The organism is Enterobacter sp. BIGb0383 (genome assembly GCF_003751845.1).
GTDB lineage: Bacteria > Pseudomonadota > Gammaproteobacteria > Enterobacterales > Enterobacteriaceae > BIGb0383.
Map to the genome: position 1 here is coordinate 352,272 of NZ_RJKQ01000004.1, position 57,671 is coordinate 409,942.

Annotated in this window: 50 protein-coding genes (2 of these 50 cut by a window edge); 29 read left to right on the forward strand and 21 right to left on the reverse strand. The window is 57.8% G+C overall.

The annotated features are described in order from the left end of the window. The 5 genes from gntR to nadS all read left to right on the forward strand — a co-directional run. Positions 1-700: the 3' portion of a gluconate operon transcriptional repressor GntR gene (gene gntR, locus EDF81_RS19645; RefSeq protein WP_123349846.1), read on the forward strand. It extends 296 nt beyond the left edge of the window; 700 of the gene's 996 nt are visible here — the last part of the coding sequence; its start codon lies off the left edge, out of view; it ends in the stop codon at positions 698-700. A gap of 138 nt (positions 701-838) precedes the next feature. Further along, positions 839-1,360: a gluconokinase gene (gene gntK / locus EDF81_RS19650; protein WP_123349847.1), complete on the forward strand. Its 522-nt coding sequence runs from the start codon at positions 839-841 to the stop codon at positions 1,358-1,360. A gap of 15 nt (positions 1,361-1,375) precedes the next feature. Next, the gene (gene gntU / locus EDF81_RS19655; RefSeq protein ID WP_123349848.1) at positions 1,376-2,716 is read left to right on the forward strand and encodes a gluconate transporter; all 1,341 of its coding nucleotides are present in this window, start codon (positions 1,376-1,378) and stop codon (positions 2,714-2,716) included. 178 nt (positions 2,717-2,894) lie between these two features. Next, positions 2,895-3,224 carry a type II toxin-antitoxin system RelE/ParE family toxin gene (locus EDF81_RS19660; protein ID WP_123349849.1) on the forward strand — a complete coding sequence of 110 codons (330 nt, stop codon included), beginning with the start codon at positions 2,895-2,897 and terminating at the stop codon, positions 3,222-3,224. Beyond that, the gene (nadS, locus tag EDF81_RS19665; RefSeq protein ID WP_123349850.1) at positions 3,224-3,514 is read left to right on the forward strand and encodes a NadS family protein; all 291 of its coding nucleotides are present in this window, start codon (positions 3,224-3,226) and stop codon (positions 3,512-3,514) included. The genes EDF81_RS19660 and nadS overlap by 1 nt, the downstream gene beginning before the upstream one ends. A 33-nt stretch (positions 3,515-3,547) precedes the next feature. Here nadS and EDF81_RS19670 read toward each other — a convergent pair whose 3' ends face one another. After that, positions 3,548-4,141 carry a YhgN family NAAT transporter gene (locus EDF81_RS19670; protein WP_123349851.1) on the reverse strand — a complete coding sequence of 198 codons (594 nt, stop codon included), beginning with the start codon at positions 4,139-4,141 and terminating at the stop codon, positions 3,548-3,550. 161 nt (positions 4,142-4,302) lie between these two features. Here EDF81_RS19670 and asd point away from each other — a divergent pair, with 161 nt between their 5' ends. From asd to glgP, 6 genes are all read left to right on the forward strand, one after another. Continuing rightward, on the forward strand, positions 4,303-5,406 hold the full coding sequence (gene asd / locus EDF81_RS19675; RefSeq protein WP_123349852.1) for an aspartate-semialdehyde dehydrogenase: 1,104 nt from the start codon (positions 4,303-4,305) through the stop codon (positions 5,404-5,406). A 237-nt stretch (positions 5,407-5,643) separates the two neighbouring features. Beyond that, positions 5,644-7,830, forward strand: coding sequence for a 1,4-alpha-glucan branching enzyme (gene glgB, locus EDF81_RS19680; protein ID WP_123349853.1), 2,187 nt, complete (start codon positions 5,644-5,646; stop codon positions 7,828-7,830). Next, complete coding sequence (glgX, locus tag EDF81_RS19685; RefSeq protein WP_123349854.1) at positions 7,827-9,803, forward strand: glycogen debranching protein GlgX; 1,977 nt, start codon at positions 7,827-7,829, stop codon at positions 9,801-9,803. The genes glgB and glgX overlap by 4 nt, the downstream gene beginning before the upstream one ends. A 14-nt stretch (positions 9,804-9,817) precedes the next feature. Then, on the forward strand, positions 9,818-11,101 hold the full coding sequence (gene glgC, locus EDF81_RS19690; protein ID WP_123349855.1) for a glucose-1-phosphate adenylyltransferase: 1,284 nt from the start codon (positions 9,818-9,820) through the stop codon (positions 11,099-11,101). A gap of 88 nt (positions 11,102-11,189) precedes the next feature. Beyond that, positions 11,190-12,623, forward strand: a complete 1,434-nt coding sequence (gene glgA / locus EDF81_RS19695; RefSeq protein WP_123349856.1) for a glycogen synthase GlgA — start codon at positions 11,190-11,192, stop codon at positions 12,621-12,623. 17 nt (positions 12,624-12,640) lie between these two features. After that, the gene (glgP, locus tag EDF81_RS19700) at positions 12,641-15,088 is read left to right on the forward strand and encodes a glycogen phosphorylase (protein ID WP_123349857.1); all 2,448 of its coding nucleotides are present in this window, start codon (positions 12,641-12,643) and stop codon (positions 15,086-15,088) included. Between the two features lie 43 nt (positions 15,089-15,131). On the opposite strand, the gene glpD is transcribed toward glgP, so the two are convergent. The 3 genes from glpD to malP all read right to left on the reverse strand — a co-directional run bounded on the left by glpD (position 15,132) and on the right by malP (position 21,316). Then, positions 15,132-16,640: a glycerol-3-phosphate dehydrogenase gene (gene glpD, locus EDF81_RS19705; RefSeq protein ID WP_123349858.1), complete on the reverse strand. Its 1,509-nt coding sequence runs from the start codon at positions 16,638-16,640 to the stop codon at positions 15,132-15,134. 187 nt (positions 16,641-16,827) lie between these two features. Continuing rightward, positions 16,828-18,915: a 4-alpha-glucanotransferase gene (gene malQ / locus EDF81_RS19710; protein ID WP_123349859.1), complete on the reverse strand. Its 2,088-nt coding sequence runs from the start codon at positions 18,913-18,915 to the stop codon at positions 16,828-16,830. A gap of 10 nt (positions 18,916-18,925) precedes the next feature. Then, positions 18,926-21,316: a maltodextrin phosphorylase gene (malP, locus tag EDF81_RS19715; RefSeq protein ID WP_123349860.1), complete on the reverse strand. Its 2,391-nt coding sequence runs from the start codon at positions 21,314-21,316 to the stop codon at positions 18,926-18,928. 583 nt (positions 21,317-21,899) lie between these two features. Here malP and malT point away from each other — a divergent pair. Then, a complete protein-coding gene (gene malT / locus EDF81_RS19725) occupies positions 21,900-24,605 on the forward strand; it encodes an HTH-type transcriptional regulator MalT (RefSeq protein WP_123349862.1) in 2,706 nt (901 codons plus the stop codon). Positions 24,606-24,636: 31 nt separating this feature from the next. Here malT and EDF81_RS19730 read toward each other — a convergent pair whose 3' ends face one another. The 5 genes from EDF81_RS19730 to gntX all read right to left on the reverse strand — a co-directional run bounded on the left by EDF81_RS19730 (position 24,637) and on the right by gntX (position 28,012). After that, a complete protein-coding gene (locus EDF81_RS19730) occupies positions 24,637-25,395 on the reverse strand; it encodes a DeoR/GlpR family transcriptional regulator (protein ID WP_123349863.1) in 759 nt (252 codons plus the stop codon). 17 nt (positions 25,396-25,412) lie between these two features. After that, positions 25,413-26,234 (reverse strand): rhomboid family intramembrane serine protease GlpG, encoded by an 822-nt coding sequence (glpG, locus tag EDF81_RS19735; RefSeq protein ID WP_123349864.1) that lies wholly within the window; start codon positions 26,232-26,234, stop codon positions 25,413-25,415. Between the two features lie 33 nt (positions 26,235-26,267). Continuing rightward, positions 26,268-26,597 (reverse strand): thiosulfate sulfurtransferase GlpE, encoded by a 330-nt coding sequence (gene glpE, locus EDF81_RS19740; protein WP_123349865.1) that lies wholly within the window; start codon positions 26,595-26,597, stop codon positions 26,268-26,270. Between the two features lie 97 nt (positions 26,598-26,694). Then, complete coding sequence (nfuA, locus tag EDF81_RS19745; protein WP_123349866.1) at positions 26,695-27,270, reverse strand: Fe-S biogenesis protein NfuA; 576 nt, start codon at positions 27,268-27,270, stop codon at positions 26,695-26,697. A gap of 58 nt (positions 27,271-27,328) precedes the next feature. Beyond that, positions 27,329-28,012 (reverse strand): DNA utilization protein GntX, encoded by a 684-nt coding sequence (gene gntX / locus EDF81_RS19750; RefSeq protein ID WP_123349867.1) that lies wholly within the window; start codon positions 28,010-28,012, stop codon positions 27,329-27,331. Between the two features lie 37 nt (positions 28,013-28,049). On the opposite strand from gntX, the gene bioH reads away from it, so the two are divergent. Then, entirely contained in the window at positions 28,050-28,826 is a 777-nt protein-coding gene (gene bioH / locus EDF81_RS19755) for a pimeloyl-ACP methyl ester esterase BioH (protein ID WP_123349868.1), read from the forward strand. 111 nt (positions 28,827-28,937) lie between these two features. Further along, positions 28,938-29,207 (forward strand): YdgH/BhsA/McbA-like domain containing protein, encoded by a 270-nt coding sequence (locus EDF81_RS19760; protein WP_123349869.1) that lies wholly within the window; start codon positions 28,938-28,940, stop codon positions 29,205-29,207. A 32-nt stretch (positions 29,208-29,239) separates the two neighbouring features. On the opposite strand, the gene feoC is transcribed toward EDF81_RS19760, so the two are convergent. The 5 genes from feoC to greB all read right to left on the reverse strand — a co-directional run bounded on the left by feoC (position 29,240) and on the right by greB (position 35,325). Then, positions 29,240-29,476, reverse strand: a complete 237-nt coding sequence (gene feoC / locus EDF81_RS19765; protein ID WP_123349870.1) for a [Fe-S]-dependent transcriptional repressor FeoC — start codon at positions 29,474-29,476, stop codon at positions 29,240-29,242. An 11-nt stretch (positions 29,477-29,487) separates the two neighbouring features. Then, positions 29,488-31,806, reverse strand: coding sequence for a Fe(2+) transporter permease subunit FeoB (gene feoB / locus EDF81_RS19770; RefSeq protein WP_123349871.1), 2,319 nt, complete (start codon positions 31,804-31,806; stop codon positions 29,488-29,490). A 26-nt stretch (positions 31,807-31,832) separates the two neighbouring features. Beyond that, the gene (gene feoA / locus EDF81_RS19775; RefSeq protein WP_123349872.1) at positions 31,833-32,060 is read right to left on the reverse strand and encodes a ferrous iron transporter A; all 228 of its coding nucleotides are present in this window, start codon (positions 32,058-32,060) and stop codon (positions 31,833-31,835) included. 361 nt (positions 32,061-32,421) lie between these two features. Next, a complete protein-coding gene (locus EDF81_RS19780) occupies positions 32,422-34,749 on the reverse strand; it encodes a Tex family protein (RefSeq protein ID WP_123349873.1) in 2,328 nt (775 codons plus the stop codon). Positions 34,750-34,851: 102 nt separating this feature from the next. Continuing rightward, positions 34,852-35,325: a transcription elongation factor GreB gene (gene greB, locus EDF81_RS19785; protein WP_123349874.1), complete on the reverse strand. Its 474-nt coding sequence runs from the start codon at positions 35,323-35,325 to the stop codon at positions 34,852-34,854. Between the two features lie 225 nt (positions 35,326-35,550). Between greB and ompR the strand changes: the two genes are divergently transcribed. Both ompR and envZ read left to right on the forward strand, forming a co-directional pair. Further along, positions 35,551-36,270 carry a two-component system response regulator OmpR gene (gene ompR, locus EDF81_RS19790; protein WP_006177890.1) on the forward strand — a complete coding sequence of 240 codons (720 nt, stop codon included), beginning with the start codon at positions 35,551-35,553 and terminating at the stop codon, positions 36,268-36,270. After that, complete coding sequence (gene envZ, locus EDF81_RS19795; RefSeq protein WP_123349875.1) at positions 36,267-37,634, forward strand: two-component system sensor histidine kinase EnvZ; 1,368 nt, start codon at positions 36,267-36,269, stop codon at positions 37,632-37,634. The genes ompR and envZ overlap by 4 nt, the downstream gene beginning before the upstream one ends. Before the next feature lie 39 nt (positions 37,635-37,673). Here envZ and pckA read toward each other — a convergent pair whose 3' ends face one another. The 5 genes from pckA to EDF81_RS19820 all read right to left on the reverse strand — a co-directional run bounded on the left by pckA (position 37,674) and on the right by EDF81_RS19820 (position 43,819). Next, positions 37,674-39,293: a phosphoenolpyruvate carboxykinase (ATP) gene (pckA, locus tag EDF81_RS19800; protein WP_123349876.1), complete on the reverse strand. Its 1,620-nt coding sequence runs from the start codon at positions 39,291-39,293 to the stop codon at positions 37,674-37,676. Between the two features lie 348 nt (positions 39,294-39,641). Then, positions 39,642-40,520: an Hsp33 family molecular chaperone HslO gene (gene hslO / locus EDF81_RS19805; protein WP_123349877.1), complete on the reverse strand. Its 879-nt coding sequence runs from the start codon at positions 40,518-40,520 to the stop codon at positions 39,642-39,644. 27 nt (positions 40,521-40,547) lie between these two features. Beyond that, entirely contained in the window at positions 40,548-40,949 is a 402-nt protein-coding gene (hslR, locus tag EDF81_RS19810) for a ribosome-associated heat shock protein Hsp15 (RefSeq protein ID WP_123349878.1), read from the reverse strand. A gap of 10 nt (positions 40,950-40,959) precedes the next feature. Beyond that, on the reverse strand, positions 40,960-41,628 hold the full coding sequence (yrfG, locus tag EDF81_RS19815; RefSeq protein WP_123349879.1) for a GMP/IMP nucleotidase: 669 nt from the start codon (positions 41,626-41,628) through the stop codon (positions 40,960-40,962). A 58-nt stretch (positions 41,629-41,686) separates the two neighbouring features. Then, positions 41,687-43,819: an intracellular growth attenuator family protein gene (locus tag EDF81_RS19820; RefSeq protein WP_123349880.1), complete on the reverse strand. Its 2,133-nt coding sequence runs from the start codon at positions 43,817-43,819 to the stop codon at positions 41,687-41,689. Between the two features lie 331 nt (positions 43,820-44,150). On the opposite strand from EDF81_RS19820, the gene nudE reads away from it, so the two are divergent. Beyond that, positions 44,151-44,711, forward strand: coding sequence for an ADP compounds hydrolase NudE (gene nudE, locus EDF81_RS19825; RefSeq protein ID WP_123349881.1), 561 nt, complete (start codon positions 44,151-44,153; stop codon positions 44,709-44,711). Between the two features lie 43 nt (positions 44,712-44,754). Here nudE and mrcA read toward each other — a convergent pair whose 3' ends face one another. Further along, positions 44,755-47,307 (reverse strand): peptidoglycan glycosyltransferase/peptidoglycan DD-transpeptidase MrcA, encoded by a 2,553-nt coding sequence (mrcA, locus tag EDF81_RS19830; protein ID WP_123349882.1) that lies wholly within the window; start codon positions 47,305-47,307, stop codon positions 44,755-44,757. 120 nt (positions 47,308-47,427) lie between these two features. Here mrcA and EDF81_RS19835 point away from each other — a divergent pair, with 120 nt between their 5' ends. The 12 genes from EDF81_RS19835 (at position 47,428) to trpS (ending at position 57,412) form a co-directional block, all read left to right on the forward strand. Next, positions 47,428-48,204 carry a pilus assembly protein gene (locus tag EDF81_RS19835; RefSeq protein WP_123349883.1) on the forward strand — a complete coding sequence of 259 codons (777 nt, stop codon included), beginning with the start codon at positions 47,428-47,430 and terminating at the stop codon, positions 48,202-48,204. Then, positions 48,201-48,740, forward strand: a complete 540-nt coding sequence (locus EDF81_RS19840) for a PilN domain-containing protein (protein ID WP_123349884.1) — start codon at positions 48,201-48,203, stop codon at positions 48,738-48,740. Before EDF81_RS19835 ends, EDF81_RS19840 begins: the two co-directional genes overlap by 4 nt. Further along, positions 48,724-49,194 (forward strand): HofO, encoded by a 471-nt coding sequence (locus tag EDF81_RS19845; RefSeq protein WP_148049947.1) that lies wholly within the window; start codon positions 48,724-48,726, stop codon positions 49,192-49,194. Before EDF81_RS19840 ends, EDF81_RS19845 begins: the two co-directional genes overlap by 17 nt. Further along, complete coding sequence (locus EDF81_RS19850; RefSeq protein ID WP_123349886.1) at positions 49,184-49,591, forward strand: HofP DNA utilization family protein; 408 nt, start codon at positions 49,184-49,186, stop codon at positions 49,589-49,591. The genes EDF81_RS19845 and EDF81_RS19850 overlap by 11 nt, the downstream gene beginning before the upstream one ends. Beyond that, positions 49,500-50,735 carry a DNA uptake porin HofQ gene (hofQ, locus tag EDF81_RS19855; protein WP_123349887.1) on the forward strand — a complete coding sequence of 412 codons (1,236 nt, stop codon included), beginning with the start codon at positions 49,500-49,502 and terminating at the stop codon, positions 50,733-50,735. The genes EDF81_RS19850 and hofQ overlap by 92 nt, the downstream gene beginning before the upstream one ends. A 296-nt stretch (positions 50,736-51,031) precedes the next feature. Next, positions 51,032-51,553: a shikimate kinase AroK gene (aroK, locus tag EDF81_RS19865; protein WP_123349888.1), complete on the forward strand. Its 522-nt coding sequence runs from the start codon at positions 51,032-51,034 to the stop codon at positions 51,551-51,553. Positions 51,554-51,610: 57 nt separating this feature from the next. Further along, entirely contained in the window at positions 51,611-52,699 is a 1,089-nt protein-coding gene (aroB, locus tag EDF81_RS19870) for a 3-dehydroquinate synthase (protein ID WP_123349889.1), read from the forward strand. Between the two features lie 91 nt (positions 52,700-52,790). After that, on the forward strand, positions 52,791-54,059 hold the full coding sequence (gene damX, locus EDF81_RS19875; protein ID WP_123349890.1) for a cell division protein DamX: 1,269 nt from the start codon (positions 52,791-52,793) through the stop codon (positions 54,057-54,059). A 79-nt stretch (positions 54,060-54,138) separates the two neighbouring features. Then, the gene (dam, locus tag EDF81_RS19880) at positions 54,139-54,966 is read left to right on the forward strand and encodes an adenine-specific DNA-methyltransferase (protein ID WP_123349891.1); all 828 of its coding nucleotides are present in this window, start codon (positions 54,139-54,141) and stop codon (positions 54,964-54,966) included. A 17-nt stretch (positions 54,967-54,983) separates the two neighbouring features. Then, complete coding sequence (gene rpe / locus EDF81_RS19885; RefSeq protein WP_123349892.1) at positions 54,984-55,661, forward strand: ribulose-phosphate 3-epimerase; 678 nt, start codon at positions 54,984-54,986, stop codon at positions 55,659-55,661. Beyond that, positions 55,654-56,415, forward strand: a complete 762-nt coding sequence (gph, locus tag EDF81_RS19890; RefSeq protein WP_123349893.1) for a phosphoglycolate phosphatase — start codon at positions 55,654-55,656, stop codon at positions 56,413-56,415. The genes rpe and gph overlap by 8 nt, the downstream gene beginning before the upstream one ends. Further along, positions 56,408-57,412, forward strand: a complete 1,005-nt coding sequence (gene trpS / locus EDF81_RS19895; RefSeq protein ID WP_123349894.1) for a tryptophan--tRNA ligase — start codon at positions 56,408-56,410, stop codon at positions 57,410-57,412. The genes gph and trpS overlap by 8 nt, the downstream gene beginning before the upstream one ends. A gap of 48 nt (positions 57,413-57,460) precedes the next feature. Here trpS and cysG read toward each other — a convergent pair whose 3' ends face one another. After that, positions 57,461-57,671, reverse strand: the final stretch of a protein-coding gene (cysG, locus tag EDF81_RS19900) for a siroheme synthase CysG (RefSeq protein WP_123349895.1). The gene runs 1,163 nt beyond the window's last position; only the last 211 of its 1,374 coding nucleotides appear in the window; its start codon lies beyond the right edge, outside the window; the stop codon is at positions 57,461-57,463.

The following is a 57,671-nucleotide window of genomic DNA, read 5'->3' on the forward strand; positions in this document are numbered from 1 at the left end:
CCACTACGGCTATAAAGCCGAGCTGGAAGAAGAGCGCCTGGAATCGATGCTGTCGTGGAATATCGACGGCCTGATCCTGACCGAACGCACCCACACCGCCCGCACCCTGAAGATGATTGAAGTCTCCGGTATTCCGGTGGTGGAGCTGATGGACAGCCAGTCTCCCTGCCTTGATATCGCCGTTGGCTTCGATAACTTTGAAGCCGCCCGACAGATGACCGCCGCGATTATCCAGCGTGGTCGCCAGCATGTGGCCTATCTGGGGGCACGTCTCGACGAACGAACTATCATCAAACAGCAGGGGTATGAACAGGCGATGCGCGATGCCGGTCTGACGCCGTACAGCGTGATGATTGAGCAGGCCTCCTCCTACTCCACCGGGAGCGAGCTGCTACGTCAGGCGCGGCGTGAATATCCGCAGCTCGACAGTATTTTCTGCACCAACGATGACCTGGCGGTCGGCGCGGCCTTTGAGTGCCAGCGCCTGGGTCTGCGTATCCCGGAGGATATGGCGATTGCCGGTTTCCACGGCCACGATATCGGCCAGGTGATGGAACCCCGGCTGGCCAGCGTCCTGACGCCGCGTGAGCGGATGGGACGAATCGGTGCCGAACGCCTGCTGGCGCGCATTCGCGGGGAGATCGTGACGCCTAAAATGTTAGATTTAGGTTTCACGTTGTCGCCGGGTGGATCTATTTAAGCTGTAAAATTTGAACTAGCTCACACTTATCCACTTCTGGCACGAATGGTTATTGCGTCCATTTTACCCCGGCAGGACAATGTTACCGATAACAGTTACCCGTAACAGCCTCTTTAACCTTTCTGTGGGAGCGACGCCTTGAGCACGACTAACCATGATCACCGCATCTACGTCCTGATGGGCGTATCGGGCAGCGGCAAATCCGCCGTTGCCAGTGAAGTAGCCCATCAGATGAGCGCCGCGTTCCTTGATGGCGACTTCCTCCACCCGCGCTGCAATATTGCCAAAATGACCGCCGGTGAGCCGCTGAACGATGACGACCGTAAGCCCTGGCTGCAGGCCCTGAACGATGCCGCTTTTGCGATGCAGCGTACCAACAAAGTTTCCCTGATCGTCTGCTCGGCGCTGAAAAAGCACTACCGTGACATTCTGCGCGACGGCAACCCGAACCTCTCCTTTATCTACCTGAAAGGGGATTTCGAAGTGATCGAAAGCCGCCTGAAGGCGCGTAAAGGTCACTTCTTCAAAACCCAGATGCTGGTGACTCAGTTCGAAACCCTGGAAGAACCGGGTGCGGACGAATCTGACGTGCTGATTGTGGATATTGATCAGCCGCTTGAAGGCGTTGTTGCCAGCACCATTGCAGTGATTAATAACTAAAAAAGGCAGTAAAAAGTGAGTACTTTAACGCTAGTTTTAACAGCGGTCGGCTCGGTATTGCTGCTGCTGTTTTTAGTCATGAAGGCGCGTATGCATGCCTTTGTGGCCTTGATGGTGGTGTCCATTGGTGCCGGTCTGTTTTCCGGTATGCCGCTCGATAAGATCGCAGCGACCATGGAAAAAGGGATGGGTGGTACGCTGGGCTTCCTGGCGATTGTGGTGGCGCTGGGCGCGATGTTTGGCAAGATTTTGCATGAAACCGGCGCGGTCGATCAGATAGCCGTCAAAATGCTGAAATCCTTTGGTCATAGCCGTGCCCACTACGCTATCGGCCTGGCCGGGCTTATCTGTGCGCTGCCGCTGTTCTTTGAGGTGGCGATTGTGCTGCTGATTAGCGTCGCGTTCTCGATGGCGCGCCACACCGGTACCAACCTGGTGAAGCTGGTGATCCCGCTGTTTGCCGGCGTCGCCGCTGCGGCCGCATTCCTGCTGCCGGGGCCTGCGCCGATGCTGCTGGCCTCCCAGATGCACGCCGACTTTGGCTGGATGATCCTGATTGGCCTGTGCGCCGCGATCCCGGGGATGATTATCGCTGGGCCGCTGTGGGGCAACTTTATCAGTCGCTACGTTGAGCTGCATATTCCTGACGACATCAGCGAACCGCATCTCGGCGAAGGTAAAATGCCCTCCTTTGGCTTTAGTCTGGCGCTGATCCTGCTGCCGCTGGTGCTGGTGGGTCTGAAAACCATCGCCGCACGTTTTGTCGCCGAAGGCTCCACGGCCTACGAATGGTTCGAGTTTGTCGGCCATCCGTTTACCGCCATTCTGGTGGCCTGTCTGGTGGCAATTTATGGTCTGGCGATGCGTCAGGGCATGCCGAAAGATAAGGTGATGGAGATCTGTGGTCACGCGCTGCAGCCGGCCGGGATTATCCTGCTGGTGATCGGTGCGGGCGGCGTATTCAAACAGGTACTGGTAGATTCCGGCGTCGGCCCTGCGTTGGGTGAGGCGCTGACCGGTATGGGTATGCCGGTGGCGATCACCTGCTTTATTCTGGCCGCCGCGGTGCGCATTATTCAGGGTTCGGCAACGGTCGCCTGTTTAACCGCGGTCGGGCTGGTGATGCCGGTTATCGAACAGCTTAACTACTCCGGCGCGCAGATGGCGGCACTCTCCATCTGTATCGCGGGCGGTTCTATCGTGGTGAGTCACGTGAACGACGCTGGCTTCTGGCTGTTCGGTAAATTTACCGGCGCAACCGAAGCGCAGACGCTGAAGACCTGGACGATGATGGAAACCATCCTCGGCACCACGGGCGCGATAGTCGGGATGATTGCGTTTAGCCTGTTAAGTTAAGTTTTTCATGCAACTCTCCTGAAAGGAGAGAAATAACGCTGAAGCCGGGCCGCATCGTTTATGCGGCCCGGTTTTTTTATTGCTTTTTTGGCGGCAGGATGTGACCCGGGAAACAATTCCAGGGTTGCTTGCCTTACTGTGTAAGGTTATTATTCATCCGTAAAGGGAGAGGGTCAGGATGACACTGCTTCACTTTGTTGAAACGACTGCATTTCAGCGCAGGATAGATGCGCTGCTGAGCCGGGAAGAGTACCGGATTTTTCAGGAATACCTGCGGTTCTGGCCGGATTCGGGGGCTATCATTTCCGGAACCGGTGGCTGTCGTAAGGTCCATTGGGCTATCCAGGGAAAGGGGAAGCGCGGCGGAATACGGGCCATCTACTACTATCTGGCGGATGCTGGGGAGATCTATCTCCTGCAGGCTTTTGCCAAAAATGAACAGGATGACCTCACGGATGAGCAGAAGAGTGTGCTCAGAAAGTACATGACAAGACTGGAGAATACCTGATGAAAGATGAACTGTTCAGCGAGCTAATTGACAGCGTCCGCGAAGCGACGGAAATTCGCCAGGGCCTGAAACAGCCTGCGCGTGTGACGACTTTTGTCCTTCCTGATGTTAAAGCCATCCGTGCAGTTGCCGGGCTGACTCAGACCGAATTTGCCAGCGCGGTGGGCGTGTCGCCTTCACTGGTTGAAGCCTGGGAACAGAAAAACCGTACCCCTCGCGGCAGCAGCTTAAAGGTTCTGCGCCTGCTGGAGCGCGAACCTTCCATGCTGAATCTTATCCGCTCGCTGTAACGACCCGGCCGCGGTGGCCGGGGGCACGAGATTTTACCCTTTCATCCACGCCCGGATACCGTCCAGGAACATCTGGGTGGCCAGCATGACCAGAATCAGTCCCATCAGGCGCTCAAGGGCGTTGACGCCTTTCTCGCCCAGCAGGCGCAGGAACAGCGATGACTGCAGCAGGATTGCCACCGTGCCGCCCCAGGCAATCAGCAGGGCGATAACCAGATGCCCCATTTGATTCGGGTACTGGTGCGACAGCAGCATCAGCGTTGCCAGCAGGGTTGGACCGGCAACCAGCGGGATCGCCAGCGGCACGATAAACGGTTCTTCACCGGCGGGTAAGCCGGTCGTGCTGCCCGTGGCGCTGGGGAAAATCATCTTGATAGCGATCAGGAACAGAATAATCCCGCCGGAGATCGAAACCGTTTCGGCGCGCAGATTCAGGAAGGAGAGAATTTTCTCCCCGGCGAACAGGAAGATCAGCATCAGGAGCAGCGCGATCAGCAGCTCGCGGATCATAATCGCCCGGCGACGCTTCGGCTCCGTATGCTTGAGCACGGACATAAAAATCGGCAAATTGCCGAGCGGGTCCATGATAAGAATCAGTAAAACAGTCGCGGAGATAATTTCAGTCATACTGCATGGTCCCTGTTCATAAATTATATAAAATAAGTTCTGTTTCTGATCGCCGCACAATCATTGATTAATTTCACTTGCGACTTTAGCTGCATTTTGTAAGGTGAGAACTATATCCACCAAATATTGGCTACAGCACACATCTTTGCAGGAAACACGCTATGAAAAATGTTGGTTTTATCGGCTGGCGCGGAATGGTCGGCTCCGTACTCATGCAACGCATGGTTGAGGAGCGTGATTTCGACGCCATTCGCCCTGTTTTCTTCTCAACCTCCCAGTTCGGCCAGGCAGCACCGGCTTTCGGCAGCCACACCGGCACGCTGCAGGACGCATTTAATCTGGACGCGTTGAAGGCACTCGACATCATTGTCACCTGCCAGGGCGGCGATTATACCAACGAAATCTATCCAAAGCTTCGTGAAAGCGGCTGGCAGGGTTACTGGATTGATGCGGCGTCTTCTCTGCGCATGAAAGATGACGCGATTATTATCCTCGACCCGGTAAACCAGGCGGTGATTACCGACGGCCTGAACAACGGGATCAAAACCTTTGTCGGCGGCAACTGTACCGTCAGCCTGATGCTGATGTCGCTGGGTGGTCTCTTCGCCAATGACCTGGTGGAGTGGGCGTCTGTGGCAACCTATCAGGCCGCATCCGGCGGTGGCGCACGCCATATGCGCGAGCTGCTGACCCAGATGGGCCAGTTGCAGCATCACGTTGCGGAAGAGCTGGCTAACCCGGCCTCGGCGATCCTCGATATCGAACGTAAAGTCACGGCGCTGACGCGCAGCGGCGAACTGGCGGTGGACAACTTCGGCGTACCGCTGGCCGGAAGCCTGATCCCGTGGATCGATAAACAGCTGGATAACGGTCAGAGCCGCGAAGAGTGGAAAGGGCAGGCCGAAACCAACAAAATTCTGGCGACATCCTCCACCATCCCGGTTGATGGCCTCTGTGTCCGTATCGGCGCGCTGCGCTGCCACAGCCAGGCGTTTACCCTCAAGCTGAAAAAAGATGTCTCCATTGCGACGGTGGAAGAGCTGCTGGCAGCCCATAACCCGTGGGCGAAAGTGGTGCCGAATGACCGTGAAATCTCCATGCGTGAACTGACGCCTGCCGCGGTAACCGGCACGCTGACCACGCCGGTTGGCCGTCTGCGTAAGCTGAATATGGGCCCGGAATACCTATCCGCCTTCACCGTTGGCGATCAGCTGCTGTGGGGCGCGGCCGAACCGCTGCGCCGCATGCTGCGCCAGCTCGCATAATCTTTCCCGAACGTTGAACAAGGGGTGCCATCGGCACCCCTTTTTTTATCTCTCTCATAGGGAAAAACAATAAATGTTCAAATTTTTCAGGGGTCCGGTTCAGCCCTGGCTATTCTTAAAACTGTTGCCTGAAAATTGGACGGCGCAAAGAGGATGCACGCTGGTGCTGCACCGTACAGGTTAAAAAAGTGCCGTATTGTCCGGAAGAGTCGGCACGATAAAACAGGATGAAAAAACATGTCCCTGTGTATCGATCGAGATGTGATTAACGCGCTAATTGCCGGGCATTTTGCGGATCCTTTCTCCGTTCTCGGTATGCACAGCACGGAAAATGGCCTGGAAGTGCGTGCACTGCTGCCTGACGCTACGGAAGCCTGGGTGATTGAAACCAAAACCGGGCGTAAGGTTGCCGGGCTGGATAGCCTCGATTCCCGCGGCTTTTTTTGCGGCGTGGTTCCGCGGCGTAAAAATCCCTTTCGCTATCAGCTGGCGGTCACCTGGCACGGTCAGCAAAACCTGATTGACGATCCTTACCGATTTGGCCCGCTGCTGCAGGAGATGGACAGCTGGCTCCTGTCGGAAGGGACCCACCTGCGGCCCTACGAAACCCTGGGCGCACATGCGGACACGATGGACGGCGTGACCGGCACCCGCTTTTCGGTCTGGGCACCTAACGCACGTCGCGTCTCCGTCGTCGGCCAGTTTAACTACTGGGATGGTCGCCGCCATCCGATGCGTCTGCGTAACGAGAGCGGAATTTGGGAACTATTTATTCCCGGCGCCCACAATGGCCAGCTCTATAAATTCGAGATGATCGATGCTCACGGCAAGCTGCGCATTAAGGCTGACCCTTACGCCTTTGAAGCGCAGATGCGCCCGGAAACCGCGTCGCTGATTTGCGGCCTGCCGGAGAAAGTGGTCCAGAGCGAGGCGCGCAAAGCGGCCAACCGCTTCGATGCGCCCATCTCCATCTATGAGGTGCATCTCGGCTCCTGGCGGCGACATACCGACAATAACTTCTGGCTTAGCTATCGCGAGCTGGCGGACCAACTGGTGCCTTACGCAAAGTGGATGGGCTTCACCCATCTGGAACTGCTTCCGGTTAACGAGCATCCCTTTGACGGTAGCTGGGGCTATCAGCCGACCGGTCTATACGCGCCCACCCGGCGTTTCGGCACCCGGGACGACTTTCGTTATTTTATCAATGCCGCCCACGCAGCCGGGTTGAGCGTGATCCTTGACTGGGTGCCGGGGCATTTTCCGTCCGATGATTTTGGTCTGGCGCAGTTTGACGGCACCGCGCTCTATGAGCACGGCGACCCCCGCGAAGGCTATCACCAGGACTGGAACACGCTGATCTACAACTACGGCCGCCGGGAAGTTAGTAATTACCTGGTGGGTAACGCCCTCTACTGGATCGAACGTTTCGGGATTGATGCGCTGCGGGTGGATGCGGTGGCCTCGATGATTTATCGCGACTACAGCCGTCATCAGGATGAGTGGGTGCCGAACGAATACGGTGGACGGGAAAACCTCGAAGCCATTGAGTTTCTGCGCAATACCAACCGCATTCTTGGCGAGCAGGTGCCTGGCGCGGTCAGCATGGCGGAAGAGTCCACCGACTTTTCCGGCGTCTCGCGCCCTTCAACAATGGGCGGGCTGGGATTCTGGTTTAAGTGGAACCTCGGCTGGATGCACGACACCCTCGACTATATGAAGCTGGACCCGGTTTATCGCCCGTATCACCACGATAAGCTGACCTTCGGCATGTTCTACAACTACAGCGAAAACTTCGTGCTGCCGCTCTCGCACGATGAGGTCGTGCACGGCAAAAAATCGATCCTCGATCGGATGCCGGGAGATGCCTGGCAGAAATTTGCCAATCTGCGGGCCTACTACGGCTGGCTGTTTGCCTTCCCCGGTAAAAAGCTGCTGTTTATGGGCAATGAGTTTGCCCAGGGCCGCGAGTGGAATCACGACGCCAGCCTCGACTGGCATCTGCTGGAAGGCGGCGATAACTGGCACCACGGCGTACAGCGCCTGGTGCGTGACCTGAACCATACCTATCGCCACCACCGGGCGCTGCACGAGCTGGACTTTGACCCTTACGGTTTTGAATGGCTGGTGGTGGATGACCATCAGCGCTCGGTCTTTATCTTTGTGCGCCGGGATAAGCAGGGCAATGAAATTATCGTTGCCAGCAACTTCACCCCGGTTCCGCGTCACGACTACCGCTTTGGCATCAACCAGCCAGGCCGCTGGCGCGAAGAGCTGAATACCGACTCGATGCACTATCACGGCAGCAATACCGGCAACGGCGGCGGGGTCTACAGCGACGACATTGAGAGTCACGGGCGTCCGCACTCCCTGAATATCACCCTGCCGCCACTGGCGACGATCTGGCTGATTCGGGAGGGCGAATGACCCGACTCACGGCAGGCTCTCCGACGCCGCTGGGCGCGCACCACGATGGCAACGGGGTGAATTTCACGCTGTTCTCCGCTCATGCAGAGCGGGTTGAGCTGTGCCTGTTCGATGCCGAAGGCAACGAACAGCGGTTCGATCTCCCCGAGCGCAGCGGCGATATCTGGCACGGCTACTTCGCCGGACTGAAGCCGGGCCAGCGCTATGGCTACCGGGTGCACGGTCCCTGGGAGCCTGCTCAGGGACACCGGTTTAATCCGGCGAAGCTGCTTATCGATCCCTGCGCCCGGCGCATAGACGGTGACCTGCCTGACGATCCCGTTTTTCACGGTGGCTACGACACGCCTGACCCGCATGACAGCGCCGCCAGGATGCCAAAATCGGTGGTCGTCGATACCCACTACGACTGGGAAGATGACGTACCACCGCGTACGCCCTGGGGCAAAACGGTAATTTACGAGGCGCACGTTAAGGGCCTGACGACTCTGCACCCGGCGATCCCTGAGGCCATCCGTGGCCGCTGGCAGGCGCTGGCGCATCCGGCCATGATTGCCCATCTGCAGCGGCTCGGCATCACCGCCCTGGAACTGTTGCCGGTCACGCATTTCGCCAGCGAGCCGCGCCTGCAGCGCCTCGGACTCAGCAATTACTGGGGCTATAACCCGCTGGCACACTTCGCGCTGCATCCCGACTACGCCAGCAGCCCGGAAAACGGACTCAACGAGTTTCGTGATGCGGTGAAGGCGCTGCACAAGGCCGGAATTGAAGTGATCCTCGACGTAGTGCTGAACCACAGCGCCGAGATCGATCTCGATGGTCCGACCGTCTCCCTGCGCGGAATCGATAACCGCAGCTATTATTGGATCAGAGAGGATGGGGATTATCACAACTGGACCGGCTGCGGTAACACCCTCAATTTAAGCCATCCTGGTGTGGTGGAGTATGCCCTGCAGTGCCTGCGCTACTGGGTTGATGTTTGCCACGTTGACGGTTTCCGCTTTGATTTAGCCTCGGTGATGGGACGGACACCCGACTTCCGCCAGGACGCACCGCTGTTTGCTGCGATGAAAAACGATCCCCTGCTATCGGCCGTGAAGCTTATTGCTGAACCCTGGGATATCGGTCCGGGCGGCTATCAGGTGGGCAACTTCCCACCGCCCTTTGCCGAGTGGAACGACCATTTCCGCGATACCGCCCGTCGCTTCTGGCTGCTCCGGGACGTATCTAACGGCGATCTGGCCCGGCGTTTTGCCGCCTCCAGCGATGTCTTCCAGCGCGGTGGCCGCCTGCCGTCCGCCTCAGTCAATCTGGTCACGGCGCACGACGGTTTCACCCTGCAGGACTGCGTGAGCTTCGGGCATAAGCACAACGAAGCGAACGGGGAAGATAACCGCGACGGCACCGGCAGCAACTACAGCAATAACCACGGTAAGGAAGGCCTGGACGTCAGTCATCAGGTGGTTGAGCGACGTCGCGCCAGCGTTCACGGTTTGCTGACGACTCTGCTGCTGGCGCAGGGCACGCCGATGCTGCTGGCCGGGGATGAGCACGGCCACAGCCAGCATGGTAATAACAATGCCTACTGCCAGGACAACGCCCTGACGTGGCTGGATTGGAAAAATGCCGACGAGGGGCTGACCGGGTTTACCGCCGCGCTTATCCAGCTGCGGCAGCGTATTCCCGCGCTGACCCGCGACGCGTGGTGGCAGGAAAATGACGGTAGCGTGCGCTGGCTGAACCCGCAGGGCCAGCCGCTGAACGCCGGGGAGTGGCAGCAGGGTGCGCACAGCCTGCTGATCCAACTGAGTGAGCACTGGTTAATTGCAATAAATGCCACCGCCAGCGCGGTGGAGATGGTGTTACCCGAAGGAGAGTGGCGCGCCATTCCTCCTTTTGCCGGAGAGGACAATCCCGTCACTCTGACCGTCTGGCATGGGCCCGCACAGGGAGTTTGCGTTTTTCACAGGTCATAACAACGGAGTGATTTATGGTTCAGCTTGATAAGAACACTTCTATGATGCTGGCGCGGCAGCTGCCGCTGAAATCGGTCGCCCTGATTCTGGCCGGAGGGCGCGGCACGCGGCTAAAAGATTTAACCAAAAAACGCGCCAAGCCAGCGGTCCACTTTGGCGGCAAGTTTCGCATTATCGATTTTGCACTCTCTAACTGCATCAACTCTGGTATTCGCCGTATCGGGGTGATTACCCAGTACCAGTCCCATACCCTGGTGCAGCATATCCAGCGCGGCTGGTCCTTCTTAAACGAAGAGATGAATGAGTTTGTCGACCTGCTGCCCGCCCAGCAGCGCGTGCATGCGGAGAACTGGTATCGCGGCACGGCGGATGCGGTGACGCAGAACCTCGATATTATTCGCCGCTATCAGGCCGAGTACATCGTGATCCTCGCCGGTGACCATATTTACAAGCAGGACTACTCGCGGATGCTGCTGGACCACGTCGAGAAAAATGCCCGCTGCACCGTGGCCTGCCTGCCGGTGCCCCTGGCGGAAGCGAGCGCTTTCGGCGTGATGGCCGTGGATGAAAACAGCCGGGTGATCGATTTTATTGAGAAGCCCGCTAAACCGCCCGCCATGCCGGGGGATGCCACAAAGTCGCTGGCCAGTATGGGGATCTACATCTTCGATGCGGACTATCTCTATACCCTGCTGGAGGAGGACGATCGCGACGAAAACTCCAGCCATGACTTCGGCAAGGACATTCTTCCCCGCGTGACCAAAGCGGGCGAGGCCTGGGCGCATCCTTTCCCGCTCTCCTGCGTGCAGTCCGATCCGCAGGCTGAACCTTACTGGCGTGATGTTGGCACCCTGGAAGCCTACTGGAAAGCCAATCTTGACCTGGCTTCCGTAACGCCGGAGCTGGATATGTACGACCGGACCTGGCCGATTCGTACCCATATGGAGCCGCTGCCGTCGGCGAAATTTGTCCAGGATCGTTCCGGGAGCTACGGCATGACCCTGAACTCGCTGGTCTCCGGCGGCTGCATTATTTCCGGTTCGGTGGTGGTGCAGTCGGTCCTGTTTCCACGGGTACGGATCAACTCGTTTTGCAATATCGACTCGACGGTTCTGCTGCCGGATGTCTGGGTAGGACGCTCATGCCGTCTGCGGCGCTGCATTATCGATCGTGCCTGTGAGATCCCTGAAGGCATGGTGATTGGTGAGAACGCGGAAGAAGACGCCCGCCGTTTTTATCGTTCAGAAGAAGGCATTGTGCTGGTTACGCGCGAAATGCTGCGCAACTTACAGGATTAACAGCACTCGTTATGACCTTGCGCGGAAGGGGTCCGCGCGCTGTTTTACCGCCGACGCGAGGCGTTGCCGGGCATGAGCAGGAGCAATGATGCAGGTTTTACACGTATGTTCTGAGATGTTTCCGCTGCTGAAAACCGGCGGACTGGCGGACGTGCTGGGGGCGCTGCCTGCGGCGCAAATTGCCGATGGCGTGGATGCGCGGGTGCTGATCCCGGCATTTCCCGATATCCGTCGTGGCGTGCCCGATGCTCAGGTGGTGACCCGGCGTGACACCTTTGCCGGTCGCATCAGCCTGCTGTTCGGGCGCTATAACGGCGTGGGCATTTATATGATTGATGCCCCGCATCTGTATGAACGTCCCGGCAGCCCGTATCACGATACGCATCTGCACGCTTATACGGATAACGTGCTGCGCTTTGCGCTGCTCGGCTGGGTGGGGGCGGAAATGGCCTGCGGGCTGGATCCGTTCTGGCGTCCGGACGTGGTACACGCCCACGACTGGCACGCGGGGCTGGCTCCGGCCTACCTTGCCGCACGCGGGCGTCCGGCGAAGTCGGTCTTTACGGTGCATAACCTGGCCTATCAGGGTATGTACTACGCGCACCATATGAGTGAGATCGACCTGCCCTGGTCGTTCTACAACATGCACGGGCTGGAATTTAACGGCCAGATTTCGTTTCTCAAGGCCGGGCTCTATTACGCTGATCACATTACGGCGGTCAGCCCCACCTACGCCCGTGAGATCACCGAGCCGGAGTTTGGCTACGGAATGGAGGGGCTGCTACGCCAGCGCCATAAAGAGGGGAGACTGTCGGGGATCCTTAACGGCGTGGATGAAAAAATCTGGGATCCGGACAACGATCTGCTGCTGGCGGCGCGCTACACCCGCGACTCGCTGGAAGAGAAGGCAGAGAACAAACGTCAGCTGCAAATTGCGATGGGGCTGAAGGTGAATGACAAAGTCCCGCTATTTGCGGTGGTCAGCCGACTGACCAGCCAGAAGGGGCTGGATCTGGTGCTGGAAGCGCTGCCTGGCCTGCTGGAACAGGGCGGACAGCTGGCGCTGTTGGGAGCGGGCGACCCGGTGCTGCAGGAAGGTTTTCTGGCCGCCGCCGCCGAGCATCCCGGACAGGTGGGCGTGCAGATAGGTTACCACGAAGCCTTCTCGCACCGGATTATGGGCGGCTCGGACGTTATCCTGGTCCCGAGCCGCTTTGAACCCTGCGGCTTAACGCAGTTGTACGGGTTGAAATACGGCACTCTGCCGTTAGTTCGACGTACCGGCGGGCTTGCCGATACGGTATCGGATAGTTCGCTGGAAAATCTGGCAGATGGTGTCGCCAGTGGCTTTGTTTTTGAAGACAGTAATGCCTGGTCGCTGCTCAGGGCGATCCGGCGTGCTTTCGTGTTGTGGTCCCGCCCGTCACTCTGGCGCTATGTGCAGCGTCAGGCGATGAGCATGGATTTTAGCTGGCAGGTGGCGGCGCAGTCCTACCGCGATCTTTACTTTCGGTTGAAGTAGCTTCCAGGAACACTTAAATGAACGCACCTTTTACTTACGCTTCACCCACGCTCAGTGCCGAAGCGCTGAAAAACTCCATTGCCTACAAGTTGATGTTTACCATCGGCAAGGACCCGGCCATTGCTAACAAGCATGAATGGCTGAATGCGGCGCTTTTTGCGGTACGCGACCGGATGGTGGAGCGCTGGCTGCGTTCTAACCGGGCGCAGCTATCGCAGGAAACGCGTCAGGTTTACTACCTGTCGATGGAATTTCTGATTGGCCGGACCCTCTCCAATGCGCTGCTGTCGCTCGGGATCTATGACGACGTCAACGACGCGCTGGCGGGAATGGGCCTGGACCTGGCGGAACTGATTGATGAAGAAAACGACCCGGGACTGGGCAACGGCGGCCTGGGGAGACTGGCCGCCTGTTTCCTCGACTCGCTGGCCACTCTCGGTCTGCCGGGGCGCGGATACGGTATCCGCTACGACTACGGTATGTTCCGGCAAAATATCGTCGACGGGCGACAAAAAGAGTCCCCCGATTACTGGCTGGAATATGGTAATCCGTGGGAATTTAAGCGCCACAACACGCGCTATAAAGTGCGTTTTGGTGGCCGTATCCAGCAGGAGGGCAAGACATCCCGCTGGCTTGAAACTGAGGAGATCCTGGCCGTTGCCTACGACCAGATTATCCCCGGCTACGATACTGACGCCACGAACACGCTGAGGCTGTGGAGCGCGCAGGCCAGTAGTGAAATCAATCTCGGTAAGTTTAACCAGGGGGATTACTTCGCGGCGGTCGAGGATAAAAACCACTCGGAAAACGTCTCCAGGGTGCTTTATCCGGACGACTCCACCTATTCCGGGCGCGAACTGCGCCTGCGCCAGGAGTACTTCCTGGTCTCCGCCACGGTGCAGGATATTCTCAGCCGCCACTATCAGCTGCACCAGACCTACAGCAACCTGGCGGATAAAATCGCTATCCATCTGAACGACACTCACCCGGTGCTGTCGATTCCGGAGCTGATGCGCCTGCTGATCGACGAGCATAAGTTTGCCTGGGATGAGGCGTTTGAGGTGACCTGCCAGGTCTTCTCCTACACCAACCACACCCTGATGAGCGAAGCCCTGGAAACCTGGCCGGTGGATATGCTGGGTAAAATCCTGCCGCGCCATCTGCAGATTATCTTTGAGATCAACGACTACTTCCTGAAAACCCTGCAGGAGCAGTATCCCAGCGATGCCGGGCTGCTGAGCCGGACCTCGATTATCGATGAGTCCCACGGTCGCCAGGTGCGGATGGCCTGGCTGGCAGTCGTGGTCAGCCATAAAGTTAACGGCGTATCGGAACTGCACTCGAACCTGATGGTGCAGTCCCTGTTTTCCGATTTCGCCGACATCTTCCCCAACCGCTTTACCAACGTGACCAACGGCGTCACGCCGCGCCGCTGGCTGGCGCTGGCGAATCCGCCGCTCTCCGACGTCCTGGATGAGCATATTGGGCGCACCTGGCGGACGGATTTAAGCCAGCTAAGCGAACTGGAGCAGCACCTGGACTATCCGCTGGTCAATCAGGCGGTACGGCAGGCCAAGCTGGATAACAAAAAACGGCTGGCGGCCCTGCTGGCGCAGCAGCAGAACCTGGTGGTCAATCCTAAGGCGCTGTTTGACGTGCAGATCAAGCGTATTCACGAGTACAAGCGCCAGCTGATGAACGTGCTGCATATCATTACCCGCTACAACCGCATTAAGGCCGAGCCGGATGCCAACTGGGTGCCGCGGGTCAACGTGTTCGCCGGGAAAGCCGCCTCGGCCTACTATATGGCGAAGCACATTATCCACCTGATCAACGACGTGGCGGCCGTGATCAATAACGATCCGCAAATCGGCGATAAGTTAAAGGTGGTGTTTATCCCGAACTACAGCGTCAGCCTGGCGCAGATCATCATTCCGGCGGCGGATCTCTCCGAGCAGATCTCGCTGGCCGGGACCGAAGCCTCCGGCACCAGCAATATGAAATTTGCGCTTAACGGGGCGCTGACCATCGGCACCCTCGACGGGGCCAACGTCGAGATGCTGGAACATGTGGGCGCGGAAAATATCTTTATCTTCGGGAATACGGCGGAAGAGGTGGACGCACTGCGTGCTGCGGGCTACAAACCCCGTGAATACTATGAAAAAGATGAAGAGTTACGCCAGGTACTGACGCAAATTGGCACCGGTCTGTTCAGCCCTGACGAGCCGGGCCGCTACCGCGATCTGGTGGATTCGCTGATTAACTTTGGCGACCACTATCAGGTGCTCGCGGATTACCGCAGCTACGTGGACTGCCATGAGAAAGTGGACGAGCTCTATCGTCATCAGGAAGAGTGGGCCACCAAAGCGATGCGTAATATCGCCAATATGGGCTATTTCTCTTCTGACAGGACGATTCAGGAGTACGCGGATAAGATCTGGCATATCGATCCGGTCAGGCTGTAGAAATGCGCCCCTCATCCGGTCACGGTGAGGGGCGTTTTAAGACTTACGATGCTAAAGACAGCTCACGCTTTCCCGCATGCTGCGTCAGCCACTGGGCAACGCGGGACTGTTCATCGGCGTTCAGCCACATGCCCAGTTTGGTACGACGCCAGATAGCGTCATCCAGACGGCGTACCCACTCGTGCTCGACCAGGTAGCGCAGCTCTGCTTCGTAGAGATCGTGACCGAAGTGTTCCCCCAGATCGCTCAGGCTCTGCGCCTCGCCAAGTACCTTCTCGCTGTTGCTGCCGTAGGTGCGGGCGTAGTGGCGTGCCATCGCTTCGCTGATAAACGGATAGCGACGGCGCAGCTTCGCGGCATAGTCGTCGCGATCGCCACCGATATCGCCGCCGGGCATTACGGCGTTGCGGGTCCAGGCCGGGCCGATCCCCTGGTAGTAGGAGGCCAGTTTTTCCATCGCGTGCTCGGCCAGCTTGCGGTAGGTGGTTAGCTTGCCGCCGAACACCGACAGCAGCGGAGCCTGACCATTTTCGTCATGAATATCGAGCGTATAGTCGCGGGTGATGGCCTGCGGCGAGTCGGATTCGTCATCGCACAGCGGACGCACGCCGGAGTAGGTCCAGGCGATATCGTCCCGCGACAGTTGCTGTTTAAAGTGGCCGTTATACACCTTCAGCAGGTAGTTAATCTCGTTTTCGTCGATTTCGACATTTTTTGGATCGCCGTTGTATTCCACGTCGGTGGTGCCGATGATGGAGAATTCGTCCATCCACGGGATCACAAACACGATACGCTTATCTTCATTCTGCAGGATATAAGCCTGTTTCTGCGTATGCACGCGCGGCACCACAATATGACTGCCTTTAATGAGGCGGATGCCGTACGGCGACGGCAGGTGCATCCCTTCATCGAAGAACTGTTTCACCCAGGGGCCGGTGGCGTTCACCAGACCGCGCGCCTGCCAGCTAAATTTCTCGCCGGTATCGATATCTTCCGCTTCCACGATCCACAGACCGTTTTCGCGGCGGGCGGAAACGGCGCGGGTGCGGGTGCGTACTTCGCCACCTTTACGCTCAACCATCTGAGCGTTCGCGACGACCAGTCGGGCATCGTCCACCCAGCAGTCAGAATATTCGAAACCGCGCACGATTTCCGGTTTCAGCACCGATTCTGCGCCAAAACGCAAACCTTTCGAACCCGGCAGGCTGGTGCGTTTTCCCAGATTATCGTACATAAACAAACCGATACGGATCATCCAGGCCGGGCGCAGGTGCGGGCGGTGAGGTAAACGAAAGCGCATCGGGAAGGCGATATGCGGGGCCATTTTCAGCAGCACTTCACGTTCGGCCAGCGCTTCACTGACCAGACGGAATTCGTAGTGCTCAAGGTAGCGCAGCCCGCCGTGAATCAGCTTTGAGCTGGCGCTGGAGGTGGCACAGGCCAGGTCCTGCGCTTCCAGCATCAGTACGGATAAACCGCGACCGGCGGCGTCTGCCGCGATCCCCGCGCCATTAATACCGCCGCCTATCACAATCAGATCTTTCGTTTCCATGCTTGCCACCTTCACACTTTCGTTAAAGCTCATAAATGTTCGTTATCGCTCATAATAGCAAAGGAAAGCGCATTTGGTAACATGAAAAAAACATTTAAGGGTGATGGGTGTAACACAATGGGCGTCAGGTTCGGTAAAACGCGGGAATACCCGACCGGATACCGGTCGGGTGGGTAGTGTAAATCAATTATCGGCGCTGACGGGTGGCGGCTCTGCGCCGTGTATCGAGGTCTTTAATCAGGCGATTGATACCCTCATCGGCGAACAGCTTTTCCAGGGAGAGGCTCAGTTTGCGCCGCCAGTTGGGATACTGGTCGCTGGTGCCGGGAACGTTGACCGGTGTGGCCATATCCAGCCAGTCTTCCGGCTGCAGCCCCAGCAGGGCGCTGTTGCTGTCGGCAATATAGCGTTGCATTCCACGGTTAAGGATCGGCGTCATCTTCATCCGCCCGGCATGATGTCCGGTACGTTTCGGCAGGCAGCCATAGCGATGCAGAGCATCGAGCAGCCCCTGTTTGGCCCGGGCGCGATCTTCATACAAACCGCCCAGGATGACCTTGTCCGGGTAGAGTCCCAGCGTCTCGCCGAGGGCTAAATCGCCGGCTTCCCAGTAGCCGCGCAGGGTGGGCAGATCGTGGGTGGTGGCGACGGCCATTGACTGCTGTACATACGCCCTGGGTGCGCGAAACGTGGCCTGTGCCGTATTTTCGAAATAGAGCACCTTATAGGAGTAAACGCCGCCTTTATGCAACTTGCCGACGATCTCCTCCGGGACGGTGCCCAGATCTTCGCCGATCACCATACAGCGATGGCGATGGCTTTCGAGGGCGAGGATCGCCAGCAGATCGTCCACCGGATAGTGGACATAAGCACCGTAGTCGGCGGTTTCTCCGTAGGGGATCCACCACAGGCGCAGCATCGACATGACATGGTCAATTCGCAGCGCCCCGCAGTGTTGCATATTGGCGCGCAGCATCTCGATAAAGGGCGCGTAGGCCCGGGCAGCCATAATATGCGGGTCCATCGGCGGCAGGCCCCAGTTTTGGCCCAGCGGGCCCAGAATATCCGGCGGTGCGCCAACGGAGGCTTTCAGACAGTACAGCTCCCGATCGCACCAGCTCTCAGATCCGCCTTCCGCAACGCCTACCGCCAGGTCGCGATAGAGCCCGATCGGCATCGCCAGGCGCTGGCATTCGGCCCAGCACTCGGCGAACTGAACGTGGGCCAGCCACTGGAGCCACAGATAAAAATCGACCTCGTCGGCGTGCTGCTGACAGAACTGCTGTACCTCGGGGCTATCGATCTGCTGATACGCCTCAGGCCAGACGGGCCAGCCCCAGCGGGTGGTATCTTCCTGCATCTGCCGGGCGTGCAGGGCATCGAAGGCGGCCTGCCAGTACAGACCCTCGCCCTGACCGGTCACAAACTGGCGAAAGGTCACGACGGCGTGGTCGTCCGCCGGGCGAGAGGTGAAGCCTTTCCAGGCCAGCTGAAGCGCGTGGAGCTTGAGCCCTGTAACAATGGTGTAGTCGACCTGCTCCGCGTCCCGGACGGATTTCAGGGTTTTGCGGGTGGCGGGTCGATCCCACCAGCGTTGTGCTTCCGCGCTGCGGCGGAAATCCTCCACCGCGTTAACGTCGATATAGAGAACGTTCAGCCAGCGGCGGGAAGAGGGGCTGTAAGGGCTGGCACTCTCCGGGCTTGCCGGGTAGAGGGCATGAATGGGATTCAGACCAATAAAGGCCCCGCCACGACGGGCGATTTCCGGCAGCATCGCCCGTAAGTCGCCGAAATCACCGATCCCCCAGTTATGCTCTGAGCGCAGGGTATAGAGCTGGATACAGGCGCCCCAGAGCTTTTGTTGCGCTTTCAGCGCCTCTGGCTCGTAGCAGCGTGCCGGGGCGATAATCACCCGGCAGTGCCAGCGTTGATCTGCCTGCGTCAGGGTCAGGTCGTGGTAGCCCTGGGCCAGACGGGCAGGGAGCGGCAGGCTTTCACCGCCACGGATCTGCCCCTGGTACTGGCGACCTGCTTCCGTGGTCAGCCGCCATTCAAAGGTGCCTTTGCCCGCAACCGGTAGAGACTTTTTTAGCCCCTGTCGGCAGACCAGCACGGGGGGGATCGCCGCGCTGTCGTCCGTGGACGGCATATGCATCGCCGCCAGCAGACGGCGCTTTGTCTCTGCGCCGATCGACTGTGGCTTGCCGTGGGCGTTGATATAGCTGGGGCCAATCCCGGCCGCCAGCGCATCGCGGTTAAGGTGTTTGCTCTCCATAAGCCGGTCCTTAGCGTTTTGCCTGCCAGATACGTTGCTGATAATCGCGAATAGAGCGGTCAGAGCTGAACATCCCGCAGCGAGCGGTATTCAGGATGGTCGCCCGGGTCCAGGCTTCTTCATCCCGGTACAGCACATCCACCCGTTTTTGCGCTTCGACATAGCCTGCAAAGTCGGCCAGCAGCAGATACGGATCGCCGCCCTGCTTGCCGAGGCTGTGCAGCATCTGGTCGAAGGCGTGTTTGTCTCCGCCGCTGTATTTTCCGCTCTCCAGTTCTTTCAGCACCGCGTCCAGCAGCTTGTCTTTCTTACGCCATTTCACCGGATCGTAGCCTTTGGCCTTCAGGGCTTTGACCTGCTCCACCGTGTTGCCGAAGATAAAGATATTCTCCTCGCCAACCTGTTCGGCGATCTCGACGTTGGCACCGTCGAGAGTGCCCACCGTCAGCGCCCCGTTCAGGGCCAGCTTCATATTGCCGGTGCCGGAGGCCTCTTTACCGGCGGTAGAGATCTGCTCGGAAATGTCCGCTGCCGGGATCAGCATCTCGGCCGCCGAGACACAGTAGTCCGGAAGGAACACCACCTTCAGCTTATCGCCCACCTGCGGGTCGTTATTGATGACCTCAGCAACCTTGTTAATTGCCAGGATAATGTTTTTCGCGAGGTAATAGCCCGGAGCGGCCTTGGCACCGAACAGGAATACGCGCGGTACGCGGTCAGCCTTCGGATCGTCACGCAGTTCTTTGTACAGGGCCAGAATATGCAGCAGGTTCAGATGCTGGCGTTTGTACTCATGCAGGCGCTTGATCTGAATATCGAAAATCGCCTGCGGGTTAATTTCAATCCCGGTGCGGGCCTTAACAAATTCAGCCAGCCGGACTTTATTCTCCTGCTTAATCTTGCGGTACGCCTGACGGAATTTCTTATCGTCGGCCGATTTTTCCAGCGCAATCAGGCGGTCGAGATCGTTAGCCCACTCTTTCTTCAGCGTTTTATCCAGCAGGGCGGCGAGCTGCGGATTGCACTGTTTGATCCAGCGGCGAGGCGTAATGCCGTTGGTGACGTTATGGAACTTGTTCGGCCACAGCTGGTGGTACTCGGGGAACAGGTCTTTCACCACCAGGTCCGAGTGCAGCGCGGCCACGCCGTTCACCGCAAAGCCGCTGACCACGCACAGGTTGGCCATCCGTACCTGCCTGCTGTGCACCACCGCCAGCTTCTCCCAGACGGCTTTATCGCCGGGCCAGGTTTGCTTAACCCGTTCGTGGAAGCGGTCGTTGATGGCGTCGATAATCTGCATATGGCGCGGCAGCAGAGCCTTCACCAGCTTCTGGTCCCAGCACTCAAGCGCTTCCGGCATCAGGGTATGGTTGGTGTAGGCGAAGGTGTTGCTGGTGATTGCCCAGGCGTCGTCCCAGCTCAGTTGATGCTCGTCGAGCAGTACCCGCAGGAGTTCAGGGATGGCAATCGTCGGGTGGGTATCGTTAAGCTGGATCACTTCGTAATCCGCCAGCTCGCGCAGTTTGCGTCCGGCCTGGTGATGGCGACGCAGAATGTCTGCCACCGAGCAGGCGCACTGGAAATACTGTTGCATCAGGCGCAGTTTTTTCCCGGCAAGATGGTTGTCGTTCGGATAGAGCACTTTGGTCAGCTTTTCCGCATCGATCCCCTGGCGTTCGGCGCGCAGGAAGTCGCCGTCGTTAAATTTGGTCAGATCAAAGGGATGGGCGTGTTTTGCCTGCCACAGCCGCAGCGGCTGGGAGACGCCGTTACGGTAGCCGAGCACCGGGAGATCCCAGGCTTCGCCAGTCAGGGTAAATTCCGGTTTCCAGTGGCCTTTGACCACCTTCCCGCCGATGCCAACCTGCACATCCAGGGCCTCATTGTGGCGGAACCAGGGATAGCTGGCGCGGTGCCAGTCGTCCGGCGCTTCCGTCTGGTGGCCGTCAACAAAGGACTGGCGGAACAGGCCGTACTGATAGTTCAGCCCGTAACCGGTCGCGGACTGGCCGACGGTGGCCATGGAGTCAAGGAAACAGGCCGCCAGTCGGCCAAGGCCGCCGTTGCCCAGCGCGGGATCGGTTTCCGCCTCCAGCAGGTCGCTCAGATTGATGTCCTGCGCTTTAAGCAGATCGCTGACCTGCTGATACCAGCCGAGATTCAGCAGGTTATTGCCGGTCAGGCGGCCAATCAGAAATTCCATCGAGATATAGTTTACGTGGCGCTGTTTACTGACCGCAGGCTGTGCGGGCAGATCGCCGAGCAACTCCGCCAGCGCGCCGCTCACCGCCTGCCACCACTGGCGCTGCGTCATCTCCTGCGCGGCGGATAGACCAAAGCGCTGCCACTGACGTGTCAGGGCAGCCTGAAAATGTTCGGGGTGGAAAGTCTGCTGTGACATAGGGAAATCCGGTCCTTTAGCATTAAAAACGTTAAGGTCAGTGTGTCAGTGTGCCCGGCTGACTTCCTCCTCCCGCCGGGGATTAGCCAGGGAGGAGTCGCGGGGATGAGCGAGAAATGTGATCAATCCCTCTTAAAGTTAGTCGCTTACGCGAAGTGTGCGCACTCTTTCTCCCCGACGGGTGGAGAAAATTTGCTCAGGTTGATTAACAAAATGAAATCCTGTTTCTGTAAAAATTAGCCCGTGCGGGAAGGGACGGTGCGGTGGAATAACATTTTCCACGGTGATGGTGCGGTTATTTCTTTATTTCCAGAAAGTGTCCGCTATGGCTTTTAATAGCATCAGGAAGATCGGCTTTTTGCGGGAATGGAAAGGCGTCTCGATGCAGGCCGCGTCTTGCGCCGCTTGCAGAGAATATCTGCGGCGAGGTGCGATAATTAGAAGTGTGACAGGGTGCAAATTCAGCGATACCCGAGTCGGACATAACTTGCAATAAATCGCAAACTGTCCGAACGTATTAATCATTAATTACGAAGCGCAAAAAAAATCCCGCTCTTCATCCTTCACAGTGAAGTGATTAATTATGCTGATTCCATCTAAATTAAGTCGTCCGGTGCGCCTTGACCATACCGTGGTTCGCGATCGGCTCCTGGCGAAGCTCTCCGGTGCGCACAATTATCGTTTACTGCTGATCACCAGCCCCGCCGGCTACGGAAAAACCACGCTTGTCTCGCAGTGGGCGGCGGGCAGGCGTGAACTGGGGTGGTTTTCGCTGGATGAAGGCGACAATCAGCAGGAGCGTTTTGCCAGCTACCTGATCGCGGCTGTCCAGCTGGCGACGGGTGGCCACTGCGCCAGTAGCGAAGTGATGGCGCAGAAACGACAGTATGCCAGCCTTTCTTCGCTGTTTGCGCAGCTGTTTATCGAACTGGCGGCCTGGGAACGGCCGCTCTATCTGGTGATTGATGATTACCACCTGGTGACCAACCCCGTTATCCATGATGCGATGCGCTTCTTCCTGCGTCATCAGCCGGAAAACCTGACCCTGGTTGTACTGTCGCGCAACCTGCCCCAGCTGGGCATCGCCAATCTGCGCGTGCGCGATCAGCTGCTGGAAGTCGGCAGCCAGCAGCTGGCGTTTACCCATCAGGAAGCGAAGCAGTTCTTTGACCGTCGTCTGACCTCGCCCATTGAAGCCACCGAAAGCAGCCGCCTGTGCGACGACGTGGCAGGCTGGGCGACGGCGCTGCAGCTGATTGCGCTCTCCGCCCGGCAAAATAGCGGGGCGGTGCAGCACTCGGCGCGCAGGCTATCCGGAATTAACGCCAGCCATCTCTCCGACTATCTGGTGGATGAAGTGCTGGATAACGTCGATCTCAGTACCCGCCATTTTCTGCTGAAAAGTGCGCTTCTGCGCTCGATGAACGATGCGCTTATCGTTCGGGTCACCGGGGAAGAGAACGGTCAGATGCGGCTGGAAGAGATTGAGCGACAGGGCCTGTTTCTGCAGCGGATGGATGATTCCGGGGAGTGGTTCTCCTTTCATCCGCTGTTCGGCAGTTTTCTGCGTCAGCGCTGTCAGTGGGAGCTGGCTCAGTCGCTGCCCGATATTCATCGTGCGGCGGCCGAAAGCTGGATGGCACAGGGGTTTCCCAGCGAAGCGATCCATCATGCGCTGGAGGCCGGAGACGGCAGTATGCTGCGCGATATTCTGCTGAACCACGCCTGGGGACTGTTTAACCATAGTGAGCTGACCCTGCTGGAGGCGTCCCTGCAGGCGCTGGAGTGGCAAAGTCTGCTGGAAAATCCGAAGCTGGTGCTGCTGCAGGCCTGGCTGATGCAGAGCCAGCATCGCTACAGCGAGGTGAACACCCTGCTGGCCCGCGCCGAGCAGGAGATGCGCGGTGAAATGGATGATTCCCTGCACGGCGATTTTAATGCTCTGCGTGCGCAGGTGGCGATCAACGACGGCGATCAGGAAGAGGCCGAGCGGCTGGCAATGGTCGCGCTGGAGACGCTGCCGGTCGCCAGCTTCTACAGCCGCATTGTGGCGACCTCCGTGCACGGAGAAGTGCTGCACTGCAAGGGGCAGCTGAGCGACTCGCTGGCGGTCATGAAGCAGACGGAAATGATGGCACGCCGTCACGAGGTGTGGCATTACGGGCTGTGGAGCCTGATCCAGCAGAGCGAAATTCTCTTCGCCCAGGGCTTTTTGCAGGCCGCGTGGGAGAGCCAGGAGAAGGCATTCCAGCTGATCCGCGAGCAGCACCTTGAACAGCTCCCGCTGCATGAATTTTTACTGCGTATCCGTTCCCAGCTGCTGTGGGCCTGGGCGCGGCTGGACGATGCGGAAAGCACGGCTCGCAGCGGTATGGCGGTGCTGGAAGCCTATCAGCCTCAGCAGCAGCTTCAGTGCCTGGCGCTGCTGGTGCAGGTGTCGCTGGCGCGAGGCAATCTTGATAACGCCCGCAGCCATTTGAGCCGACTGGAAAACCTGCTGGGTAACGGCTATTACCACAGCGACTGGGTGTCCAATGCCGATAAGGTCAGGGTGATTTACTGGCAGATGACCGGAGATCAAGCCGCGGCCGCGCAGTGGCTGCGCCAGACGCCGAAACCGGCGTTTGCTAATAACCATTTTCTGCAAAGTCAGTGGCGCAACATCGCCCGGGCGCAGATCCTGCTGGGCGAGTTTGAACCGGCGGAAATTGTGCTGGAAGAGCTGAACGAAAACGCCCGCAGCCTGCGTTTGATGAGCGATCTTAACCGTAATTTGCTGCTGTTGAATCAGCTTTACTGGCAGGCGGATCGCAAAAGTGATGCTCAGCGGGTACTGCTGGAAGCGCTGCGGCTGGCTAACCGGACCGGTTTTATCAGCCATTTTGTGATTGAGGGCGAGGCGATGGCCCAGCAGCTACGCCAGCTGATCCAGCTTAACCGGCTCCCGGAGCTGGAACAGCATCGTGCTCAGCGCATTCTGCGCGAGATTAACCAGCACCACCGGCATAAGTTCGCCCATTTTGATGAGGGGTTTGTCGAGCGTCTGCTTAACCACCCGGAAGTTCCTGAGCTGATCCGCACCAGCCCGCTGACCCAGCGCGAGTGGCAGGTGCTGGGACTGATCTATTCCGGCTACAGCAATGAACAGATTGCCGGTGAGCTGGCGGTGGCGGCCACCACCATCAAAACGCATATCCGCAATCTGTATCAAAAGCTTGGGGTCGCGCATCGCCAGGATGCGGTGCAGCATGCTCAGCGACTGCTGAAAATGATGGGCTACGGGGTCTAGCGGAGCCTGAGTTTTCAGGCTCCGGAAGGGATCAGCACAGCTCCAGCTGCAGGTTGTTATCGGTAATGACCTGCATGACGCCCGGCGGTGGCAGAATGTCGGTGTAGACCGCATCCACCATGCTGATGCTGCCCATATTGACCATCGCGTTGCGGCCAAATTTGGAGTGATCCACGACCAGCATCACGTGGCGCGAATTTTCAATAATCGCCCGCTTGGTGCGGACTTCGTGATAGTCAAACTCCAGCAGCGAGCCGTCGCTGTCCACGCCGCTGATCCCCAGAATGCCGAAATCCAGACGGAACTGGGAGATAAAATCCAGCGTCGCTTCGCCGATAATCCCGCCGTCGCGGCTGCGCAGTTCACCGCCCGCCAGAATAATGCGGAAATCCTCTTTCGCCATCAGCGTGTTCGCCACGTTCAGGTTATTGGTGACGATGCGCAGGTTGGTGTGATCGAGGAGGGCATGCGCCACGGCTTCCGGAGTGGTACCGATATCGATAAACAGGGTTGCACCGTTGGGGATCTGGCTGGCGACTTTACGGGCAATGCGCTCTTTCTCTGCCGTCTGGGTGGCCTTACGGTCATGCCAGGAGGTGTTAACGGAGCTGGAGGGCAGCGCCGCGCCGCCGTGGTGGCGCAGGATGAGATTCTGTTCCGCCAGATCGTTGAGATCGCGGCGGATGGTCTGGGGGCTGACGGAAAACTGTTCCACCAACTCTTCGGTACTGACATAGCCCTGCTGTTTTACCCGTTCGACGATAGCGTCATGACGTTGTGTCTGTTTCATTTATTATTTTGCATCCGTTAGCGCTTATTTTTGCTGTCAACCAGTGCCATGGCGAGCCCGACCAGCAGCCCGGTAACGTGGGCGCCATTAGCTATCGACATCCCGAACAGATCGAACCATCCAACCACTAACCATACCAGAGCAAAGGCCATCATGCCGCGCTGTAAGTAGATCCCGCTTTGCGGCTCCCGCTCGCCCCTGAGCCAGACGTAACCAATCAGCGCATAGACCACGCCGGACAGGCCGCCAAACCACGGGCCGCTAAATTTATGCTGAATAAATCCGCTCAGCAGGGCGCTGATAACGGTAATCACGACAAGCTTACCGCTGCCCAGCCGCTTTTCTACCGCGCCGCCGAGATACCACCACCACAGCAGATTAAACAGAATATGCATCAGGGAAAAGTGCATCAGCGCGTGGCTGAAGTAACGCCAGATATCGAGGCGCAGAGAGGGGTCGTAGGGCCAGGCCAGCCAGACCATCACTTCCTGAGCGCTGAGCGCGTTCATCAGAATGAACACCAGGATACAGGCTGCCGCCACCAGCAGCGTCACCGGTCCGGCGCGTTCACGCAGGGTGGCGAGAAAAGGGTAGCGACGATAATGCAGCCCGGCGTTGGTCTGGCCCGAATGCCAGCTGGCCGCCAGATAGCGCGGGTCGGCGGGGTTTTCCAGAAAACGTGCCAGCTCGCTTTTGACCTGTTCGGCCTGGCTTTCATCCGCCAGCCAGACGTCGGTATGCGTATGCTGCTGAATGGTCAAAATAACACCCCGCGTCGCCATATAGTCGACGAACGCCTGCGCGACGCGGGGATTGGTAAAAGAGGTGATCATCAACATAAACACTTCATCCTTCAGGCTGCCTTTTGGGCTTTACATCCCGCCGTGAGCGACTTCCGCCGGGAAATGGCGATGCCAGGCGTCAAAGCCGCCGTCAACGCTGTAAACCCGGTCGTAGCCCTGCTCCAGCAGATACTGGGCCGCGCCTTTGCTGCTGTTGCCGTGATAGCACATGACCAGCACCGGGGTTTCAAAATCGGTCTGCTGCATAAAAGTGGCAAGGCTGGCGTTGGTCAGGTGGAAGGCATCCGGCATATGACCCATCGCATAGCTTTGCGGGTCGCGGATATCGACCATCACCGCGGTACCCTGAAGCAGCATCTGGTGCGCCTGCTCCACGTTAATACATTCGAACTGATCCATAGTGTCTCTTTGAGTTGATTGCAGGTGAGGATGTTCTGGTGGCAGGTTTAACCGCACCCGGCCTGGTTGCGATGAGGCCGGGTGAGGGAGGCACGACTTAGTAGTAGGAGTGCTCGCCGCGCTGGTGTTCGGTCAGATCGCGAACGCCTTTCAGGTCGGGGAATTCATTCAGCAGCTGTTTTTCGATGCCTTCTTTCAGGGTGACATCGACCATGGAACACCCGTTACAGCCGCCGCCGAACTGCAGGATGGCGAAGCCTTCATCGGTGATCTCCATCAGCGTGACCTTACCGCCGTGGCCAGCCAGCTGCGGGTTAATCTGCGCCTGCAGCATATACTCGACGCGCTCCATCAGCGGGGCGTCATCGGAGACTTTGCGCATTTTGGCGTTTGGCGCTTTCAGCGTCAGCTGAGAACCCAGTTGATCGGTGACAAAGTCGATTTCTGCATCTTCCAGATACGGGGCGCTCAGCTCATCAACATAGGCGGTCAGCTGCTCAAACGGCAGCGCGGTATCGGTAGCTTCTACGGCATCCGGCGGGCAGTAGGAGACGCCGCACTCGGCGTTAGGTGTACCGGGGTTAATGACAAAAACGCGGATCTGCGTCCCTTCTTCCTGATTTGCCAGCAGTTTAGAAAAGTGCGCTTGCGCAGTATCGGAAATACGGATCATAGCAATGGCCTAATAGTTGACTATTTTACCTGGTTATAATACGCCCATCATCGAGGCTCTACAAGGTTCGACAGAGGCACCATATCTGGACAGTCGCTGCGCCCGCGCCGAGTAACAGACGCGAAATTTCCGCAACGGTGCTGCCGGTTGTGACGACATCATCCACAACAACCATATGGCGACCCCTGGGGGAGAATTCAAGTCGAAAGGCATTTTTCAGGTTACGCCGTCGTCGGGCAGCCGTCAGACGGTGCTGAATTTGTGTCGGCCTCACCCGTTCGATGGCGTTTTCTGCGTACCGGCAGCCAAGCCAGTGTGCCAGCGGCCGACACAGCAGGTCGCTCTGATTAAAGCCGCGACGCCAGTGGCGACGCGGGAAGAGCGGGACGCTGAGTATCACGTCCGGACGGGCCAGCCCTGCGCTGCGTCGGGTCTGTAGCCAGGCCAGCAGCAGGAGCCTCGCCAGCGCGGGCGCCAGTTCTGGCTGGCGGGAAAACTTAAAGCGATGCAGCAGCGGGCGTAAGGGCGGGGCGTAATCGCTGACGGCAATCAGCCGCTGCCACGGGGGCGGTTTTTGCAGGCAGCGCCCGCACGGCAGGTCGGTACGGCCCGCAGGCAGACCACACTGCGGGCAGAGCAGGCGTGGCAGCAGCAGGGCCGCGCTACAGCGCGAGCAGACTCCCCGACGCGGCTGCGCCAGCGGCATTCGGCATAGCCAGCACAAGCCCCAGGCTGTTAGCATATTGCACCTCGAAATCGATGAGTGGGAACAGTAACTGATGAACGACATCTGGTGGCAATCCAAAGGCGAAGGAAAGTGTCATCTTGTGCTGCTGCACGGATGGGGACTGAATGCGGAAGTCTGGGATTGCATCATCGACCCACTCAGCGCGCATTTTACGCTGCATCTGGTGGACCTGCCGGGGTTTGGCCGCAGCCAGGGGTTTGGGGCCATGTCGCTGGAGGCGATGGCCGGGGCCGTGCTGGAGCAGGCCCCGGAACAGGCGATATGGCTCGGCTGGAGCCTGGGCGGGCTGGTCGCCAGCCAGGTCGCGTTAACGCATCCGGAGCGCGTTCAGGCCCTGGTCACGGTGGCCTCATCGCCCTGCTTTAGCGAGCATGAGGGCTGGCCGGGCATTAAATCTACCGTGCTTTCGGATTTTCAGCAGCAGCTCAGCGAAGACTTCCAGCGCACCGTCGAGCGTTTCCTGGCGCTGCAAACCCTGGGAACGGAAACCGCCAGACAGGATGCGCGCAGGCTGAAAAGCGCGGTGCTGGCGCTGCCGATGCCGGACACGGCGGTGCTGAACGGTGGCCTGGAGATCCTTAAAACGGCCGACCTTCGCCAGGCGCTGATCCCGCTGACAATGCCGTTCCTGCGGCTTTATGGCCGCCTTGACGGGCTGGTGCCGCGCAAAATCGTTCCGCAACTTGATGCGTTATGGCCCGCGAGCCGCTCGCGGGTGATAGACAAAGCGGCCCACGCACCTTTTATTTCGCATCCGGGCGCATTTTGCGAGGCGCTGATTGAGCTGAAGGCTGACGTGCTTTCATAAGTGGCAAAACCCGAATTTCGCGCTAATACTTTTAGCGTTGCGTTCCGGTGATTTAAGCGAAAAGCGGACGCAACAGGGTAAAAAAATCAACTTTTCAGGAGAGAAAAATCGATGAAAATTGTCAACGGCATTGTCGCTTCTCTTGTCACCGTATTACTCTCATTCGGCGCTTTTGCGGCAGATGAGATCCAAAAAGATGACGTAGCGAAAATGAACCTGACGAAAGTCGGGGATATCGCAGCGTCGGCAGGGACCGAACCGACGTCTGTCAAAGCTGAGCTGTCCAAAAAGGCGGATGAGGCCGGTGGAAAGTACTATGTTGTCACCAGCGACATGAAAAAAAGCGGTCATACCCATGTCACTGCCGAAGTTTTTAAATAGCTGAAAAGCGGGTCGTCTGACCCGCTCTTGATTTATTGCAGTGCCCACCACTCCCGCAGGCAGGCTTTTCCCTGCGGGCAGCTTTTACAGCTGCCGCTGAGACAGTCGTCGGCATCCTCCTGGATACGTTTTACCTTCCCCATCGCTTCAAGGCGACACAGCATGGCATCGATCATCGGCTGGGGCGTTTGCAGATTGATGCTGAGCTGACGCGCTTCCAGACGTCCCCACTGCGCCAGCGTATCGCGAACCTCAATTAACGATGCCATGCTTCGTTCCTCTAGTGACAGTCGCCGGCCGGGCTTTCGCAACAGCGGCTGGCCGGGTTGCGGGTCGCCAGCAGATTGACGTCGACACGGCTACGCATCCGGCGCAGGGCGCCTATCAGTACCACGTTAAACAGCACCACGATCAGAATGCAGACCAGGCTGTACTGCGGATGCTGGCTGAAGTTAACGGCCTGATAGAACAGGGTCGACAGGGAGTACGCAATATTCAGCCCCCACAGAATGGAGAAGCCCATCCAGCCGCGGCTGGTTTCGCGTGCTACCGCACCCATCACCGAAATGCACGGGATGTAGAGCAGGACGAAAATCAGATAGCTGTAGGCCGCAGAAGCGCTGCCGAACTTGCTGCTCATCACGCCCATCGCCCCGGTGGCCATTTCGCCATCGCCTTTGCTGGCCTCAATCGGGTTTGCCAGTACGCTCAGGCTGAAGGTGTCCTGCAGGCTCTGCCAGGTTTCTTCTACGGCACTGAACAGCTCATCCTTCAGGTTAAAGGTGGCAGGATCGAATTCTTCCTCCTGAATATTCTCTGCGGTATAGAGCGTATTCAGCGTACCGACGACCACCTCTTTCGCCATCGCACCGGTGAACAGGCCAACCGTCGCCTGCCAGTGATCCTCATGGATACCGATAGGTTTCAGCAGCGGGGTGAAGACGCGGCTGACCGAAGCCAGCGCAGAATCGTTGATATTGTTAACGGTCTTGCCGTCCAGCGAGAAGCTGTTCAGGGCGCTCAGGAAGATACTGACCACGATAATCACTTTACCTGCACGCACCACAAAGCCTTTCAGGCGCTGCCAGGTCTGGAGCAGCAGGCTTTTCAGATGCGGAACGTGGTAGACCGGCAGCTCCATCACGAACGGGGAAGCTTCGCCGCGCATAATCGTGTGTTTAAGCATCAGGCCGGTCAGTACCGCCATGACGATCCCCAGTACGTACAGGGAGAAGACTGCCAGCGCACCCTGCTGCCCAAAGAAAGCGGCGGCAAAGACGGCAAAAATGGCCAGGCGCGCCCCGCAGGACATAAAGGGGGCCATCATAATGGTCATCAGGCGTTCACGCGGCGCATCCAGGGTACGCGCGCCCATGACCGACGGTACGTTGCAGCCAAAGCCGACGATCAGCGGGACGAAAGATTTCCCCGGCAGACCCAGCGACTGCATCAGGCGGTCCATCACAAACGCCGCCCGCGCCATATAGCCGGAATCTTCAAGGAAGGAGAGGAACAGATACATCATGCCGATTTGCGGCACCAGCGGCAGAACGGTGTTGATACCGCCACCCAGCCCCTGGGCAAGGAAAATCGTCAGCCACTCAGGGAGATGCAGCTGGTAACCCAGCCACTGGATACCGTGGACAAAAATCGCCACCGACCCGACATCAAAGAGCGGCTGTAGCGCGCCGCCGATATTAATGGCCAGCAGAAACATCACGTACATCACCAGCAGGAAGACCGGCAGGCCGAGGAAGCGATTAATCACCACTTTGTCTATCGCGGTGGTCAGCCTGCTTGGCTCTGCGGTGAGGGTATTGCTGACGACGTCGCAGATGGCGGCGATGCTTTGATAGCGCGCATCGGCGATATGCAGAGCGGGATCGTCAATTTCTTTGCTCAGTCGTTGCAGCGCGGCGGGCAGGCTCTGGGTCGTGTCGCCAGCCCAGTCGCGGCTGTAGATATCCCCGTCGAGCATTTGCAGCCCGAGCCAGCGACGCTGCTTGAGGGGCAGCTCCGGCGACATGGTATCGGCCAGAGTATTCGCTTCGCGCAGCAGCGGCTGCGAGTAGTGCACCAGTTCGATATCGTCATTAGCCTGATGACGGTCAATCGCCAGTTTCAGGGCGTCAATACCGCGACCGCGCGTCGATACCAGCGGCACCACCGGGCAGCCCAGGCGGTGAGCCAGCGCGTCGATGTCGATACGGATGTGCTGTTTCTCGGCGATATCGAGCATGTTCAGCGCCACGATGCAGGGAATACCCAGCTCCAGCAGCTGCAGCGTCAGATAGAGGTTACGCTCAAGATTGGAGGCATCCACCACGTTAATCAGCATATTGGCGTCGCCGCTCAGAATCGCGTGGCAGGCGATCTGTTCATCGAGGGACGTTTGCGATGAAATCGTGGTCAGGGAATAGGTACCCGGTAGGTCAACCAGGGTTATTTGGTGGTCGGTGGTATTAAAGGTGCCTTCTTTACGTTCGACCGTGACGCCAGCCCAGTTGCCTACGCGCTGCCGCGCACCGGTTAATTGGTTGAATAACGTTGTCTTGCCAGAATTAGGATTGCCAATTAAACCAAGGGTTAATTTTTTCATTTTGTAACTCACCGTCTCAGGCTTTTTTAATGTGAAACCGATTCCACTTCTAATAACGCCAGATCTTTTTTACGTAATACCAGATTTACGCGTCGGGTTTCGATATGTACCGGATCGCCCAGAGGCGCAACGCGGACGACATTAAAGGAGGAGCCGGGCAGCATGCCCAGTGAAAGCAGCTTCTGGCGGTATGCCGGGCTGATTTCACGCGCAAAGCCGGTAATTTTCCACGTACTGTCAGGAGTAAATTGCATAAGGCCTACTTTAGTTTCATTAGCCTGGACGTTTTCATCCGCCGTAAGGGAGATGAAGCCTGGAGATGCAGGAAGGAATAATAATTCACCTGTGAGACAATAATAATGAGAATGGTTTTTATCTTCAATCAACAAACGTTGAACAGAGGCGTTGATGGCGATGAATTAATGCCTGGGTTGATATTTCTCAATAAACGACGGTGTTTCTTAAGGTTGTTTAATAATTGGCGCAGTTGTTAATGAACTGATAATTATTAATCGGCAGAGGGACTTATCTATTTCAGTGTTATTTAAGACTGTGAGTTAATTATTTGTTTCATTATTCCTGCCCCCGTCGTGCGACGAGGGCAGGCGGGAAAAACTAGCGTTTTTTACCCATAGCGGCCGCCAGCGCATCCATCATTGCACTGTTGCCCGCCGGTTGCGTATCGCGTCCGCGTGGTTTGGCCGCTTTCGCCGCCGGGCGGTTGTTCTGCTCGCGCTGACCGCCGGAGCGACGGCTGTTGCTGTCGCCAGGCTGTTCGTCGAGGCGCATGGTCAGGGCAATACGCTTACGCTGCATATCGACTTCCAGCACCTTCACTTTAACGATATCGCCTGCTTTCACCACGGTGTGCGGATCTTCAACGAACTTATCCGCCAGGGAGGAGATATGCACCAGCCCGTCCTGATGGACGCCGATATCGACAAAGGCACCGAAGTTGGTGACGTTGGTGACCGCGCCTTCGAGGACCATCCCCGGGAGCAGATCGTTCATCGTCTCAACGCCGTCGGCAAACTGCGCGGTTTTAAACTCGGGACGCGGATCGCGGCCGGGTTTCTCCAGCTCTTTAATAATGTCGGTCACCGTTGGTACACCAAAACGCTCGTCGGTAAAGTCCGAGGCTTTGATGCCCTTCAGCCCGCCGCTGTTGCCCATCAGGGCGCGAAGCGACTGCTGAGTGGCCGCCAGAATACGCTCGACGACCGGATAGGCTTCCGGGTGAACGGTTGAGGCATCCAGTGGGTTATCGCCGTGGTTAATGCGCAGGAACCCGGCGCACTGCTCAAAGGCTTTCGGCCCCAGACGGCTGACTTTCAGCAGCTGCTGGCGATCGTTAAACTGGCCGTTCTCGTCACGCCAGGCGACGATATTCTGCGCCATCATGCGGGTTAAACCGGCGACGCGGGTCAACAGCGGGATAGACGCGGTGTTGAGATCGACGCCGACGGCGTTCACGCAGTCTTCCACCACCGCATCCAGCTTACGCGCCAGCTGGCTCTGGCTGACGTCATGCTGATACTGGCCCACGCCGATAGATTTCGGGTCGATTTTTACCAGCTCCGCCAGCGGATCCTGCAGACGACGCGCGATAGAGACCGCACCGCGAATGGAAACATCCAGGTCCGGGAACTCCAGCGCGGCCAGTTCGGAGGCTGAATAGACCGAAGCTCCGGCTTCGCTGACGATCACCTTCTGGGCAACAATCTTCGGGAACTGCTTCTGCACGTCGAGGAAGAAACGTTCAGTTTCACGGGAGGCAGTACCGTTACCGATAGCCACCAGCTCAACGTTATATTTCTCGCACAGCGCGGCGACGGCAACGGCCGCTTTTGCTGTCTGGCCCGTATGCGGGTAGATGGTGTCGGTAGCGACCAGCTTGCCGGTTGCATCGACCACGGCGACCTTAACGCCGGTACGCAGACCGGGATCGAGACCCATAGTGGCGCGCAGGCCCGCCGGTGCTGCCATTAGCAGATCGTGCAGGTTGCGGGCGAAGACGTTGATGGCTTCATCTTCCGCACGCTCGCGCACGGTGCTCATCAGCTCGGTTTCCAGATGCATCAGCACCTTGATACGCCAGGTCCAGCTCACCACGGCACGCCGCCAGCTGTCCGCCGGGGCGTTATTCAGCCGCAGGCTGAGGTGGTCGATAATAATCTGCTCGCAGTGACTCTCTTTCGGCGGCTCGTCAAACTGCGGGTCGGCGTTCAGCGCCAGCTGCAGAATACCTTCGTTGCGGCCACGGAACATCGCCAGCGCACGGTGAGAAGGCGCGGTGGCAATTGGCTCATGGTGATCGAAGTAGTCGCGGAATTTCGCGCCTTCTTCCTCTTTGCCGCTGACCACGGTGGCGACCAGATGGGCGTTTTTCCACAGATAATCACGCACGCGGGAGAGCAGCACGGCGTCTTCCGCAAAGCGTTCCATCAGGATGTAACGCGCGCCGTCGAGAGCCGCTTTACTGTCGGCCACGCCGTTTTCGCTATTGATATACTTCGCCGCTTCCGTTTCCGGGTCATGGGACGGATCGTTCCACAGCAGATCTGCGAGTGGCTCAAGACCGGCTTCAATGGCGATCTGCCCGCGCGTGCGGCGTTTCTGTTTATAGGGCAGGTAGAGGTCTTCAAGCTCGGTTTTGCTGAGCGTACCGGCAATGGCGCTGGCCAGCGCGTCGGTCAGCTTACCCTGCTCATTAATAGATTTGAGAATGGTTTGACGCCTGTCCTCAAGTTCACGCAGATAGCCCAGTCGGGTTTCCAGCTGACGCAGCTGCGTGTCGTCCAGACCGCCGGTGACTTCCTTACGATAGCGTGCGATAAACGGCACGGTGTTCCCTTCATCAAGCAGGCGAACGGCAGATTCTACCTGTTCGGCTCTGGCCTGAAGTTCACCCGCAATAATGCGGCAGAGCGAATCATTCATCATGGCTTGGTTTCATCTTTAGGGTCAAAAATCAGGGGATAGTTATACGGACTGACCGGCAAAAATGCCAGCCGTTGGCCGCATTCCCGGAGTGTTCCTGATGGGTTATTTCACATAGTCGATGGTGTTCACGTACCAGCTGGCTTCGCCGCCCGGCGTCTGCACGATGGCCAGGTCTCCGACCTCTTTTTTCAGCAGCGCCCGCGCCATCGGAGAATCGATGGAGATGTAATCCTTACGACCGAAAATTTCATCGTAGCCGACGATACGAAAACGTTTAAGGTCGCCGTCGTCATTTTCGATCTCCACCCAGGCACCGAAGAACACTTTGCCCTCCTGCTGCGGCGAGTAATCGACGATCTTCAGATGTTCCAGGCATTTGGTGAGGTAGCGAACGCGGCGATCGATTTCACGCAGGCGTTTTTTGTTGTACTGATAATCGGCGTTCTCGCTGCGGTCGCCGAGGCTGGCGGCCCAGGTCACTTTTTTGGTGACCTCAGGACGCTCTTCGCGCCAGAGATAATCCATCTCTTTCTTCAGTTTTTCGTACCCTTCGCGGGTAATCAGGGGCGTTTTCATTGTGTCGTTTTACCTTTCGGCATCCTGCGATCGCCTGTGATGCATTTCGCATGATAATACCGACAGAATAAGTAAGATGTCATATGATTAAATGTGTAGTTAACCTGCTGTAAAATATGCTTTGTAACAATTTAGCCTGGATGTACACCAGATTTAGCTGGTGGCTGGCCCGGGCTTTTTTAGAATACTCACTTACGATGTAGTGAACCTGTGGGAGTATCAACAATGCAAGAGAATTATAAGATTCTGGTGGTCGATGACGACATGCGTTTGCGTGCGCTGCTGGAGCGTTATCTCACCGAGCAGGGCTTCCAGGTTCGTAGCGTAGCCAATGCCGAACAGATGGACCGCCTGCTGACGCGTGAGTCTTTCCATCTGATGGTGCTGGACCTGATGCTACCTGGCGAAGATGGCCTCTCTATCTGCCGCCGTCTGCGCAGTCAGAGCAACCCGATGCCGATCATTATGGTGACGGCGAAAGGGGAAGAAGTTGACCGTATCGTGGGCCTGGAAATCGGTGCCGACGACTACATTCCTAAGCCGTTTAACCCGCGTGAGCTGCTGGCGCGTATCCGTGCCGTGCTGCGTCGTCAGGCTAATGAACTGCCCGGCGCGCCGTCGCAGGAAGAGGCGGTCATCGCCTTCGGTAAGTTCAAGCTGAACCTTGGCACCCGCGAAATGTTCCGCGAAGATGAGCCGATGCCGTTGACCAGCGGTGAATTCGCCGTGCTGAAGGCGCTGGTTAGCCACCCGCGTGAGCCGCTTTCCCGCGATAAGCTGATGAACCTTGCCCGCGGTCGCGAGTACTCCGCGATGGAGCGTTCCATTGACGTGCAGATCTCCCGTCTGCGTCGAATGGTGGAAGAAGATCCGGCCCATCCGCGCTATATCCAGACCGTATGGGGCCTGGGTTACGTCTTTGTCCCGGACGGCGCTAAAGCATGAGGCGAATGCGTTTCTCGCCGCGAAGTTCGTTTGCACGCACCCTGCTGCTGATCGTCACCCTGCTGTTTGTCAGCCTGGTGACGACCTATCTGGTGGTGCTGAACTTTGCGATTTTGCCCAGCCTCCAGCAGTTTAATAAGGTTCTGGCCTACGAAGTTCGTATGCTGATGACCGATAAACTCCAGCTGGAAGACGGCACGCAGCTGGTGGTTCCACCTGCGTTTCGCCGCGAAATCTATCGCGAGCTGGGCATCTCCCTCTATTCCGATGAGGCGGCGGAAGACGCAGGCCTGCGCTGGGCGCAGCATTATGAATTTTTAAGTCAGCAGATGGCGCAGCAGCTTGGCGGCCCGACGGAAGTCCGCGTTGAGGTCAATAAAAGCTCGCCGGTCGTCTGGCTGAAGACCTGGCTGTCGCCGAATATCTGGGTGCGGGTGCCGCTGACGGAGATTCACCAGGGCGACTTCTCGCCGCTGTTCCGCTATACCCTGGCGATTATGCTGCTGGCGATAGGCGGTGCCTGGCTGTTTATCCGTATCCAGAACCGACCGCTGGTGGACCTCGAACACGCGGCGCTACAGGTCGGGCGGGGCATTATTCCGCCGCCGCTGCGTGAATACGGCGCGTCGGAGGTGCGCTCGGTAACCCGGGCGTTTAACCATATGGCCGCCGGAGTCAAACAGCTGGCGGACGATCGTACCCTGCTGATGGCGGGGGTGAGCCACGATCTCCGTACGCCGCTGACGCGTATTCGTCTGGCGACGGAAATGATGGGCGAACAGGATGGCTATCTCGCCGAATCCATCAATAAAGATATCGAAGAGTGCAACGCCATCATTGAGCAGTTTATCGACTACCTGCGTACCGGGCAGGAGATGCCGATGGAGCTGGCCGACCTGAACGCCATTCTTGGCGAGGTGGTGGCATCCGAAAGCGGTTATGAGCGTGAGATAGAAACCGGCCTGCAGCCGGGGGATATCCTGCTGCGTATGCATCCGCTCTCCATCAAGCGTGCCGTGGCCAATATGGTGGTTAACGCCGCCCGCTACGGCAACGGCTGGATTAAAGTCAGCAGCGGCAGCGAGCCAAACCGCGCCTGGTTCCAGGTTGAAGATGATGGTCCCGGCATTCAGCCCGAGCAGCGTCAGCATCTGTTCCAGCCGTTTGTGCGTGGCGACAGCGCCCGCAGCACCAGCGGCACCGGCCTGGGCCTGGCGATTGTTCAGCGTATTATCGACAACCACAACGGCCTACTGGAAATCGGCACCAGCGAACGCGGCGGGCTGTGCATCCGCGCCTGGCTACCGGTTCCGGTAAACCGCACACCGGCGTTGCCAAAAAGCGGCGTGACGAAAGAGAGTTAAAAAAAGACCACCGAGGTGGTCTTTTCCATAATGTGGGGCTTACAGCTTCGGCCCCGCCTTAACCAGCGCCGCGCCCGCAGGCGTGTCGGTGTACTTCTCAAAGTTATCGCTAAATAACGTTGCCAGCTGGGTCGCTTTCTCCTGCCACTGCTCCCGTCCTGCGTAGGTATTGCGCGGGTCGAGGATATGCGTATTCACACCTGGCAGCTCAGTCGGGATCGCCAGGTCGAAGATGGGCAGCGTGAAGGTTTCGGCGTTATCCAGCGAGCCGTCGAGGATTGCGTCAATAATGGCGCGGGTATCCTTGATGGAGATACGTTTGCCAGTACCGTTCCAGCCGGTATTCACCAGATATGCCTGCGCCCCGGACGCCTGCATCCGTTTCACCAGCACTTCCGCATACTGCGTCGGATGCAGCGTAAGGAACGCCGCACCGAAGCAGGCAGAGAAGGTCGGCGTCGGTTCGGTTACGCCGCGCTCTGTCCCCGCCAGCTTGGCGGTAAAGCCTGACAGGAAGTGATACTGCGTCTGGCTGGCGGTCAGACGTGAAACCGGCGGCAGTACGCCGAAGGCATCCGCCGTCAGGAAGATCACTTTGGTGGCGTGACCGGCTTTTGACACCGGCTTAACGATATTCCCGATATGGTAAATAGGATAGGAAACGCGGGTGTTCTCCGTCTTGCTGCCGTCGTTGAAGTCCACGCTGCCATCGGCGAGGATGGTGACGTTTTCCAGCAGCGCATCGCGGCGGATGGCGTGGTAAATATCCGGCTCGGCCTCTTCCGACAGCTTAATGGTTTTGGCATAGCAGCCGCCTTCGAAGTTAAACACGCCGTCGTCATCCCAGCCGTGTTCGTCATCGCCGATAAGACGGCGCTTCGGATCGGTGGAGAGGGTGGTCTTACCGGTACCGGAGAGGCCGAAGAAGACCGCCACGTCGCCTTTTTCCCCGACGTTAGCCGAGCAATGCATCGACGCAATACCGCGCAGCGGCAGCAGGTAGTTCATGATAGAGAACATACCCTTCTTCATTTCCCCACCGTACCAGGTGCCGCCGATCAGCTGGATGCGCTCGGTCAGGTTAAAGGCCACGAAGTTTTCGGAATTCAGACCCTGCTCCTGCCACTGAGGGTTGGTGCACTTCGCGCCGTTCATCACGATAAAATCAGGCTTGAAGTTGGCCAGCTCTTCCTCAGAAGGACGGATAAACATGTTTTTGACGAAGTGAGCCTGCCAGGCCACTTCGGTAACAAAACGTACGGACAGACGGGTATCGGCGTTAGCGCCACAGTAAGCATCGATAATAAATAAGCGCTTGCCTGAGAGCTGCCGGGTAACGATACCTTTCAAATGCTTCCAGGTATCAGGGGAGAGCGGTTTGTTGTCGTTCTTGCCTTTGCCTTTGTCGGACCACCAGACGGTATCGCGGGTGGTGTCATCCCGAACAATGTATTTATCTTTCGGCGAACGGCCGGTAAAGATACCGGTATCGACGGCAATGGCACCCAGATCGGTTTCCATGCCCCGCTCGTAGCCTTCCAGGTCCGGATTAATCTCCTCCTGGTACAGCGTATCGTAGTCGGGGTTGTAGACGATCTCCTGCACGTCGTGGATTCCATAAGCCTCGAGATCCTGCGGGGTTAACTTATTAACACGCATATCACTGCTCCTTAGCCAAGATGTACTGCCTGAAATTGTAGGGTTTTACCAGGGTGATTAACCGCGACGAGGCTCATAGATTTACGTATCAGCAACGCGCTCATTTACGGAAAATACTGTGAATCGCATCACGAACGGGTGCAGATTATGGCAGGAACTGGCGCTGACTTGTGGGAAATGTTCTTAATTCATTAAAAGATGGCATAAAAAACTGGAATAATGTGAGTGTAATCGCTTAACTATGAAATTCAGTTTCGTAATACTTTCACGGCCTACGATCTGTATCAGGACAGGAAGGGCATAAAAAAAGCGCCGCCGGATGGCAGCGCCTGAAATACAGAGTGGGAATTAGTGAACCTGTGGGTCCGCCGGAGAGGCGTTGTTACGGATTTCAGCAATATCCATCGCGTTAAACACATAGTGGCTACCGCAGTAGTCGCAGTGCATATCAATTTCGCCTTCTTCCGCCATAATGCTGTCGATCTCTTCATCGGGTAGCGTTTTCAGCGCGTCCGCACAGCGTTCGTGTGAACAGGTACATTTAAACTCCACGTCCTGCGGATCGTACAGGGTGACTTCTTCTTCGTGATACAGACGCCACAGGACGTCGGTCGCCGAGAGGGTGAACAGCTCTTCCGCTTTGATGGTTTCGGTCAGCGTCGCCAGGTGCTCAAAGTCCTGAGTTTGCGCGTTCTGTGCCGGCATCACCTGCAGCAGCATTCCGCCTGCGGCTGGCTGGCCGTCAACGTCGCCGGTACGGATAAACAGGCGTGTCGGCAGCTGTTCGGAACGCATAAAGTAATCCTCCAGGCAGGCTGCGAGGGTATCGCCCTCCAGACCGACCACGCCCTGGTAACGTTCGCCTTCTTCCGGCGTAATGGTGATCACCAGATAGCCGTTGCCAATCAGCGTCTTGAGGTCTGCATTCTCGGGCACATCGCCCTGAAAGCGGGCCACGCCGCGCATCTGCTGGTGGTTGTTGCCGTTAATCACCGCCAGCGTTATCGGGCCATCACCCTGCAGCTGAACGGTAATATCACCGGCGAATTTCAGCGTCGCGGTCAACAGGCTGGTCGCAACCAGCAACTCGCCAAGAATGTTTTTAACCGGCTGCGGATAGCTGTGGTTTTCCAGAATCTGTTTCCAGGTTTCCGATACCGTCACCAGTTCGCCGCGTACAGCATAGTTTTCAAACAGATAGCGATGTAATTGATCGTGTTGAGTCATAATTTTCTCTCTTGCGGGAACCGGCGATTACTCGCGATCGCCGTGTTTAAATTTCATCAGGTCGCGGCGTTCTTTTTTATCCGGTCGCCTGTCGGGGTGCGGCATGGTCAGGGCATTGAGCTTGCGCGCCTGGGCCATTTTTTCACGCTTCTCGATACTTTCCTGCGTCTCTTCGTACATTGTCGTGGCTTCGTTAGCGGGCCTGCGCTGTTCGCTGATACCGACAATGACCACGGTGCGGTCGTCATTGCCCTGACGCAGCGTGAGTACGGCGTTCAGCTCAACGGCCTTGCCGGGTTTACTGCGCTGGCCGTTGTAATGCACCTTGCCGCCTTCAACCATTTCGCGAGCCAGCGCGCGCGTTTTATAAAAACGCGCCGCCCAGAGCCATTTATCCAGGCGTACCGCCTGCTCCTGCTTCTCTTTCATGATCTCTCCTTCACGACAGATGCGGTATAAGCCGACGGTAGTCATTCAGGGCCGGATGACGCTGGTAGCGCTTATCCGCCAGACCGGAATCCGGATTGGTTACGCCCAGGCAGTAGCGAATACCAAACTGCGTGGCGGCGTCGAGAATCGCTTCACTGTCGTCAATAAACAGCGTGCGCTGCGGGTCAAGCCCTGTCTCGTCAGCCACGGCCTGCCAGAGCCGCTGATCCTCTTTCGGATAACCAAATGTGTGGGTGGAAAGTAATAAATCAAGGTGTGAGGCCAGACCGGTGTGCTCAAGCTTCACGGCGAGATTATGCGGATGAGCATTGGTCAGCAAAATCCGCCGCTTCCCGCAGGCTTTAAGCGCATCCAGAAAGGGGAACGTATCGTCGCGCAGAGCGGCCCGTGGCCCCTGCTCGGTGGTCATCGCACGAATATCCAGGTCCAGGCACTCGCTCCAGTAATCCAGACAGTACCAGTTTAGCGTATGCTGCACCGCCTGATACTGTTGACCGATATATTCCTGTGCCGCCTGCGGGCTAATGCCTCGCGCAGCGCCGAACGTTTCCGGGACCAGTTTTTGCCAGAAGAAGTTATCAAACGCGAGATCGAGTAGCGTGCCGTCCATATCCAGCAGGACGGTATCAACCGCCTGCCAGTCAATGTCAAAATGCATAAGAGTTCCCGGCCAGAAGAAATGCGCGACAGATTAGCACAACCCGTCGCGTTGTGGCTTACATCAGGTTATCCGGGGAAGGGATCAGGACCGGGTTGATGCAGCTGGCGTAGTATTTCTGGATTTCGGCGATACGCGAACGGTGGCGCAGATAGCGCCTGAAGGCCTGAACGCCGTTGTAGAAGGCGCAGACGACCATCGCCATCATCAGGAGCGCGGTACCAAGGTAACGCCACAGCTGGGCGTTATTCGGAATGCCGTGCAGGCTGATATGCTTCGTGCCGTTAGCATCGGTATACAGATTGGTGACAATCCCTTCGGCGCTGAACGGCGTATGCATCAGCATTTCCGCAAGCTTCTGGAACTCGTTCCACTGTTCGTGGGCCGGGTAGTCATAGAGGCTGATGGACGGCCACGGCTGAGAAACCAGATCGCTGCCTTCATCGCTGCTGATCAGGAATCCGCCCGGCGCGGGGCTATTCAGCGCCTGTGCGGCTCGCGTCGTTTCACGCATGACGAAAGGCGCGGTGGAAGTGGTCACCAGATTATCCAGCGATTCGGCGCTGACCGGGCGCAGGATAACACTCATCCCGCCCAGTTTGCCGGTGCTGGCGCGCTGGGTTAGCGTTTTCCAGTCTTTGGTATTGCCAAGGTTGACCAGCGCGTTCTTTAGCCGCAGGCAGTCGTCTTCAGCCGAACAGAGCTCCTGGGTTTTCAGGACGATATCGGTGAAATCATTCAGCAGGACCATCTCCTGCTTCTTGACTGTCGAGCGCAGGACCGGGTTGATACGTGCGTCTTCTGCCTCTGTGGGGTGCAGTTGGCGATTGACCGTCTGCGCCAGCGCGGTAGCTTTGGTGACGGTATCGGATTCCGGCAGCGGCAGGGAAGGGGCATCATTCCAGACGATCTGCGAACAGTCGAATGGCGCGAAGGCCGAGCCTGTCCGCGTGTTCCAACTGGTGGAGGTATGGATGTTACACATACCGGTTCCCTGCAGGCGCAGGGTATCCCCAACGCGGACGCCAGCCTTTTCCAGCTGGTCCACGCTGGTGGCTTCCACCGTTTGCGCGCCCTTGAGCCAGGAAAGTGAAAACTTCAGCGGCATATCCAGCGGAACGGTAATCAGCAGCATAAGGATGACCAGCAGTGCCCCTGAGGCGATAGCCAGGCTGCGCATCCAGTGCTGAAGCGGAAAGTTTTTGACTTCATCGTGCAGAGACAGAAAACGGCCCTGGCGCACAACGTGGCGATCGAGATAAATATCGACGTCGGTCTGCTGCCCCAGATCCTGGGCAATAAACGGCTGCCAGTGGCGGGGATAAATCAGATCGATAATGCCGAGGGAAATATTATTGATGTGTTCCTGATTATTCTCGCCGAACAGCCCCCAGCGCTTAGGCGTCCCGCGAAGACAGTGAATTTCGCGCAGCGTATTTTTTACCGGCGGGGCGAAAATGCCCCACAGTCCGGCGGCCAGCATCAGGGTAGCTGCAACTGCCAGCCAGGGAACAAACACTTCCGGCGCGACCAGGCAGAAAAACAGCAGCACGAAGGCCGAGACCATCAGCAGAGCTTCACGCAGCCCGTCCGGGCGTGTCAGAGCATGTTCTTCGTGGGTTTCCTGGCGGATGTTGAGCAGTTCAATTTGTTCGCTTTCTTCGCCGCGAATCGAAGCCTGCGTTGGGGATGTCAGCTCCAGCGCGTAGCCGCGAGCTTCGTGCTCATCGGCATTAAGGGTATGGCCGTTGAGTGAAATCACCAGCGGCAGCGTATCCGTCTGGATCAGTTCGACGCTGTTTTCATCGGTGATGTACTGCTCCCAGAACGGCGGGAGATGGACTTCAACCGAATCCAGGTAATAGCGCCATTTATTGGGGGCGTCTGTGGTGATCCCGTAGCGGGTAATAGAGCGGGTAACGGCCAGCACAATGTTGCTCTGGGCGTTGAGCGTCAGAGCGACCGGCGGCACGCTGGCACCGGATGCCGGTACCTGGAGCAGGTTGCTCAGGGTATCGAGGTAGTTTTCTACGGCGCTGCGTTCTTCCGGGGTGAGCTTACGGGTGGTGGCACCGCTAAAAGCGTGAAGCAGCGGCAGCCGAAGCCGGTGGTTGGTTCTGAATCGGTACAACCATCCTGCAAGCAACGCGCAAGCCAGCATAGCAGCGAAAATAATTAAAAAGGTGCCCATGCTCTTTCCATCTCTTTCATACAGGTGTTGTCGGTTGCACATTTACCGCGAACTAAAGTCAACGTGATCCCGTAGATAGCTATCGGCACGCCTGGTAGTGAACTTGAGTTTTTTATACATGAATACAGCAAGCGCAGAAAGCGTAGCAAAACATAACGCGACGGAGTATCAGTAAATTCCTGGTTTTATTTCAACGTCTTGACTTTTTCACTGAAATGAGAGATTGGATTTATTCGGTTGCAAGAATGTAAATGGGATGCAATTCGCATTGCTCTGACAGTGCCGGATGTCGCACAATGTTGCCAGTTTTCACTGCATAGATCCCATCACGATGAGCAAATCATTAAAAAAACCGATTATTCTCAATGTTGAAACCGTGGCGCGTTCGCGGCTGTTCAACGTGGAAAGCGTGGATCTTGAGTTCAGCAACGGCGTGCGGCGGGTCTACGAGCGGATGCGTCCTTCCACCCGTGAAGCCGTGATGATTGTGCCGATTATCGACGATCATCTGATCTTGATTCGCGAATACGCGGTGGGAACCGAATCCTACGAGCTGGGCTTTACCAAAGGGCTGATTGACCCGGGTGAAACGATCCACGAGGCGGCAAACCGCGAGCTCAAAGAGGAAGTGGGGTTTGGCGCACGTTCGCTGACCTTTATCAAAAAGCTGAGCATGGCCCCGTCTTACTTCTCCAGCAAAATGAATATCCTGATTGCGGAAGATCTCTACCCTGAATCGCTGGAAGGCGATGAGCCTGAGCCGCTGGTGCAGGAGCGCTGGCCGCTGAAGCATCTGATGGACCTGCTTGAGGATCCGGACTTTAGCGAGGCGCGAAACGTCAGCGCGCTGTTCCTGGTTCGCGAGTGGCTGAAAATGCAGGGCAGGCTGTAAGAATATCAGACGAAGAAAAGGGCGCTTTCGCGCCCTTTTTTGATCAGAACAGTTCGTGCGTTTCACCGTTATCGATAAGGGTGGTTCCCACCTCATGCACCGCCTGCTGTGTGGGCTGCGTGCCTTCGATAAAGTACTCGGCGCGGCTGTTGCCGCCGTTCGCCAACTGGCCGGTGCTGCGGTCGATATTGACCGTCACGACGCCAGGCGGCGGCGTGAGCGGCTGCTCCGGTACGCCCGTCAGAACGACTTTCATAAAGGCATCCCAGGCAGGCTGCGCGCTCTTGGCGCCGCCTTCATAGCCGGAAATCTGGTCTTTAATCGCACCGGAGGCTGTGGTTCGTCCCAGATCGCGACGGTGATCGTCGAAGCCGATCCACACGGAGGTCACGACGCCAGGGCCGTAGCCGGAGAACCAGGCGTCTTTCGAGCTGTTGGTGGTGCCGGTTTTGCCGCCGACATCCTGACGTTTCAGATCGCGGCCTGCGCGCCAGCCCGTACCCTGCCAGCCCGGTTCGCCGAACACGTTACTGTTCAGCGCGCTTTTGATCAGGAAGGCCAGCGGGGTGTTCACCACGTGCGGGGCATACTCCTGTGCGCCGGTTTGGGCCACCAGATTCTGGTTGGCCTGCTCCAGGCTGGGCATCGGTACGCTGGCATTACGCTGTTCCTGCGACATGGCCACGTCTTCCATATTGCGGTTTTCCAGCACGTCGGCTTTCTGTGTCTCGCCGTAAATCACCGGAATATCGCAGTCGGCACAGGCAATTTTCGGCCGTGCTTCGAACAGGACGCCGCCCTGATCGTTTTCGATCTTAGCGATGAAGTAAGGATCGATCAGGAAGCCGCCGTTCGCCATCACCGAATAACCGCGTGCGACCTGCAGCGGCGTAAAGGAGGCTGAACCGAGTGCCAGTGATTCCGTATGCACAATATTTTGTGCCGGGAAGCCGAAACGCTGTAGATATTCCGCCGCGTAATCGACGCCCATCGCACGCATCGCACGCACCATCACCACGTTTTTCGACTGACCCAGCCCCTGACGCAGACGAATCGGACCAGCGTATTCAGCCGGTGAGTTTTTCGGCTGCCAGTCGGAACCGGCACCGGCATCCCAGCGGGAGATCGGCACGTCGTTCAGGATGCTTGCCAGCGTCAGACCCTTGTCCATTGCGGCGGTATACAGGAACGGCTTGATGTTAGAGCCGACCTGACGCAGCGCCTGGGTGGCGCGGTTAAACTTGCTCTGGTTGAAATCAAAGCCGCCTACCAGCGCAATAATGGCGCCATTCTGCGGGTTGATGGACACCAGCGCCGAGTTGACGTCCGGCACCTGTGCCAGCCACCAGCTGTCGCCAACCTGGCGTACCCAAATCTGCTGTCCGGCCTGCACCGCGTCCGTTACCCGGCGTGGCGTTGCGCCCTGCTGGGTATCGGAGCGCCAGGGCCGTGCCCAGCGAACGCCTTCCATACGCAGAGAAACGGAGGTGCCATCCGCCATTGTCGCTGTCGCTTCCTGCGGGTCAGCGGTGGTGACCACCGCCGGCATGAGCGGCCCATAGTTCGGCAGCGTTTTCAGGGACTGACGGATTTTAGCGCTGTCCCATGCCGGTTCGCCGACTTTCCACAGCACGTTCGCCGGACCGCGATAGCCGTGGCGCATATCGTAATCGAGGATATTGTTACGTACAGCATCCTGGCCCGCCTGCTGACCTTTGCGGGTCACGGTGGTGTAGATGCGATAGCCATCTTCGTAGGCCTGTTCGCCGTAGCGGCTGACCATCTCCTGACGCACCATTTCCGACAGATACGGCGCCGAGAAGGCGATTTCCGGCGTGTGGTAGCTGGCGTCAATCGCCTCGCTGCGCGCCTGATTATACTGCGCCTGATCGATATAGCCTTCGCTCACCATACGCGCCAGCACGACGTTGCGACGGGAGGTGGCGCGATCGAGAGAGTAGAGCGGGTTAAAGGTCGACGGTGCCTTAGGCAAGCCGGCAATCACCGCCATTTCGCTCAGGGTCAGCTCCTCGACGGACTTACCGAAATAAACCTGCGCTGCAGCACCGACGCCGTAGGCGCGGTATCCGAGGTAAATTTTATTCAGGTAAAGCTCGAGGATCTCGTCTTTTGTCAGCAACTGCTCGATGCGGATCGCCAGGAACACCTCTTTGATCTTACGCATCAGGGTCCGTTCCGGACTCAGGAAGAAGTTACGCGCAAGCTGCTGAGTGATGGTACTGGCCCCCTGCGAGGCGTGGCCTGAGAAGAGCGCCACGCTGGCAGCACGGAATATCCCCACCGGATCGACGCCGTGGTGCTCATAGAAGCGGCTATCTTCGGTGGCGATAAAGGCTTTCACCATCTGAGGTGGCATCTGGCTAAGCGTGACCGGGATACGGCGTTTCTCGCCGTATTGCGCAATCAGCTCGCCATCGGCGCTGTAGACCTGCATCGGGATTTGTAGCCGCACGTCTCTGAGCGTGGCGACATCAGGTAACTGTGGCTCGACATATTTGTACAAACCGTAAATCGAACCCGCTCCCAGCAGTATGCAAGCGACTGCAAGGATTAATAAATACTTTACGAACTTCACCGGAAATTTCCCATCTGGTTTTAATTGGGCAGTTTATAAACAGCTGCGCGGTAGTATAAAGGCAAGCCTGATGCATTGATAGAGCTGTCGGTTTGATGGCGGACAAGGAGAGCCTCAGATATGGCATTCGGGCACTGGCAGGTAGGCCTTCATATTCAACAAGATAAGATCGCGATTGTCGCACTTCAGCGCGGCAAGTCCCACTGGCGTCTGTGCCGCTGGTGGGACATTCCCCTGGCGGCTGGCACGGTGGATAACGGACACATCCTGCATCCGGCGGCGCTGGTATCCGCGCTGCGCGACTGGCGTAAGGAACTGCCGCGTCAGCATGATATCTCGCTCTCTTTTCCGGCCGAACGCACATTGCAAAAGACGCTGCCGGAACCGGCCATGGTGCTGCGGGAGTCCCAACAGGTGCAGTGGGTTGCCAGCGCGATGGGCCAGGCGCTGGAAATGACGCCGGATACGCTCTGCGTGGACTACATCGAGGAGAAGCCCGCCCGACGCTGGCACGTGACCGCCGCACAGCACCAGGATCTTACGCCCCTGCGAACGCTGGCGGCGCAGCTGCATCTGAACGTGACGGCAATCGTCCCGGACGCCTGCGCCCTGCAGCGCTTCCTGCCGTGGCTGACGGTACCGGCGTGCGGGCTGGCATGGTCGGACAGCGAGCAGTGGCTGTGGGCGACAGAACAGCGCTGGGGACGCTGCGCACGGCGTGACGCGCCCGCGCTGTCACAGCTGGCAGCCCGGCTGAGCCTGCCTGAAGAACAGCTGATGTCATGCGGCCATTTTGACCCGTGGCAGGCCATTGCCCGGCTTCAGCCACCGCTACCGGTATCGGCCGAAGCGTTCACGGTGGCCATCGCCCTGGCGCTGGGGGAGGTCAACGGATGATGACGCGGGTCAACTTATTACCCTGGCGTCAGCAGCGTCGGCATCGGTTCTGGCGCTTCTGGTGCCTGCTGTGGGTCGGTGGCGTGCTGGTCACCTGTCTGCTGACCTTTTCGCTGCATCGTCTGCTGGCGGCTGACCGGGCGATGCAGAGCGCGAAGCAAAATGGCAATGCGCTGCTGCTCCAGCGACTGGCGGTACACCGGCAGCAGCTCGCTCTTCGTCAACAGCAGGTTGAGGCGATGAAGGTCAGGCGACAGCAGCGGGCGTATACGCGTCTCTGGCAGCAGACTCTTGTTGAGATTGCCGATCGGCTACCCGGGCGGATATGGCTGACGGAGCTTGAATTTCGTCAGGGGATTCTGACGCTGAACGGCTATAGCCTCACGCTGAGCGATCTCAGTCGGCTGGACGCTGCGCTGGCGGATATACCGGGGCTGCGGCACGGCAAGGCGGGTCAAACCCGTCGGGAGGCGCAGGGGCGCTGGCGGTTCCATTATCAGTTAAGCAGGGAGCCGAACCGTGTTACCGAACCCTGAGCGCTGGCGAGATCTGCGGCCAGGCGTGCGGGTGGTTATCTGGCTGGGAACCCTCTGCGCGCTGGCGGCGCTATGGGCAGGTGGTTTTTTGTTGGGACCGTATCAGGCGCACAGAAGCGCCGACGCAGAGTTGCAGGGGCAGCAGGCGGCACTGAGGGCACAGCGGCGGCAACTCCGGGAACAGGAGCAGGCTCTGGCGCGAGACAGCGCAGAGCAGACGGTCCGGCTGGTCCCTTTCTCCGCGCTGAATTTTCAGTCCGCAGAGGCCCAACTGGTGAGCTGGAAGCCCGATGAAAAGGGTGGCGAGCTGGTGCTGGAGACGTCCTGGTCGCCGCTTCCGGCAATGTTTCAGCACCTGGCGGAACAGGATATGACGCCCGCGTCCTTTGCGATTGAGCCCGAAGGCAGGCTGCTGCACTTTACGCTGCATCTGGAGTCGTTCCGTGAGCGCTAAACACGGGCTCGCTATTGTGCTGGCCCTGCCGCTACTGCTGGGGATGCGTGACCCTTTCCAGCCGCCCGATGATCCCTGCCGGATAGCCCAGCTGCCTCTGTGGCGCTATTACGGCGTCATTGCCAGTCAGACGCGGCAAATCGGTCTGCTGCGCGACGCAACCGGGAACTGGCGCAGAGTACAGCCGGAAAGCCAGCTGCCAGCAGGGTGGCAGATACGGCAGTTTACGGAACGGGAAATGTTGATTACGACGGGGGCCGGGTGCGAGCCGGCCCGTTGGCGGTGGCAACGGGAGAGCCAGAAAAATGAAGTCAGGGATAGCGATGTTGCTGATAGCGCTGCTGCCGTTGCCCGGTACGGCGATACAGAGCCCGCCAGTGTCGATGACGGTCGATGAGGTTCCGGTGGTTCAGGTTCTGCAATCGCTGGCTGAGATAGGCGGGCAGAGCCTGGTGGTCGCGCCCGGCGTCAAGGGCACGCTCTCGCTGCAGCTGCATGAGGTGCCTCTGTCGCAGGCGCTGCAGGCCGTGGCGAGCAGCGCCGGGCTGGTTTTACGCCAGCAGGGCACCATTTTATACGTCGATTCGCAGGCGCGGCGACAGGAGAGACAGACGCAGCTGGCGGCGGAGCAGGCGCGAAAGCAACAGAATCTGCCGCTGATCGACGATAGCATTACGGTCCGCTATGCGGACGCGAGCGAGCTGGCGAAAGCCGGAGATAAACTGCTCAGCGCACGGGGCACCTTGACGGTGGATACGCGTATGAACCGTCTTCTGCTTCGTGACGATAAAGCTACGGTGCAGGCTTTTCTGGCCTGGGTCGCCCGGATGGACTTACCGGTAGGGCAGGTGGAGCTGGCGGCGCATATCGTGACGATCAACGCAGAGAGCCTGAAGGCGCTGGGTGTGAAGTGGCAGCTGGCGGAGGGCAGCGCCGGGGTCGGAAATGTCTCCTCTCTTCTGGCCGATGTGTCAGCCAGCGCGGCCACGTCACGGCTGGGTTTTAATATCGGCCGTATTAACGGACGCCTGCTGGCACTGGAGCTGTCGGCGCTGGAGCAAAAACAGCAGCTGGAGATTATCGCCAGCCCACGGCTGCTGACGGCGCATAGGCAGCCTGCCAGCATCAAGCAGGGCAGCGAGATACCCTATCAGGTGTCCAGCGGTGAAAAAGGTGTCACCTCCGTTGAGTTTAAAGAGGCGGTCCTGGGGATGGAAGTGACGCCGACCGTGCTGCAACAGGATCGCATTCGCCTGAAATTGCGCATCAGCCAGAATATGCCCGGACAGGTGCTGAAGCAGGGCGAGGGAGAAACGCTGACCATCGACAAGCAGGAGATTGAAACCGTTGTCGAAGTGAAGAGCGGTGAAACCCTGGCGCTGGGGGGCATTTTTCAACGCAGGAACCGCACCACTGACGACCGCGTTCCGTTACTCGGGGATATCCCCCTGCTGGGCCGCCTGTTTCGCCATGCAGGCCAAGATCGTCAGCGCCGCGAACTGGTCGTGTTTATCACGCCGCGTTTAGTGACGGAACGTTAAATTCACCACTTGCACTTATGTTTTTCTTCCTGACTCGCTTCAGGTGTTTGACGTGAGAGAGGATTTAGCTTACAAGGGGAACCGATTTGAGAGTCGGCAAGACAGGTTGTACCTTGCTAACACGCGTCCCCCGCGTCCGGTGATTTATTCTGTTGCCAAACCCGCCGGAGTATTGAGATAATTTTTCGTCTGACTCTCGCACTATCGCATATGAGGTTTCAGTTCATGTCCTGCTACGCCGGGTATACGCGGAGCGGATTTATTATTAACGAATAGTCTTAGTAGTACCAAAAAACATGGCAGAGAAACGCAATATCTTTCTGGTTGGGCCTATGGGTGCCGGCAAAAGCACTATTGGGCGTCAGTTAGCTCAACAACTCAACATGGAATTTTACGATTCCGACCACGAGATTGAGAAACGTACCGGAGCTGATGTGGGCTGGGTCTTCGACGTTGAAGGCGAAGACGGTTTCCGCGATCGTGAAGAAAAAGTCATCAATGAATTGACGGAAAAACAGGGCATTGTGCTGGCAACTGGCGGCGGTTCTGTAAAATCACGAGAAACCCGTAACCGCCTGTCCGCACGCGGCGTCGTGGTGTACCTGGAAACGACCATCGAAAAACAGCTGGCTCGTACCCAGCGTGATAAAAAACGTCCTCTGCTGCAGGTAGAGACGCCACCGCGTGAAGTCCTGGAAGCGCTGGCTGACGAACGTAATCCTCTGTATGAAGAGATTGCGGATGTCACGATTCGTACCGACGATCAGAGCGCAAAAGTGGTCGCAAACCAGATTATTCATATGCTGGAAAGCAACTAATTCTGGCTTAATACAACAACGCCAGCGGGTTATAGCAACTGAGGTAGAGGTCGCGTTATGGAGAGACTTACGGTCACTCTCGGGGAACGGAGTTACCCGATTATCATCGCGGCTGGTTTGTTTAACGATCCAGCTTCCTTCTTGCCACTTACAGCAGGCGACCAGGTTATGCTGGTCACCAACGAAACGCTGGCGCCGTTGTATCTGGACAAGGTCCGAACGGTTCTGGAGCAGTCGGGCGTCAAGGTTGACAGCGTTATTCTGCCCGACGGCGAGAAGTACAAAAGCCTGGCGGTGATGGATACGGTCTTCACTGCTCTGCTGCAGAAACCGCATGGTCGCGACACCACGCTGATTGCTCTCGGCGGCGGTGTCATTGGCGATCTTACCGGTTTTGCCGCCGCCAGCTATCAGCGTGGCGTGCGCTTTATTCAGGTTCCTACCACGCTGCTCTCGCAGGTGGACTCTTCCGTTGGCGGCAAGACCGCAGTCAATCATCCTCTCGGCAAAAACATGATCGGTGCCTTCTGGCAGCCCGTATCCGTGGTTGTCGATCTGGACTGTCTGCAATCCTTGCCCGCCCGCGAGCTGGCTTCTGGCCTGGCCGAAGTCATTAAATACGGCATCATTCTGGACGCGGATTTCTTCGCGTGGCTGGAAGAGCATATGGATGCTCTGCTGGCGCTGGATGAAAAAACCATGGCGTACTGCATTCGTCGCTGCTGCGAACTGAAAGCCGACGTCGTGGCCGCCGATGAGCGAGAAACCGGCTTACGTGCTTTACTGAATCTGGGGCATACGTTCGGCCATGCTATTGAAGCCGAAATGGGTTACGGCAACTGGCTGCATGGTGAAGCAGTTGCTGCCGGGATGGTGATGGCGGCGCGTACGTCTGAACGCCTGGGGCAATTTACCGCCGCAGAGACACAGCGCATTATCACCCTGCTACAGCGCGCCGGTTTGCCGGTGAGCGGGCCGCAGGAGATGTCCGCGCAGGCATATCTACCCCATATGATGCGCGACAAAAAAGTTCTGGCGGGTCAGCTGCGTCTGGTGCTGCCGCTGGGGATAGGGAAAAGCGAAGTACGCGGCGGTGTGTCGCACGAAGTGGTTCTCGGCGCTATTGCGGATTGTCAGCAGGCGTAATTAAAAAAAGGTCTGGCTACGCTTAGGCGTAGTGTTTTAACTGCGGCGCTGTGCAATGGCTGTTGGCACAAGCCTTTTAGTGGGGTGTTAAATGGATGAATTCAAACCAGAAGACGATCTGAAACCCGATCCCAGCGATCGTCGTACTGGTCGTTCTCGGCAGGTTTCCGATCGCGATAATGAACCGCAGATCAACTTTGATGATGTTGATCTGGATACCGATGAACGTCGTCCACCACGTGGTCGCAAGCCGCGTGAAGATGAGTATGATGACGCGGATGACGATTACGCTGACGAAGATGAGGACGAGCAGACCGATCGCCGTCCGGCTAAGCGTAAAAAGGCGCTGGCCGGTAAGTCGGCATCCCGCCAGTATGTCATGATGGCCGTCGGGATTCTGGTGCTGTTATTGCTGATCGCCGGTATTGGCTCGGCCCTTAAGTCGCCGGTAACCGCCAACAACAGCGAGAGTTCCTCAGAGAAGAGTATCGATCTTTCGGGCAACGATGGCGCAGGTCAGACTGCACCGGCAGATCAGAACAATGGCGCACAGGCCACGCCTGCTGCCGCGTCCACCGAATCTAACGCAGGGGCTCAGCCTTCACAGGATGTTTCTCTGCCGCCAATCGCCTCTACTCCGACCCAGGGTCAGACGGCCGCCGCGCCGGAAGGCCAGCAGCGTGTCGAAGTGCAGGGCGATCTGAACAGCGCGCTGTCTCAGCAGCAGGGCCAGCTGGATAACGTTGTCGCGAACTCGACGCTGCCGACTGAACCTGCAACGGTCGCGCCGCTGCGTAACGGTGCCACTCCGCGCCAGGCCGCCGCGACGGGGAATGAATCTCAGCCGCGCCAGCCGGCAACCACGGCGAACCAGGGGCGTCAGCACGTGGTGATTGAGGCGAAGCCGCAGTCCACGGCGAAAGCGCCGGTGACCGAAGCCAAACCTGCCGCAGCGCAGCCGAAACGTGTAGAGTCTTCGACCCCGCGCGCGCCGGTCACCGCGCCGACTGCGGCACAGCCGAAGGCGACGGCCAGCACGGCCACGCCGCCAGCCAGCACCAGTCGCGCAGCAGCCGGTGACGTGAATGCGCTGAAATCAGCGCCGGGTAGTCACTACACGCTGCAGCTGAGCAGTTCGTCCAACTACAACAATCTGAATAGCTGGGCGAAGAAAGCCAATCTGAAGAATTACGTCGTCTATCAGACGACCCGCAACGGCCAGCCGTGGTATGTACTGGTGAGCGGCGTGTATGCATCGAAAGACGACGCGAAGCGTGCCGTCTCCGCGTTGCCTGCCGACGTTCAGGCCAAAAACCCATGGACCAAGCCGATGCGTCAGGTCCAGGCCGAACTGAAGTAATGGTCGGACAGAGTGATAAAGCGCAGTATGCTGTCGGAGCTTTCTCCACAGCCGGAGAAGGTGTAACTAAGCAGTCAGCATGAAAAAAAATCGCGCTTTTCTGAAATGGGCAGGGGGGAAATACCCCCTGCTTGACGATATAAAACGACATTTGCCGCAGGGCGATTGTTTAATTGAGCCGTTCGTTGGCGCGGGGTCGGTATTTCTTAATACCGACTTTTCTCGTTATGTGCTTGCTGATATCAACAGCGATCTGATCGATCTCTACAACATCGTTAAAACGCAGCCGGATGCCTATGTTGCCGCTGCGCGGGAGCTATTTACCCCGGAGACGAACAACGCAGAGGTCTACTACCAGCTGCGTAAAGAGTTCAACCAGACCCGGGAAGCCTTTCGCCGTGCGACGCTGTTTTTGTATCTGAATCGCCATGGCTACAACGGCCTGTGCCGGTACAATCTTCGCGGTGAGTTTAACGTGCCTTTTGGCCGCTATAAGCGTCCCTACTTCCCGGAAGCCGAGCTGTATCACTTTGCAGAGAAAGCGCAGAATGCCTCTTTCTTCTGTGAGTCCTACAGCGACAGTATGGCGCGTGCCGATGAGCGTTCGGTGGTGTACTGCGATCCGCCGTATGCCCCGCTGTCGGCGACCGCAAACTTTACGGCGTATCACACCAACAGCTTTAGCCTCGACCAGCAGGCCGAACTGGCTGCCCTTGCAGAAGGCCTGTCCAGGCGACAGATCCCGGTGCTGATTTCCAATCACGATACCGCCCTGACGCGTGTCTGGTACAAGCCGGCAAAGCTGAATGTGGTGAAGGTCAGACGTAGCATCAGTAGCAATGGCGGTACGCGTAAAAAGGTGGATGAACTGCTGGCGCTCTTTAAGCCAGCGCCCACCGGCAAATAATTTTCAAGGAGATGCGGATGAAACAGTATTTGATTGCCCCTTCAATTCTGTCAGCTGATTTTGCCCGCCTGGGTGAGGATACGGCAAAAGCGCTGGCCGCAGGTGCGGACGTGGTGCACTTCGATGTGATGGATAATCACTACGTGCCGAATCTGACCATCGGGCCAATGGTGCTTAAATCGCTGCGCGACTACGGTATTACCGCGCCCATTGATGTGCATCTGATGGTCAAACCGGTCGACAGGCTGGTGCCCGACTTCGCCGCCGCCGGTGCCAGCATCATTACTTTCCATCCGGAAGCCTCCGAACACGTTGACCGTACCCTGCAGCTGATTAAAGAGCACGGCTGTAAAGCCGGGCTGGTTTTCAATCCGGCGACGTCGCTGAGCTACCTCGACTATGTCATGGATAAACTGGATGTGATCCTGCTGATGTCCGTTAACCCGGGCTTTGGCGGACAGTCCTTTATTCCGCACACGCTGGATAAACTGCGTGAAGTGCGCCAGCGCATTGACGCTTCAGGCTTTGATATCCGCCTGGAAGTGGACGGCGGCGTTAAGGCCAGCAATATCGGCGAGATTGCCGCCGCGGGTGCCGACATGTTCGTTGCCGGTTCGGCTATTTTCGGCCAGCCGGATTACAAAGCGGTCATTGATGAGATGCGTCAGGAGCTGGCGAAGGTAAGTCATGGATAAATTACAGACGATTCGCGGCGTTGCCTTCGATCTCGACGGTACGCTGGTGGACAGCGCCCCGGGGTTAACCGCCGCCGTGGATATGGCGCTCTACGCGCTGGAACTGCCGCAGGCGGGCGAAGAGCGGGTGATTACCTGGATTGGCAACGGTGCAGATGTTCTGATGGAACGTGCCCTGACCTGGTCTCGCCAGGAGCGAGCCAGCCAGCGTATGGCGCAGGGTAAGCCTGGCGTTGACCATGCGGATATTCCGCAGGAAGAGCAGGTGCGCATGCTGCGTAAGCTGTTCGACCGTTACTACCAGGATACCGTGGAAGAGGGCAGTTTCCTGTTCCCTGACGTCGCGACCACCCTGGCCGCGCTGCATGCGAAGGGGCTGCCGCTGGCGCTGGTGACCAATAAGCCGACGCCCTTTGTCGCACCGCTGCTGGAAGCCCTCGATATCGCACGCTACTTCGGCGTGGTGATTGGCGGCGACGACGTGAAGAACAAGAAACCGCATCCGGAACCGCTGCTGCTGGTGGCGGAGCGGCTGGACCTTGCCCCGGCAGAATTGCTCTTCGTGGGCGATTCGCGCAATGATATTCAGGCAGCCCAGGCCGCAGGCTGCTGTTCCGTCGGGTTAACCTACGGCTATAACTACGGCGAAGCGATTGAACTCAGCAAACCGGACTACGTGTTTGCGCGTTTTAACGATCTGTTGCCCGCTCTCGGGCTACCGCACAGTGAAAATCAGGAATCGAACAATGACTAAGCCCATCGTATTCAGTGGCGCACAGCCCTCAGGTGAATTGACCATCGGTAACTACATGGGTGCGCTGCGTCAGTGGGTCAACATGCAGGACGACTACCACTGCATCTACTGTATCGTTGACCAACATGCCATTACCGTTCGTCAGGACCCGGCCAGCCTGCGTAAAGCCACGCTGGACACGCTGGCGCTCTATCTGGCCTGCGGTATCGATCCGCAAAAAAGCACGATTTTCGTTCAGTCCCACGTCCCGGAGCATGCGCAGCTCGGCTGGGCGCTGAACTGCTACACCTATTTCGGCGAGCTGAGCCGCATGACGCAGTTTAAAGACAAGTCAGCGCGCTATGAAGAAAACATCAACGCCGGTCTGTTCGACTACCCGGTGCTGATGGCGGCAGACATTCTGCTGTACCAGACCACTCAGGTCCCGGTGGGCGAGGATCAGAAACAGCACCTTGAGCTGAGCCGCGACGTGGCGAGCCGCTTCAATGCCCTCTACGGCGAGATCTTCAAAGTGCCCGAGCCGTTTATTCCGAAGTCCGGCGCCCGCGTCATGTCGCTGCTGGAACCGACGAAGAAAATGTCCAAGTCTGACGATAACCGCAATAACGTGATCGGCCTGCTGGAAGATCCGAAGTCGGTGGTGAAGAAAATTAAGCGTGCGGTCACCGACTCCGAAGAGCCGCCGGTCGTGCGTTACGACGTGAAGAACAAAGCGGGCGTCTCTAACCTGCTGGATATTCTCTCCGCCGTAACCGGGCAGAGCATTCCCGAGCTGGAGCAGCACTTCGAAGGTAAAATGTATGGTCACCTGAAAGGGGAAGTGGCCGATGCCGTTTCCGGGATGCTGACCGAGCTGCAGGAGCGCTATCACCGCTATCGCAATGATGAAGAGTTCCTGCGTCAGGTGATGAAAGACGGGGCGGAAAAAGCCCGTGCTCGCGCGTCTGAGACGCTGAAAAAAGTCTACGAAGCGATTGGGTTTGTTGCCCACCCGTAAGTCGTCAGACCCATAAAAAAGGGCAGGATTATCCTGCCCTTTTGCCTTTTAGTGGTTTGAGAACCAGTTAAGCTTGCTCCTCAGCCCCACCACCCGGCCAACGATAATCAGCGCCGGACTGGCGACCTGGCCTGCCAGTTCCCCCAGCTGTGACAAATTGCCGTCCACGACCCGCTGCTGCACCGAGGTGCCATTTTCGACCAGCGCCACCGGCATCTCTGCCGACATACCGAACTCAATAAGCTTCGCCTGAATAGCC

What these genes read in the sequence shown, in the direction of transcription:
- EDF81_RS19660 (WP_123349849.1), top strand. Translation starts at nt 2,895, where the DNA reads ATGACACTGCTTCACTTTGTTGAAACGACTGCATTTCAGCGCAGGATA.
- nadS (WP_123349850.1), top strand. Translation starts at nt 3,224, where the DNA reads ATGAAAGATGAACTGTTCAGCGAGCTAATTGACAGCGTCCGCGAAGCG.
- EDF81_RS19670 (WP_123349851.1), bottom strand. Translation starts at nt 4,141, where the DNA reads ATGACTGAAATTATCTCCGCGACTGTTTTACTGATTCTTATCATGGAC.
- asd (WP_123349852.1), top strand. Translation starts at nt 4,303, where the DNA reads ATGAAAAATGTTGGTTTTATCGGCTGGCGCGGAATGGTCGGCTCCGTA.
- glgB (WP_123349853.1), top strand. Translation starts at nt 5,644, where the DNA reads ATGTCCCTGTGTATCGATCGAGATGTGATTAACGCGCTAATTGCCGGG.
- glgX (WP_123349854.1), top strand. Translation starts at nt 7,827, where the DNA reads ATGACCCGACTCACGGCAGGCTCTCCGACGCCGCTGGGCGCGCACCAC.
- glgC (WP_123349855.1), top strand. Translation starts at nt 9,818, where the DNA reads ATGGTTCAGCTTGATAAGAACACTTCTATGATGCTGGCGCGGCAGCTG.
- glgA (WP_123349856.1), top strand. Translation starts at nt 11,190, where the DNA reads ATGCAGGTTTTACACGTATGTTCTGAGATGTTTCCGCTGCTGAAAACC.
- glgP (WP_123349857.1), top strand. Translation starts at nt 12,641, where the DNA reads ATGAACGCACCTTTTACTTACGCTTCACCCACGCTCAGTGCCGAAGCG.
- glpD (WP_123349858.1), bottom strand. Translation starts at nt 16,640, where the DNA reads ATGGAAACGAAAGATCTGATTGTGATAGGCGGCGGTATTAATGGCGCG.
- malQ (WP_123349859.1), bottom strand. Translation starts at nt 18,915, where the DNA reads ATGGAGAGCAAACACCTTAACCGCGATGCGCTGGCGGCCGGGATTGGC.
- malP (WP_123349860.1), bottom strand. Translation starts at nt 21,316, where the DNA reads ATGTCACAGCAGACTTTCCACCCCGAACATTTTCAGGCTGCCCTGACA.
- malT (WP_123349862.1), top strand. Translation starts at nt 21,900, where the DNA reads ATGCTGATTCCATCTAAATTAAGTCGTCCGGTGCGCCTTGACCATACC.
- EDF81_RS19730 (WP_123349863.1), bottom strand. Translation starts at nt 25,395, where the DNA reads ATGAAACAGACACAACGTCATGACGCTATCGTCGAACGGGTAAAACAG.
- glpG (WP_123349864.1), bottom strand. Translation starts at nt 26,234, where the DNA reads ATGTTGATGATCACCTCTTTTACCAATCCCCGCGTCGCGCAGGCGTTC.
- glpE (WP_123349865.1), bottom strand. Translation starts at nt 26,597, where the DNA reads ATGGATCAGTTCGAATGTATTAACGTGGAGCAGGCGCACCAGATGCTG.
- nfuA (WP_123349866.1), bottom strand. Translation starts at nt 27,270, where the DNA reads ATGATCCGTATTTCCGATACTGCGCAAGCGCACTTTTCTAAACTGCTG.
- gntX (WP_123349867.1), bottom strand. Translation starts at nt 28,012, where the DNA reads ATGCTAACAGCCTGGGGCTTGTGCTGGCTATGCCGAATGCCGCTGGCG.
- bioH (WP_123349868.1), top strand. Translation starts at nt 28,050, where the DNA reads ATGAACGACATCTGGTGGCAATCCAAAGGCGAAGGAAAGTGTCATCTT.
- EDF81_RS19760 (WP_123349869.1), top strand. Translation starts at nt 28,938, where the DNA reads ATGAAAATTGTCAACGGCATTGTCGCTTCTCTTGTCACCGTATTACTC.
- feoC (WP_123349870.1), bottom strand. Translation starts at nt 29,476, where the DNA reads ATGGCATCGTTAATTGAGGTTCGCGATACGCTGGCGCAGTGGGGACGT.
- feoB (WP_123349871.1), bottom strand. Translation starts at nt 31,806, where the DNA reads ATGAAAAAATTAACCCTTGGTTTAATTGGCAATCCTAATTCTGGCAAG.
- feoA (WP_123349872.1), bottom strand. Translation starts at nt 32,060, where the DNA reads ATGCAATTTACTCCTGACAGTACGTGGAAAATTACCGGCTTTGCGCGT.
- EDF81_RS19780 (WP_123349873.1), bottom strand. Translation starts at nt 34,749, where the DNA reads ATGATGAATGATTCGCTCTGCCGCATTATTGCGGGTGAACTTCAGGCC.
- greB (WP_123349874.1), bottom strand. Translation starts at nt 35,325, where the DNA reads ATGAAAACGCCCCTGATTACCCGCGAAGGGTACGAAAAACTGAAGAAA.
- ompR (WP_006177890.1), top strand. Translation starts at nt 35,551, where the DNA reads ATGCAAGAGAATTATAAGATTCTGGTGGTCGATGACGACATGCGTTTG.
- envZ (WP_123349875.1), top strand. Translation starts at nt 36,267, where the DNA reads ATGAGGCGAATGCGTTTCTCGCCGCGAAGTTCGTTTGCACGCACCCTG.
- pckA (WP_123349876.1), bottom strand. Translation starts at nt 39,293, where the DNA reads ATGCGTGTTAATAAGTTAACCCCGCAGGATCTCGAGGCTTATGGAATC.
- hslO (WP_123349877.1), bottom strand. Translation starts at nt 40,520, where the DNA reads ATGACTCAACACGATCAATTACATCGCTATCTGTTTGAAAACTATGCT.
- hslR (WP_123349878.1), bottom strand. Translation starts at nt 40,949, where the DNA reads ATGAAAGAGAAGCAGGAGCAGGCGGTACGCCTGGATAAATGGCTCTGG.
- yrfG (WP_123349879.1), bottom strand. Translation starts at nt 41,628, where the DNA reads ATGCATTTTGACATTGACTGGCAGGCGGTTGATACCGTCCTGCTGGAT.
- EDF81_RS19820 (WP_123349880.1), bottom strand. Translation starts at nt 43,819, where the DNA reads ATGGGCACCTTTTTAATTATTTTCGCTGCTATGCTGGCTTGCGCGTTG.
- nudE (WP_123349881.1), top strand. Translation starts at nt 44,151, where the DNA reads ATGAGCAAATCATTAAAAAAACCGATTATTCTCAATGTTGAAACCGTG.
- EDF81_RS19835 (WP_123349883.1), top strand. Translation starts at nt 47,428, where the DNA reads ATGGCATTCGGGCACTGGCAGGTAGGCCTTCATATTCAACAAGATAAG.
- EDF81_RS19840 (WP_123349884.1), top strand. Translation starts at nt 48,201, where the DNA reads ATGATGACGCGGGTCAACTTATTACCCTGGCGTCAGCAGCGTCGGCAT.
- hofQ (WP_123349887.1), top strand. Translation starts at nt 49,500, where the DNA reads ATGAAGTCAGGGATAGCGATGTTGCTGATAGCGCTGCTGCCGTTGCCC.
- aroK (WP_123349888.1), top strand. Translation starts at nt 51,032, where the DNA reads ATGGCAGAGAAACGCAATATCTTTCTGGTTGGGCCTATGGGTGCCGGC.
- aroB (WP_123349889.1), top strand. Translation starts at nt 51,611, where the DNA reads ATGGAGAGACTTACGGTCACTCTCGGGGAACGGAGTTACCCGATTATC.
- damX (WP_123349890.1), top strand. Translation starts at nt 52,791, where the DNA reads ATGGATGAATTCAAACCAGAAGACGATCTGAAACCCGATCCCAGCGAT.
- dam (WP_123349891.1), top strand. Translation starts at nt 54,139, where the DNA reads ATGAAAAAAAATCGCGCTTTTCTGAAATGGGCAGGGGGGAAATACCCC.
- rpe (WP_123349892.1), top strand. Translation starts at nt 54,984, where the DNA reads ATGAAACAGTATTTGATTGCCCCTTCAATTCTGTCAGCTGATTTTGCC.
- gph (WP_123349893.1), top strand. Translation starts at nt 55,654, where the DNA reads ATGGATAAATTACAGACGATTCGCGGCGTTGCCTTCGATCTCGACGGT.
- trpS (WP_123349894.1), top strand. Translation starts at nt 56,408, where the DNA reads ATGACTAAGCCCATCGTATTCAGTGGCGCACAGCCCTCAGGTGAATTG.